Origin of the sequence: Phragmitibacter flavus, from assembly GCF_005780165.1 — a bacterium.
GTDB classification, from domain to species: Bacteria; Verrucomicrobiota; Verrucomicrobiia; order Verrucomicrobiales; family Verrucomicrobiaceae; genus Phragmitibacter; species Phragmitibacter flavus.
The window spans coordinates 229,925-286,627 of record NZ_VAUV01000008.1 but is presented as its reverse complement, the minus strand read 5'-3'; the positions used below and the strand labels follow the sequence as shown (position 1 = coordinate 286,627).

Below are 56,703 nucleotides of genomic sequence, written 5' to 3'. Positions count from 1 at the left end.
CGGTGCGGGTTTCGCAACAGCACATCAAAACGGGCGACATTCGTGCTGTGGTGGCCAACAGTGGCAATGCCAATGCCTGCACGGGCCATCAGGGGATTGCGGACACCAAAGCCACAACGAAAGCGGTAGCCGAAGAGTTGGGCGTGAGGATGCGGCAGGTGCTGGCGTGTTCAACAGGAATCATTGGCATGACCATGCCGATGGGGCGGATTCTTCCTCGCATTCCCGAGCTGGCGCTGGCGATCAGTGCAGATGGATCGGATGCGGCGGCGGCGGCCATCATGACCAGCGACACCAAACCGAAGACTTATGCGGTGGAAGTGGAGTGTGAGGGGGCGACGTTTCGCATTGGCGGCATTGCCAAAGGCGCGGGCATGATCTGTCCCAACATGGCGACAATGCTGTGCGTCATCACGACCGATGCCAAGGTTGATCCCGCTGAACTGAAGCGCGCGACGTTGGCGGCGGTGGAGCAAAGTTTCAACCGCATCACCATTGATGGCGATACCAGCACCAACGACACGGTGATCGTGATGAGCAACGGTGCCAGCGAGGCTCCGGTGATCAAGAGTCGTTCGGCCTGCACCCCGATCTTTCGTGCAGCGCTGCGTCATGTGATGCGTGAGCTGGCCAAGATGATGGTCCGCGACGGCGAGCGAGTAACCAAGTTTGTCGAAATCCGCGTGCAGAACGCCCGCACCTATCAGGACGCCAAGAAGGTGGCGGAAACGGTGGCCAAGTCGTTGCTGGTGAAATGCTCGTGGCATGGTGGCGATCCCAACTGGGGCCGGGTGATTCATGCGGTGGGTTATTCAGGTGCCCGCATCCGGGAAGAGTTCATCGACATTTATTTTGGCGGACTGATCGCTGCGAAGAATGGGCTTGCCAGCACCACGCCGGTGCGGGAACTGGAGAAAGTCACCCAGCAGCCGGAGTTTGCCGTGACCATTGATCTCAATTTGGGAAGCGCGAACTATCACGTGTTCACCACCGATCTCAGCGAGGAGTTTGTCGATTTTAATGCGGCAGAATACTCGGCGGCGGTATTTGCAAAACGGCAGACGGGACTCGTCTGATCCAAAATTCTTTGACCAATACTCCATTGAATCTCGACTCCCACATTCGCAAAGCCGACGTCTTCCTAGAAGCGTTGCCCTACATCCAAAATTTTCGTGGCCAGACCTTTTTGATCAAGGTCGGCGGCAGTGCCATGGAGGAGCAGTCGCTGGTGGAGAGCCTGCTGCGCGACATCGTGTTTCTTGAGGCGGTGGGGATCAATCCGGTGCTGGTGCATGGGGGTGGCAAGGCCATCAACAAAGCCATGAAAGATGCCGGACTGGAGGCAAAGTTCATCGCCGGGATGCGGGTGACGGATGCGGAGACGATCAGCATTGTCGAGGAGACGCTGGCGCGGGTGATCAATCCGGACCTGGTGAAGCGCATCAAATTTCTTGGGGGCCGTGCTTTGGGATTGGCGGGCACCAGCGTTTTTCAAGGCAAACGCATGCTCGCCACGGACCCAGCAACAGGCGAAGAGCACGACGTCGGCTTTGTTGGTGAGGTGGTCGACTGCAACACCGAGGTGGTCGAACTGGCCGTCGCGGGGGAAGTGGTTCCGGTGGTTTCTCCAGTGGCCCGTGAAGTGGGATCGGCCAACACACTGAACGTCAATGCCGACATCGCGGCCTGTGCCTTGGCGAAGAAGCTGAAGGCACACAAACTGATTTTCCTCAGCGACGTGCTGGGGGTGATGCGTGATCCGAAAGACAACGGCACTTTGATCCCAACGCTAAACACCGACTTTGTCGGCCAGTTGAAACGCGAAGGCATCATCTCAGGCGGGATGATCCCCAAGGTCGATAGTGCGCTCGATGCCCTGCGCGGCGGGGTCGGAAAAGTTCACATGATCGACGGTCGCATTCCCCATTCTGTTGTGCTGGAGATCTTTACCGACAAAGGAATCGGGACCGAAATCGTGCTCTAGGATAAGGCCCTGGGAGTGGTGCCGTTCCATGTGACCGACATCAATTCAGAGCAATACGTCTTGGGGTTGAAACATCGAACCAAACGACGGCGCAACTGTGCCAGCAACTTGGTGAGAGTCGTGGTGTGGGGATGGATCATTTCCAGTAGGATTCGCACAGACCCTGGGGGAATCAATGATCGTATAAAAACGGTCACGCGGGAATTCCGCCGCCCGGTGTTTGGGGGTTGTCAGCATGAAGGGAGTGTTTTATGAAGAGTGGTATGAAGGGGGCCTGGTTTGTTTTAGCGGCTTTGCTGGTAGGTATCCAGTGGCTGGGCTGGGGATGGCTTGGTGGGGAGGTGCCGTTGCAGGCGCTCATGATGCTGGCGGTGCCGATGGCGGTGCTGCTGGGTGGCGCGTTGTCCTGGTGGTTTTACCGGGATCGTGAGGGAGTGGTGTGGATGGTGGTTTTGTGGATTGGGTTGGTGGGCCAGTTGATGTATGCACGGCGCAATACCGATTCGCTTTTTCAGATGGCGATGTCGGAATTTTTGGGAAGGAAGGTGGGTGGGCTCGAAGCTCATTTGGGGGGTGGCGTTTTTTTGTTGGGTTTGGGGTTGGTGTCGCTGATGACGGCATGGGGGCTGGCGCTGTTGATGGGGCGACGGAGTTTTTTGAAGGATGTGCTGGAAACGTTCGGAAGATGGGATGGGAAGGTGACCGGCTGGAAGAAAGGTGGAGCGAATGAAAAAGAGTAAGCAAGGCGGGAGGGGGCTGAAAAGGGGTTTGACCATCAGGGGGGCCTGGGTGGTGACAATGACGTTGCTTTTCGGGGGTGGTTCGATGTTGTGGATGGGAGTGGCGGGCTTGTGGCCGGCGATGCGTTCAACTTCGTGGCCGTCGGTGGAGGGGCGGGTGGTGGCAACGCGGGTAGTATCGGAGTATCACTCGAAGGGCGCGCGGCCTGCGGTGGGGGTGGTTTACCGCTATGAGGTGGACGGGATGGAGTATCGCGGGGAGCGGTTTTCGCATTCGTCAGCAACGCCGGGTGTGCCAGAGGCGGATGAAGCTCGGGCGCGGCAAGAGTTTGGGACGCAGGCGGCGTTTGCGGCTTGGCAGCCTGGGAAGCGGGTGAGGGTTTATTACGACCCGAAGGATCCGGCGCAGGCGGTGCTGATGCGGGGCAGGGTGTGGGTGGGTTGGGCGCTGACGGGGCTGGGGTTGGGGGTGTTTTTTATTGGATTGCTTGAGTGGCGGCGGATCAGGCGGCGGATGAAGGTGGAGAGGGAAGGGGGAGGTTGCGAAGATGCTCAAGGATCTCAAGCTGGATGAAGATGTCGCAGGCGGGGGCTTTGACGAAGACGAGGTAGCTATCGAGTGGATCGTGGACGGTGAACTCGTGATGGAGGAAGGTGAAGTCTAGCCAGCCTTCGGTGATATCGTCGGTGACGAACCTGGTGATGGTGAGTTCGTCCAGGGTGGCGAGATGGGAGTGGATGAGCGACCAGGGGTGGCGGATGGGGAATTCGATGAAGAGGCGTGAGCCGTCGGGCATGCGGTGATCGACGAGTTTGACGAAGGGGTCGGGTTGAGGGATAGGCATGGGATGTGGGGCGGGTGGACTCCCTGCTGGAATTATTGGAAACGGTCGGCAGGTTCAGCAGCGGGATAAAGAAAATCCATCGCTTTCAGGCCTCAATGAGCGCCAGTTGAAATCTTCAATGAGAAAACCATCGTGGAATATCTTAAAGCCTTTCTAAAAACTTCATTGGAAGTCTTGATCATGCTTTTTCTTACGGGAATCTTACTCACCTTTTTAAGGCCTAATTTAGAGATGATGAGTGTAGTAGCGCAGAAGGTATTTTTGTTGTTACTGATGTCGCTTGTCTTTTATATTGGATTTATCCGTTTTAAGCAGCGCGTCAGATAGGCCTTATATTGAGCTTTCCCTTGTCCGCCAACAGCTTCCCGCATTGATGGAAGTCTATAATGTAGGGCTCACTTTTCGTCCGTTAAAGGGCACGAAAGCTGTCATGCTGGGTGAAACGATGTCGCACATCACGCTTTGACGTCGGCTTTGCGGAGGACCACGGAGGACCCGTTGGGGCTTTGGTAAAGGTAGCCGGGGCGGATGGTTTCGCGGATGCGGAGGGGGGCGTCTTCCGGGGCTTCGCCGATCAGGTTGATGCGATGGTAAAGGGCGGCATCGGCTTCAAGACCCGGGCGGATGGTGAATTCGTTGACGTTGTGCTGGGCGAGGATGTCCTCGAAGGACTGGCGCAGCGATTGGAGCTGATCGACGACATCCGCGTTTTCGTTTGAGGAGGAGTAACGCTGGATGACGAAGTCGAGCAACTCGAGGCGGTTGATGAGGTCGTGGGCAAACAGGATGACGGTCTGGCTGTCGGTGCCGGTGGCGAGTTTGTCGGCGAGGAGCTTTTCTTTCTGCTGAAGCTCGGTGACGCGGCTGGTGCTGCTGGCGAGTTCGGTTTTGGCTTTGGCGAGGGCCTGTTGTGCCTCGGCCTCTTTGTTGCGGGCATCTTCCTGTTGTTGTTCGAGGGCCTTGGTCTGGCGGGTGATGCGTTCTTCGAGGCTGGTGACCTGGACACTCAGAGCGGCTTCTTTTTCGGTGGTTTCGTTGAGCTTGGCGGTGCTGTCTTTCTGGCGTTCCTTGGCGAGGCCGAGGGCCGCGGTGATGGTCAGCAATTGATCGCCCTCGTTCAATTCGGTCTCAAGACGAGTGGTGTTGGCGGCGATTTCCTTCTGAAGTTTTTCAAGGGCGGAGCTGCTCTCTTTGAGGGCGGACTGGGCTTTGTCGTTGGCGTCGCGTGCGCTTTTCTCGTCGGTTTGAAGCTGGGTCAGGCGTGTTTGGGTTTCCTTGGTGCTGGTCTGCAGGTTGGCCTGTTCTTCTTCGAGTTTGGTTTTGCTCTCTTTGAGCGTGGTCAGAGATTGCTCGAGTTCGGCTTGCTGTTTCTGCAGTTCGGCGAGTTTTTTGGCGGCAGCTTCAGCTTCTTTGGTAGAGTCGGTGAGCCGGGTTTGTTCGCTGGTGTTTTGGGTCAGGAGGGCGGCGAGGGCGGCTTGGGCCGTGGTGATTTCGCCGGTGATGAGGGGAAGTCGGCTGCGGGAGGATTTTTCTTCCTCCTGAAGTTTCGCGAGCTGATCCTGGGCTTTGTGGTTGCGGTCGACGAGGTCGGCCTGGTCTTTTTCGAGCTTCGCCGTGTTGTCTTTAAGGGTGGCGATGGTTTGGGTGAGATCGGTTTCCTGCTTTTGGAGTGCGGCGATTTTTTGAGTGGACTGCTCGATGTCGTCGTTGAGCTTTGTGAGCCGGGTTTGCTCGCGGGTGCTCTGTTCGAGGAGGGCTTGATGAGAGGTTTTGGTGGTGTTGAACTCGGAGGTGACGGCGGCGAGCTGGTCGCGTGAGCTCTTTTCTTCACCCTGGGTTTTTTGCAGGTTTTGCTGGGTGTCTTCGAGAAGGGTTTGGACGGTTTTCAGGTCGTTTTCCGTCGTGTGGATGCTGGCGGTGAGCTGACGGTTTTTTTCTTCGCCGGCTTTGATTTGCGCGGTGAGGCTGGCGTTTTTCTCAGTCAGCGTGAGTTGATCGGCGTTGAGCTGGTCGATAGCGGACTGAAGTTCGTCGCGCGTTTTTTGGAGGGCAGAGACGGCGGTATCCAGCGTTTGTCTTTCCTGGGTGACGGATTCGACCTGCTTGAGGATTTCGTCGAGTTTTTGTTCGGTCGGTGCGAGCTCGGTGATGCGTGCCTGGGTCGCGGTGAGTTTCGCGGTGGCTTCCTGATGGTTTTTTTCGGCGGCGCTGGTTTCTTCGCGGTGGGTGGCGAGGGCGAGGACAAGGGCCTGGATCTCGGCGGTGGTTTTGCTGAGGGCGGACTGCTCGTCGCTGAGTTCCTGCTGGGTGTTTTTGAGTTGGGTCTCGGCGGCGCTGAGGTCCTCCTGGATTTTGGTGAAGGCCTCCTGGGCGGCTTTTTCGCCGGCGAGGTTCTTCTCCATGGCCTCGGTGCGTTCCTTGAGGCTGGCGATGTCGGCTTCCTGATCGCGGATGCGCGTCTGTTTTTCCGTGGCGGTGGATTCGAGATTGGCCAGGGTGGCTTCGAGATCGGTGCGCTTGCTGGTGAGGGTTTGCAGCAGGGTGTTTTGGGCGGTGCTGAGCTCGGTGATGGAGGCGATAAGGTTGTCTTTTTCCTCGCGTTCCTGAGTCAGGGAGATGAGCTGCTGTTCGGTCTTCTGTTTCTGCTCTTCGAGAGCCTGGAGGGCGACCGTGGTGTCTTTGAGGCGGTTGTCGGTGTCGGACAGGGCCTCGACTTTGAGCATCGTCTCGGCCTCCGATTTGCGGGCGAGTTCGAGCTTTTCCTCGGCGGTGCGCAGTTCGGATTGTTTGTCGGAAAGGGTGTGGTCGAGCGCGGCGATGCGTTCGTTGAGGGCGGTGGTGCTTTTGGCGGCGTCGGCGCGCAGCGTCTCGAGCTGGCGTCGTTCGTCGGCCAGCTGTTTGTTGACGGCATCAAGGGCGGCCTGCTGTTTTTTCTCCTGGGTGCGGGCGGCTTCAAGGGCCTGTTGACGTTCGAGGAGGGAGTCGTTGGTCTTTTTGAGCCGGTTGTCGCGTTCGCTGAATTGATTTTGCAGAAGGGCGAGGGCGGCGTTGAGTTCGAGCTGGCGCGATTCGTTGGCGCTGAGTTCCTGTTTGGTGGCCTCGAGTTTGTCCAGATCGCGCTGGTGGGCGGCGGTCTGTTTTTTGAGCGATTCGAGTTCAGTCCGGACGGCGGCTTCTTCGGCTTGAAGCGCTTCCAAAGCGTCCCGGTTTGGGGCGGGCACTGGTGCTGCAGCGGGAGCGATGTTGTCTGCCGGAGGGTCGGTTCTGGAGAGGGCGACGGCGGGGGGAGCTAAGGTGGTGGAAGGGGCCACGGGAGTAGATGCGGCGGATGCCTTGGAAATGCCGGGGGCTGGCGGGCTTGGTTTTGAGGTGCCAGGTTTTGACGTCGACGAGCCTTTTAGGGCGGTCGGTGCGGGGGGGTGGGAGCTGGCGGCCAGGGGTTTTGGAAAGAGGACGGGTGCCGGAGCAGCGGAGGCAGTTCCTTGCAACATCATGGTGGAACTGCCGTCCGGTTTGGGAGGAGAGGTGGAGACGGAGGGGAAAGGTGTCGGGACAGGAGCAGGTGCAGGAGCAGATGATGGGGAAGGGGAATCCAGCAGCACGGCGTCAAGTTCCCCGAAGCGGATCTTGTCTCCGACGGCGATGTTGATGCGCCGGATGCGTTCGCCGTTGACGAAGGTGCCGTTGGTCGAATTTTTATCGACCAGTTCGTAGTAAGTCTGGTCCGGGTCTTTTCTGACGAGTTCGGCGTGAAAGCTGGAGACGAAAGTGCTGTCGACGTGGATCTCGTTGCGTTGATCGCGACCGATGGAAATGCGTTGGGCGTTGAGTTCGTGGATGAACTCTTTACCGTTGTTTAGGGTGAACGCCAGACGGGGCATGAGCTGTCTTTGATGTGAGGTTGCTTTTGGGTGCGATTGGATCTTTGGTGGGGGTTGGACGCTGCCTTCCGCGCAGAAAGCCTACTTGAGGCGATTATGGAAACGAATCAATGCGAAACATGAAGAGATCATTTACATTTTTTGACCCATCCGTGCGGTTTCTGGCGGTGATGGTGGCAGTTTTGGCTCCTGCGTTTTTGATGGCGCAACCGGCGTTGAGTGGCGGGGATCTGGATCGTGTGGGCAAAAGAATCTGGCAAAATGAGTGCGCGGGCACAGTGGAAGGTTTGACGAGCTGGAACACGGGGGAGAATTTTGCGTCGTTGGGAATCGGTCACTTTATCTGGTATCCTGAAGGCGTGGAGGGACCGTTTGAGGAAAGTTTTCCGAAACTGGTGCAGTGGCTGGGTTCGCGTGGGGTGAGGCTGCCGAATTGGCTGGCTGGGATGCGTGATTGTCCCTGGCCAACCCGGGCGGCGTTTTTGAAGGACAGTCAGGGTCCGTGGCAACGGGATTTGCGCACCTTGCTGGCAGCGACAGTGCGGGAGCAAACCTTGTTTATCATGCACCGGCTGCAACAGGCAGAGCCGAAGTTTCGTCAGGCGGCGGGTCGGCAGGGGGAAAAGGTGGCGCGCAACATGGCGCTGCTGCGGATGTCGGCAGCGGGGAATTTTGCGATGATCGATTACGTAAACTTCAAGGGCGAAGGTTTGAATCCGAAGGAACGGTATCGTGGTGAGGGTTGGGGATTGTTGCAGGTGCTGACTGCGATGGAGACTCCAGATGCGGCGCGGGCACCGGCGGCATTTGCAGCGGCGTCGGAACGGATGCTGGCGCGACGGGTGGCGAACAGTCCGCCCGAGCGTGGAGAGAAACGTTGGATGGCGGGCTGGGCGAACCGTTGCCGGGCTTATGGCAAGCCGTTTTGATGCTTGCGGGCTTGACGGAAGGCCGGATTGACCGTATGAAACGCGCCCCATGCCCGAACAAACCACTCTCATTCTCCTCAAGCCAGACGCTGTTTCCAAAAGCTTGTGTGGCGAAGTGCTCAAGCGTTTTGAAGGCGAAGGCTTTCGCGTTCGTGGTCTCAAGATGTTGCAACTGACGGATGAACTCTTGAAGGAACATTACGCGCACATTGTGGAGCGTCCGTTTTTCCCTGACGTGGTGCAGTTCATGAAAAGCGCTCCCGTGGTGGCGCTGGCGTTGAGCGGTGAGGAAGTGATTCCCCGTGTTCGCGACTTGCTCGGACCGACCGATTCACGCAAGGCCGACAAAGGCACGATCCGTGGTGATTTTGGTGAAGATTCGATGATCAACGTGGTGCACGCCAGCGATTCTCCGGAAGCTGCGGCGGCCGAGTTGAAGCGCTTCTTCAAGGACGGCGAGATTTTCGCTTATTGATCGGATTCGATCGATGTTGGGGAACTGGCGCGAAATGCGTGTGTGTTCCCTCTCAAAGTGCCGCTTCGACGGCGGCGTAGTCGATGGTTTGCAGCTTGTCCTGCTGGACCCCGAGTTTAGGGACGCAGGCGATCAACGCTTTCGTGTAGGGGTGCTGGGGATTGGCGAGCACTTCCTCAGTCGAACCGCTTTCGACGATCTGCCCCCGGAACATCACGGCCACTTTGTCGGCGATGTTGCGGATGATGGCGAAATTGTGGGTGATCAACACGATGCTCATGCCGAGACTGGTGCGCAGGTCGGCGAGCAGGTCGATGATCTGTTTTTGAATGGTCACATCCAACGCGGTGGTCGGTTCATCGGCGATCAGCAGCTGTGGCTGGCAGCACAGGGCCATGGCGATCATGACGCGTTGTTGCATGCCGCCGGAGAGTTCGTGGGGATAGGCGCGCAGGCGTTTTTCGGGTTCGACGATGCCGACCTTGTAGAGCCACTGGATAATTTCCTCGTCGAGATTGGTCACGTCGGGCCGATGCAGGCGCAGAGCCTCGGCCATTTGGGTGCGAATGGTTAATACCGGATTTAACGAGGATGACGGTTCCTGGAAAACGTAGGCGATTTCTTTGCCGCGCATGCGGCGCAGGGCCCGCTCGTTCATATTCAGCACGTCGTGGCCGTTCACTCGCAAAGTTTTCGCAGTGATTTTGGTTTGTGGCTCAGGCAGCAGTCTTGCCAGGGACAAGGCAGTGACGCTTTTGCCGCTGCCGCTTTCGCCGACAATGGCCAGGCTTTCACCGCGCAAAAGTTGCAGATCAATGCCTTTCACCGCCAGCACCGGCTCCTGCCGATAGCGCTGAAATGCGATCTTGAGATCTTCAATCTCCAGCAGTGGGGTGGAATCCGGCGCAGGCATCATTTTCGGGACGTGGACGTGGTGACAGGAGGTTGAGTCGAGGGGATCGGTGGTCCGCCAAAGCCAAACCCTCGCGCGAACCATTGGAAACACAAGCACCAAAAGGCCACCCAGCAGGCCGGAGCGAGAGCGGGCAGGGGATCATCCAGGACGGAAGCGGAATTCGCATGCACCAGCGCGCCCCAGGCAGGATCCGGCAAACCTTCAGCCAAGCCAAAGCCGAAGAAGGTCAGCAGGCTCATCCATATTAAAGCGGAGGCGGCCATGCGGAAAAATCCGGCACCAAGTGAGGGACCCAGCAGACGTGATGCGTGCCTCCAGAACTGGAGCCGGACATTGCCTCCCATCATCCTTGATGCCATCATGAATCCCGATTGCCGCACGCGCTGCAATTCTCCGCGGGCCTGTAACCATTCTGGAAGGGCGAGGGCAAGTGCCAGCAATAAGAGAAGCGAGCCTTCGACCGGCAGCAGCAAGGCCACCACCACCCAGGCGACGATGGCCAGGGGGCTGAACAATCCGAGCACGACAGCAATCCAACCGAGTGCTGCAAGGGTGAGGGCCGTCTTCAGTTCGCCCCAAAGTGGAGCCAGCGAAGGCAGCCACCAACTCTGATCGACGCCCCACCCAGGAGCGCTGGTCAGCAAGAGCAGCAAGACAGCACCCGCGATCCAGGGGCCGCGACTTTTGGGCAGTCGCAGTCGAGTCAGGCGGCCAGTTGCAGCCAGAGGTTTTTCCAGCCATGCAAAAAGGGCGAACCAAAGGGCCAGCAGCATGCACGCCCCGTAGATGCCGGCGGCGAGCGAGGTGGATTCCCGTTGTCGCAGTGCCTCTGCCATGAAAAGCCCCCAGCCATCCAGCCTGAAAACTTCTTCCACCGGGATGGAAAACGCCAGACACAGCGCCGCCACCGGCCAGGCCAGACGCACCACGTGTGGCCACAGGCGCGGCACCCAATGCTGACTTCGAATCAGGCGGTTGGAACAGCCTCTCGCCCGCAGCGACAGGGCCAACGGTTGTTTCCAAAGGTAATCGAGGCGCAACAAACAGGCACGCAGTGTCAGCGCAAAAACCGGCAGGGCCAAGGCGAGTGCGGGGGCGAGAATCGACCACAAGGCGCGTCCAGACTTCATCATCCAGGAATCCAAGTCGGCACCCGGTCGACTCGGAAATAAAGATTCCACGGGCAGTCGCCACACCTGCACCAGCAGGAACAGCAATCCCAACGCCCACGCCATCGGGGGAATTGCTCCCAGCGTGCGTGACGTCCAGCCGATCACCAGTCGCAATGGTCGCCACCACCCGGCCAGCAAAACCGCGACCGCGAGGCCAAAACTCATTCCCGTCAGCATCGCCAGCGTGACCAGCAAAAAGGTGCGGCACATCCGCCACAAGAGCACTCGCAGCGAACCATCGCCCTCGCCTCCAACCGGCAGCACGCCGCTCAACAAACGCAAGGCATCACCCGCACTTGCTCCGCCCGATCCGAGCACCAGCAAGGCAACCAGTGCGCCGATTACAAAGGTCAACAGTGGCAGTCTTTTCGGATGGGCAGGCAATCTTTCCATCAGCGCTGCGCCTCCAAAATCTGGCGAAGGTTGAACCCATTCCCAATCTGCGTTTCAGGCAATGCATTTTCACGGAGCGCCACCACGTTGCCTCCAGCAAACAGCGACAAAAAGGGATGCAAAGCCAGCAGCCGGGTTTCCAGATCTTGTGCCAGTTCGCCAACCTTGACCGGGTCCTGCTCCACCCGCAGCGCCGTCAGCAGGGTGTCCAATCCACCGTCTTCAATCCCCGCGAAATTCATGCCGCGCCGCGCCCGGCTCGAATGCCAAAATTCCATCTGATCCCAACTGCGCTCAAAGTTCAATCCCATCAAAGCCGCATCGAATTGTCGCGACGGAAGCTGACGATCCAGCATCTCGTCCCATGGCACCGCCTTCACCACCAGCTCCACCCCCAACTCACGCCACAGTTCCTGCAGGCGGGTCGCCAGATTGATTCGCTGCGCGTTGCCTGCCACGGTCAGCAGTTCGATCCGCAGCGCGCTTCCGTTTTTGCTCAACATGCCTGCCGCATCCGGCACCCAACCAGCATCATACAACATCTGCCGCGCCTTCGCCCGATCCACTGCCTGATTGGGCACATTGGCCGCGAACCACAAACCTGGTTGAAAAATGCCTTCCACCACCGAGCCCTGCCCTTGCAACCATTCCTGCACCAACGCTTCACGATCCAATCCAAGGGCTAGCGCTTCGCGCACCCGCAAGTCATTCAGCGGGGCCTTGCGACAATTCCACATCACCAACAACCGGTTGCGCGGCGGTGCGGAGCGCAGGGTGACGCCACGTTCCCGATCCAACATGGCCGTGCTGCCAGAGCCGGGCCAGAACACATCCACACGATTCATTGCAAATCCGGCGCGAATCGACATGGGATTCTGATCCAACAAAAACTGCACGCGTGCACCGCCGCCTTTGCGGCTGAGGAACAGCGATCGCTCCACATCACCATCCAGCTGAAAAATGCCCGCTCCCACCGGCGGCAGATCGATAAACGGATTCTCGCCCGCTGCCACCCGCTTCGCATAAGCTTCTACCCAACGGTGCGGCAGCACTGGTAAATCCACGAAAGCCATCAGCGCCGGACCATACACCTCACGAAACGTCACCCGCGGCCTTCGCGGAGCGGAAGTGTCCCATGCTTCGATCAAACGCAACGCCTCCACCCCGTCCACCGGCCAGCCCTGACTGAGCACCAAGTTCACCGAAGCTTCCACGTCTGCCGCCGTCACCGCTGAGCCATCTTGAAACACCGCGTCTTCGCGCAACGCCCACTCCAGCCTCGGCCGGTCCTGCATCGGCACCCGCCGGACAAACCTCAACCTCGCTTCCAGGTCCGGGAGGTTGCGGAAATACTTGTTCAACTCCTCGAAAAATTTCACGGTCTCCCCGCTCACCTGAAGTTCATAAGCCGTGGATCCTTCAAACCGCACACCTTTCACCTGTGCCGCTTCCACCGCACCGCTCATGAAAAACTCATGATGTTCGCGTGCCTCGCCATTCAACTCCACCCGCAGCACTTCGACCGGCAGGGGACCAAACTCGGAAATCAACTCATGCACCGCCGGTCCCGTGGTGGTGTTGACCGCGCTCAATTGCAACCGCAACTCCGCGTCGACCGCAACGGCTTCCTGAAGCTGCCACAACTGCCATTGTTCGGGAGACAAAGCCTTCAGTTTTGCGGCCGCTTTGGTGGCAAACGACGCATTCGAAAACCAGAAACGCGTTTGCTGGGTCCATGACCACGAACTTGCCAATGCTCCTTCCAGTTCTCCAGTCGCGCCAATTCGCAGCAAAGGCTCATGCACCAGCGCCGCGACTTCGCGATCGACCGTCGTCATGGGCAAAAAAGGGTTCAACGTCGGCGGCACGCCTTCGCCCGACGCCACCACCAGCTCGTCTCCGCCGGAATCACGACTCGCCACGGATTGCAGCGCCGCCCAAACGATGAGCAGGGCCAGCAAGGTCGGAAGTCCAAAAATGATCCATCGCGTCCAGAGCATGCAATAAAAACGCACCCTACCTGCCCGTGCTGAAAAAGACAAGTCGCTTGAACAACCGTTGTTGGGTCAGTCAGAGTGGCAGCGAGTAAATGCGCTGAAAAACATGCTCCAGTCCTTGTTCGGCTCGCGTGGGATCGATGATGGTGATGCCATCGTCGCCGAAGCGGGCAGTGACCGGTGTGCCCTTGCCCTCGTTGAGGTATTTGAAGTTGAGGTCGCGCACGATGGCGGCGGCATGGATGATCGCCGTGCTGATGCGGGCGTCGGCGGCGGTGGGGTAGATGGTGGCAACGTCTGACGGCGAATCGTTGAAGCGGGCCACGCGACAAATGGCGGCGACGCAGGCGGTGAGGCTGTCGACTCCATAACCGAGGTAGGCGCTGGAGCCATCGGGACGGGGGATGTCGCGGGTGAAGTGGTTGTTGCTGGTGCGAGAACCGCCACCCTGATTCCAAAACCGGAAACCGCGGTATTGCTGATCGCTTTCCACCTTGCCATCGGTGCCGACGATTTCGTGGCCTTGATTGACCGGGCCTTCGAAATCGGAGGGGGTGATCCAGTTGTTGTGAAAATGAATGCTCATGCCGTTGGCGTAGTCCACGCGGACCTGCACGGCGTCGTAGGCATCAATGTTGTCGCGAATGAGCCGTCGTTTTTGTCCAACGGCGGTGAGGGCGACGGGTTTGCTACGGTAGTAGTGCCAGATGAGATCGGTCCAGTGCGGGCCCACGTAGCTGAAAGGATCGCTGGATTCGACCCATTTGAAGGTGGAAGCGCTGACTTCCAGCGGTTCCTCCAGATAGGCGGAGCCGTAGAGTGGAGTGCCGATGCGATGTTGGATGTCGTGGCGGATGCGCAGGTGATCGGGATCATAGCGTTTGTGCATGTCGACGGCGACGATGCACTTCTTTTGCGCGGCGAGTTCGATGATGGTGTCGGCCTCGTGAATGCTGAGGCACATCGGTTTTTCGGTGATCACATGCACGCCACGTGCAAGGGCGGCAAGGATCGGTTGGGTGTGCAGATGATCGGGAGTGGCGACGGCGAGAATGTCGAGATCGGGCACGGCATCGAGCAGTTCAAGCCAGGGCTCGTCGCCATGAAAGATGAGGGGGCGGTGGCCTGTCGAATCATGAAATTGCGTCGCTGCTTTGACGGCGGACTTCTCTGTGCGGGCGGCGATGGCGGTGAGTTCGAAGTGCAGTGGGGCGAGGTCGCGGGTCCAGGCGTCGAGACCGATGCGCGCAAGTTGTCCACCAATGCCGAAGCGCTGCAGATCTGCATAGGTGCGGGCGTGGACATCGCCGCCGAACATGCCGACGCCGACGAGGGCAATTTTGATGGGTTGGCTCATGATTTTGTGTGTGCGCATGAGCAGCATAAAATGGTCGCCGGTCAGATGGCGAGCCTGTGGCTAAATAAATTTTCATTCATCTTGTCGAAACGGCGTGGGAACGGTGTCAGTTTTCGCGGATCAAGTGACGACAAGACCTTGTGCCTTGTGCCAATTGAGTTTATCAATCGGTATGTCCACGCTTCGAATTCTTGGTATCTGCGCCTCCGGCTTGCTGGCTTGCTGCTCATCTTCACCGACCCCTGGCGGCATTTCGCGGACGCAGGAGTTTAATCCATCGACCAGTCAATGGGTGACCAGTGAACGCGTGGTGGTGACCGCCCCGGCACAGCTTGCCAAGCCAGTGGCAGTGGCTGAGACGGCTCCGGCTCCAGATGGAACAGAGGAAACGCCCGAGCCCGGCCTGCTGAAAAAAACTGGCGGAGCGCTTAAGGCTCCGTTCAAGTGGATTCCGGGCGTGAATTAATTTCCCAATTTGGGGGCCAGCCAAAGACTGAACCACCAATCAGGATGGCAAAAGCTTCCTAGACAGCGTCAGCATATTCGCGATCACGAAGTTTGCCGGGGATGGGAACCGGGTAGCGGCCTTCGGCGTTTTCGCGAATCGGAGCGGGTCCGTCGAGGGTGAATTTGTCGGCTCCAGGCGCGAACTCGTGGGGGCAGTTGAGCATTTGATCGTAGGTGATGATCTGTCCGGTATGCGCTGCCATGCGACCCATGCAGGTGACCAGACTGGCTTTCACCCCGCGCTCCATTTCGTTGTAGTCTTCGTTGTTGCGGATGGCCGCAAGGAAGTCGTCCCACTCCAATTGATACGGGTTTGGCTCGGGCTGTGGGGCGCTCCACACGCGATCTTCAACTTTGCGACCAAGGCCTTTGAAGATGGCGCTGCGGGCTGGAAGGTGACCGGCATTCGAGACGATGGCATTGCCTTTGGTGCCATGGATGTGCGTGGAAAATTCGTTGCGGCAGCCGGTGATGTTGCGGCCTTCGAAGAAAAATTTGCTGCCGTCCTTCCAGGTGTATTCGACCGAATAGTGATCGAAGTTCTGGTCGACAAACTCGCCGCGATCAGTGCGTCCGCCGCTGGCCTGGGCTTCAACCGGCCAGTCATTTTTCATCCAGCAGGCTTCGTCGATGTTGTGAATGAAGAAGTCGCTGTAAGCACCACCGCTGGCCCAGAGGAAGGAGTGGAAACGCTGAATCTGCCAGATCAGTTCCGGGGTTTCCGGGGGGCGTCGTTTGGAAAAGCAGGAGGCAACCGGTGCCTGCATGCGATAGGCGCGGGCGAGAACGATGTCGCCGATTTCGCCATCCTGAACACGATTGTAAAGATCTTTGCGCACCTTGCAGTGGCGGCACATTAGGCCAACAGCGACTTTGAGCCCTTTCTTTTTGGCTAGCTCGTTCAGCTCCAGCATGCGTTTGGACGTGGGGCCATCAACGGAAAGAGGTTTTTCCATGAAAATGTTGATGCCGCGTTCGATGGCGTATTGGTAATGCACCCAGCGGAACGCCGGAGGGGTGGCGAACATGGCAATGTCGCCGGGCTTGAGCACGTCCACCGCTTTTTTGTAGGCGTCGAAGCCGATGAATTTGGCATCCTCCGACACGGACATCTTGTCGGGATGCTTTTTGGACAACGCATCGTGCGCCGCATTGAGCCGGTTGGGCTGCACATCGGCCATGGCAACCAAACGGGTGGGCGCCCCGTTGACGGAGAGGGCGTTGCTGGCGGCACCGCCTCCACGTCCACCACAGCCGATCAAGGCCATGCGCACCGTGTCATCCACGGCGGCGTGAACATGGGGGAGCGTGATGCCCGACAGCACGGAAAGTCCGGCGGCTGTTTTGGTGGTGGTTTTGAGGAAATCGCGTCTGGAGGAGGATGATGAGGGGGAGGAAGCGGGAATATTCATGTCGATGATCGTGCGGGCAATTGGCGGGAATGGATTCGCATGCAATGGCGTCCATCAGGTGATGGGCTTCCTTGCATGCGATCAAGCGTTGGATTATCAACGCGTTCAGACAGCCACTTCCATCATGCCGCTCGAAATAGAGGCGCTCTCACCGCCCAAAATTTCGTGCACGGCCTCGCTAAAGGCGTCGATGCTTTCCACCAGAGCAGCACGACTGATACTCAACGGCGGGGCGATTTTAATGGTCTGGCCCCAAGCTCCGACTGGGGCAAAAAGGAGAACACCCTTGTGGAAGCTGCGTTCGATGATGGCGTGTGCCGTGTCGTGGTCCGGTTGTCCGGTGACAGGGTCGACCATCTGCAATCCGCCGACCAGACCTTTGGCCGTGGCGCGGCCAATATGCTGTGGGTGGGCAGCCTGGAGTTTTTCCAATGCAGCAACCAGCAATGGCTCCAGCGAGGCGGCGTTTTCGGTAAGATGGTGCTCGAGGATTCGGCGAACCGAAGCCGTGGCGGCGGCGCAGCAAACCGGGTTGCCGGTGTGTGTGCTGGTCATCGCTCCAGGCGGAAATTGATCCATCACCTCGGCGCGACCAATCACGGCGCTGATGGGCAGAGAGGAGCTGATGCCTTTGCCGCAGCAGATCAGGTCGGGCGTGATGCCGTAATGTTCGAAGGCCCAGAATTTGCCGGTGCGACCGAACCCCGCCTGCACTTCGTCCATGGCGAGAATGACGTCGTGTTGTTTGCACCAGGCCGCCAGTTCCTGGACATAGGCCACCGGGGCGAAGTCCGGGCCCACACCCTGGTAACTTTCCATCATCACGCCGGCAATGTCGGCAGGTTCGAGTCCGTGTTCCTGCAAGGCGTCGAGGAAGGTTTCAAATCCCACCTCTTTCTGCCAGTAACCGTCGGGGAAGGGCACCTGGATGAAAGCGGGATCCGTGTTGACGATCCATGCCTTTTGTTCGTCCATGCCGCCGGCTTGTTGGGCACCCAGGGTGCGCCCGTGGAACCCTCGGTCAAAACCGATGATGCCAATCTTGCGCCTTCCACCGACCTTGATGCCGTGGGCGCGTGAGAGTTTGATGGCTGCCTCGGCGGATTCGGAACCGGTGGTCAGGAGAAAGACTTTATCCAGTCCTTCTGGGGCAACGGAAGCGAGGAGTTCCACCAGAGTGGCGCGTTGTTCGCTGGGGAAAACGTAGTTGTGAAGGAGACCGTTGCGCACCTGGTCGATGATGGCCTGGCGGATTTCCGGCATGCCATGACCGGCATTGGTGACGAGCACGCCGCTGCTCCAGTCGATCCAGCGATTACCGTAGTCATCGTAAACGGAAAAATCTTCAGCACAGTTCCACACCAACGGCGGCATGCCACGCATGGAGGCCGGCTCCAAGGCGCGAAGTTTTTCCAAAACAGGCACGCTGTCCGGGTGGGGAAGTGGCGTAACAATGGAGCGATGACGCGTCAGAACGAACGGCACGTCGACAGGTGTGATGCAAAATTCTTTTCCCATGATGTAGGTAGAACGAATGAGCGTCGTTCAAACCTGTGCATCGGATCATGGATACTAATACTTTTGTGATGTGTTCAAAAATTCACGCACAAAAATAGAAGGCTCGTCTCGAGCCTTTTGGAGTTGGATGAAAGGCCCGAGACGGACCTTCTACTTTCCTTAATGGCAGCAGCCACCGCCGCCGCCTCCTTCGCATTCGGCATCTTCGTGATCATGCCAGTCGGGGAAGCGGGCGTCGCAGGTGAGCTGGATGCCGCCGCGCGCGCCAAATTCGCCACGCACATGCACTTGTTTCGGTGAGCAGGCTTTCACGAAATCGTCGAGAATCCGATTCACAATCACTTCATTGAAAGCGGGCAGATTGCGGAAGGAGGCGAGGTAAAATTTGAGGGATTTGGTTTCGATGCACCGTTCATTGGGCACGTAAACGATTTCCAGGCTGGCGTAGTCCGGCTGGCCGGTGACGGGGCAGACGGAGCTGAATTCAGTGCAGTTCAGGGTGATGCGGTAGTTGCGGCCAGGCGTGCGATTCGGAAACGATTCGAGCTTGGCATCATCAGGGGAGGAGGGCAGCTGGTTTTCAGAGTGGCCCAAAAGCGTGAGGTCATCGGCGAGGTTCGGCATGGACCTCAGATTGCCCAGATTTGATGGGGTGACCAGCGGTAATTTGCGGGGGCTGGTTGAGGTTGACACCCGCATGGAAAAGAGGGAGTGGTTCAGACTTTGCAGCAAATCGTTCATACAGCAAGGATCGCGGGTGCCGGTAGTGCGGGGGCCATGTGGGAGAGTGTTGAGCAATCGATTCCGAAGGTGTTTGAAGGGGTGGTGCGAAGCTGGGGATCGAAACGCGCCATTGGTGCCGGTGGCTGGCAGCCAACTTTCGCGGAGTTGAACCTGAAGGCCAATCAGGTTGCCCATTTTATATTGGCGAATGGCGGCGGGACGGGAGATCTGGTGGCAATTTTGATGCGACATGATTTGCCTCTTTTTGCGGTGCTGCTGGGAGTGTTGAAGGCGGGCAGGGTGGTTTTAGTTTTAAACACGGCGGATCCACCTGCAAGGCTCGGGCAGGTAGTCGAGGATACGAAGCCTCGATGGTTGTTCGTAGACAAGGAGCATGAAGACTGGCTACCGGGGCTGGCGGAGCATGCTTTTGCCACCTGGTGTTATGATGACAGGGATTTGGACGTGGGTTTGAGTGCAGACGCGGATGCGAATCCACGAATGGAGCTTCGGCCCGAAGCGCCTGCTTATCTGATTTTCACTTCGGGATCGACGGGAAGGCCCATGGGAGTGATCCAGAATCACCGCAACCTGTTGCATTCGGTGAGGGGTTACCGCCGAAGGTTGGGTTATTGCGAGTCAGACCGGGTGGTGTTGCTGGGATCGCTTTCGGGGGGGCAGGGAATGATGACCACTTTTTGCGCGTTGTTAAATGGGGCGACCCTGTATCCATATGCGTTGCGCAAGCGGGGGGCGGCTCCGCTGGCAGACTGGGTGGTGAAACACAAGATCACCGCATTTGTCTCATCGGCCTCGGCGTTCAGGCGTTTTGCGCAGGCGGTGCCTATGGGCGTGAAGCTGCCTCATCTGCGGCTGATCCGACTGGGGGCGGAGCGGACACTGCTGGCGGATTTGGAGGCGAGCCGAAGGATCGCGGAGGAGCATTGTCAGTTTGCCAACGTTCTCTCTTCCTCGGAAACGGGGAATGTGACGCAGTTTGTCTGTCGGGTAGGGGACGCGCCGCGAGGTGGGGTGATTCCCATCGGGTCTGCGGTTGAGGGCAAGCATTTGATGATCATGGACGAGAACGGCCAGTTGGTCACGGATGGAACGGAGGGGGAACTGGTGGTGGTGAGCGATTTTTTGTCTCCAGGCTATTGGAACAATCCGGTGGCCACAGCCCAGTCCTTTCACATGGTGCCGGGAAGTCGTGAGCGAATGTTTCGAATGGGCGACCGCGGAAGAATGGGGGGAGACGGTTTGATTGAACATCTGGGACGCAGGGACCGACAGCAGAAATTGATGGGCAACCGCGTGGATTTGCGGGCGATTGAAGAAGTGTTGTTGTCGATGCCCATGGTCCGGGAGGCGGTGGTGGTCGTGATGGACAAGCCTGGTGGTGGAGTGGAGTTGTGTGCATGGTTGGTGCCGGACGAGGGTTGTGGCGAGGAGGTGGAACAGAAGGTGCGGGATGGTTTGCGAAGTTTGCTGCCGGCTTATATGGTGCCTGGCAGAATTGTTTCATTGCCGGCCATTCCATTTACGGCGAATGGCAAGCCGGACCTCTCGGCGCTGAGGATTGAGGACGAGAAACGGATTTCGACCTTCGAAGTGCTGCCCCGAACGCGCACGGAGGAGCGGATTGCGAAGGTGTGGTGCGAGGTGTTGAATCGATTGTCGGTCGGGGTCTATCAGAATTTTTTTGAAACAGGGGCTGACTCGCTTCAAGCGGTGGATCTGTCCCTGCGGTTGTCAAAAACGCTGGACCTGGAAATTGATGCAGGGACACTGATTTACTTTCCCACCATTGCCCAGATGGCCGATGCGGTGGACAGCGGGATTGTTCGACAAAGGCGAGAACCTTGGTTCCGCAGGGTGACGGCGAGTCTGCTGGAACTTCGGCCTTCCGGCACGGGAACTCCGCTGCTTGTGATTCCCGGTGGGTATACCGGTGAGGCAGAACTGTTGGTGTTCATGCAGCTGATCGCAAAAATGGAAACAAAATGCCAGGTGTTTGGAATACGGTTGAATCTGCGGGCCAAAAAGGTGATTCCTCCGTGGTCCCTGTGTCAGCTGGCGAGGAAAGTGGGGCAGTCCTGGCACGAGCGTTTTCCGATGCAGCAACCGGTGATCGTCGGCGAGTGTCAGGCATCGACTCTGGCGTGCGAAACGGCCCGTTGGTTCGCGAAAAAGGCCGGTGTCACTCCATCCCTGATCCTGCTTGATCCCTGGCTGCCGCGTTTTGCACCGCCCAATGATGTTCGGCATGGCGCGGCAATGGATCGCTACTACAAGCTTTTGCGTTCAGCGGCTCCCGGGCGGTATCCCAAGCCGGTGCATTTGGTCTGTTCGCAGGAATCGAAGCGGCTTGGCCCCTGTCTCGAATGGTGGAGTGCCAGGCTCGGCAGCGCCTGCATTGGCCGCGTAGCGCCTGGCGATCACGCCACTTATCTGCGTGAGCGTCGGGCGGATCTGGCCAGGGTGCTGGATGAAATTTTGTCTGAGGATGGCGCGGCGTCGCGCTGAGGTGGACCGGGCTGGATCAGACCGGACCGGGAAGCAGTGACTTTTGTAATACCAGTTTGCGCAACAGGGAGTCGTGTTCTTGGACAGGATAAACTTTGGGGGGCATGAAGGTCTCTGAAAAATCGGTTCGACAGGCACCCGTGTATCCAAGCATGAGCTGGAACCTCGGCTGGATGGAGTTGCGGCTGCCAAAATGCAGGCAGCCTGAAGATTCGATAAAGAGCACGGTGCCACGTTTACCGGTGAACTCGATCGCATCGGCGGGGTTGGCGACGGAGAATACTTCTTCGTCGCTGAGACGGTAGCCACGAGCGTGTTTCCAGTAACCCAGTTGTTCTTTCACATGCTGGGAGATGGATCGGGGCAGGAAGGTCCAGGGTCCGTGTTCACGAGTGGTGTCACGCAACAGCACCAGAACGTAGACATTGGGCAGGGAATAGTAGTCGATGTGGTAGAGCTGGCTGTCATGGGGGCGGTCGGGCTGATCATCGAAAGCGGCATTGGATTCAACAAAGCGGATGCCCGAGGGGAGTGTGGTCGACAGCGCCGGGATGCAGCCCACGTAGTGGCAGATCGGGGCAAGGATGTCGCTGGAGGTGGCGAAATCGAGGAATTCCGGGTAGTCGAGAGGATCGCTGCCTGGCTTCCACACATCTTGAAAGTAACTGCGATAGGTTCCGGGCTCGGACTTGCGCTGGCCTGACCGTTCAGCGATGATTTTTTCCGAGGACGCAAGGATGCGGTCCAAATGGGGGAGCGACATGGAATCATCGATCGCCCAGCCGTCGTTGAGGTGGATGGCGGGGACGGTGAATTGCCCGTTGGCCGTCATCAACTCCTGCAGCTGATCTTGGTAAAGCTGCCGCCGCCACTCGTCTTGCGCGCAATTCTCGACCTGGTTGCAGGCGTAAGCGAGCCGCATGGTGTCGGCGATGCCCAGTTGTTCCATGTGATTGTGATGAAGCTTGCGACCGAGATCCGGGGGAACAGGGCGCAATGATGGCAGGTAGTGGTCGGTGGTCAGGCTCATAGGTAAACGGTTTGGATGCGCGTGAAAAAGTCAAGATCGTGGCTGCCATGTTCGGGCGGTCCGCTGCCCGAGGCCTTCCATCCTCCAAACGGAACGTCCACCATGGCATCGGAAGTGGAGGCATTGATTTTGAGAATGCCGGCCTGGGCCTCGTCGAGAAAGCTGCGGATGAGGTCAGCGGAAGTGGAAAACAGAGCGGCCGCGAGTCCTTGTGAAACGCCGTTGCACAGCGCGAGGGCGTGTTCCCAGTCGCGGGCGGTCTGCACGACCAAAACGGGGCCGAAAGTCTCCTCCTGGACAATTTCGAGGCCGGGATCAGGGCAAATGATCACCACTGGAGCCAGCCACGAATGGGACCCGGTGAAATCTGACGTGATGAACGGCTGCTGACCCAGGGGATAAAAAGTGGAACACCCTTCGCGGATGGCGCGTTGCACCAGCAAGTCCACACGATCCCGCTGCGTTGCACTCACCATCGGCCCGATGCGGGTGTTGGGGTCAAGTGGATCCCCCCAAGACATGGCGGCGGCCTTCTCAATCAGCAGGCGCATCAATTCCTCCATGATCGATTCATGAACGATCACCCTGCGGTTGGCGGTGCAGCGCTGGCCGGTCATTTCGAAAGCACCGGCGGCGATTTTTTCGGCAGCCAGATTCAAATCAGCATCCCGCCATACGATGGCGGCATTGTTGCCACCCAGTTCTGCCTGAAATGGCAGGTGGCGCCGGGCGCAGACTTCAGCCACCTCGTAACCTGCCCCCGATGAAGCGGTGATGGTCACTGCGCCGATCTCTGGTTGTGAAAGCAGCGCACGACCTGCATGGGCATCTCCTTCAACCACCTGCAGCAGGGCAGGTGGCCAGCCGCACTGCCGGGTTAACGCCATAATCTCGCGGGCGATGGAGGCGGCTTCTGGGGCTGGTTTCCAGAGGACGGTGTTGCCGGCGAGAATGGCAGGGATGATTTTGCCGAGCGGGATGTAGACCGGATTGTTCCACGGCGTAATGATCGCCACCACTCCGTGCGGCTTTCTGCGCACTTTGATGACCGCATTTTCGGCAGGAGTTTCCAAATGGACGAAACGCCTGGCAATGGCTTCGATCATTTCCGCTGATCGCAGCACTTCCATCTGCCCAAAATGAACCGGCTTGCCGATTTCAACCGCCATTTGACGGGCGAGCGCTTCCGCACGTTCCCGAAGCGGCTGCACCAACCGCATGGCCAGCCCGGTCCGATGGGCAAGATCGGTGCGACGCCATTCGCGGGCGAAGTCGGATGCGTCGGACGACAGCGTGCGCAGCGTGGGCTTGTCAGTCATTCGGCCACCGGGTGGCTTGCCCTCCAGCAAACGGGCCGCCAGGGTGGCACTGGGGGCAAAGTGGACCCCGCGCTCCTCAAAAAAACGTCGTGTTGAAGCTACATGCAGTGGGTCGTCACTGCCTGTGGCATCTTCGGCGACAAACACCTCATATCCAGCCTGGAAAAAATCCAGCACGGCCTGACGCACGCAGGCATGGGTCATCACTCCGGCGATCAAGACTTTTGATGAAGCATGGGCGCGAGCCTCTTCCACCAGACGGGGTGCCGCGAACCCCTGTTTGTGAAGCAGCTTTTCGCCCTCGATCTCGCGCAGGGAGGGCGGCGGTGAGTGTCCATCGCTGCCCTCAACGCAAGTCCAGCGATCGTCTCTACGCCAATGGGCCATGCGATTGTCGGGATCTTTGGTCACCGTGGTGCGGACATGAATGACGGGCATGGCGTGGTGCCGGTAGGCATTCAGCAGGAAACCCGCACGTTCAATGATAACGCCCGCCGCAGGGCGCAAATCGGCACGCCCCAGGAAGTCGTTTTGCAAGTCCACCAAGACTAGCATGGATGCTGGAACTGGCAGGTCCATAAATCAGGAATAAGCAGCCGCTGAACTTTCCCTGCCCAGTTGCCCGTGGACTTGTTCGGCCACCATGGCTGCCAGTTCCCCTGTGCGAACAACCCTGCAGCCGGACACCGCCACATCCCGCGTTCTGTAGCCGTTTTTCCAAACCGTCTGCACGGCTTTTTCCACCGCTGCAGCTTCGCGCCACAATCCAAACGATTCGCGCAGCATCATCGCCGCAGAGAAGATCTGGCCCGCAGGATTGGCCACTTGTTGGCCTGCCAGGTCATACGCCGCTCCATGGTTGGTTTGGTAGATGGCGCGGTGACCGTCCGCTGAGTAATTGCCCGAGAATGAGATCCCGCGCGCGCCCAACAACACCGCCCCCAGATCACCCAGAACGTCGCCAAACATGTTGGGAGTTGCGATCACATCAAAAGCCGAAGGTTCACTGATCAGTCGATAGGACATCAAATCAATGTCCACCATCGAGAAGGTGACGTTCTCCGTCTCGGCGACCTCTGCCATGCAGCGTTGCCACAAACGACTGATGCCCGGCACGCCCGACTCCTTCCAGACCACGGTAAGATGTCTGGACCGGCTCGCGGACAACCGCGCTGCCGCCGTCAAAAAGCGACGCACCCCCGCCGCTGAATAGCTGAATTCGTGATGCGCCGCCTCGTCGGTTTCGCGCCAGATTCCCTGATAAGCTCCGCCGCAGTTTTCCCGCACCACCAGAATATCCAGATCACGCACCCATTCCGGTTTCAGGCGGCAGATATCCGTCAACCCGTTGATCTTTTGCAGCGGACTGATCTTGAAAAACAAGTCGAAGGCCATCCTTGCATCATACACAAAACGACCTCCTCCCGGCCCACAAAGCACCGCGCCGCCAGCATCAAAAATCTCGTGGCAAAACTCCACAACATCCCGGGTCAATACCTGTCCACATTGCCGTTCCGCATCCCTTCCAATGGCTCCTCCCTCGCGAACCTGCAGTGTCAGTCCTGTCGCAGATGCGACGGCTTGCAGCACCTCAAGGCTGGCGGCAATCACCTCCGGACCCACCCCCTCCCCGGGAATGGCTCCCAGAAGCAAATCCCTGGTCGGGCACCGGGACGCCCTGCTTTTGTCCCCATGCAGGCAGGTGGTCCAAAGTTGCGGAGGCTCAGCGGGATTGAGGCGTTGAATTGACATGGATGACAAAAAAGGGAGTTTTGGCGGTTCGGGAGGGCCGGATTTCTAACATCTCCTGCCGAGTTTTAAGAAGTTACGCTTATCTCCTTAAACATAACCATCAATGGAAAACATTGACCGTTGCCGACAACCTGCGCCCTCCGACCCCTACAACACCTCGCCGCGAGAGACTTGGTGAATCACCCCAATTCTTTGGGTGCGCGTCAATTCTGCAAGGCGTAAAGCTAAACATGGAAATCGATCTCACCGGCCCCCATCGCGAAGACGCCTACTCGATCCTAGCGGGGCTGGTCACTCCGCGCCCTATCGCGTTGACCACCACCATCGATCCCGAGGGACGCATCAACGCCGCCCCGTTCAGCTTCTTTAACGTGCTCGGCGACAGCCCGCCTATTGTCGGCATCTGTCCCGGCGACCGCGAGCCTGGAGTCCCCAAGGACACCGCCCGCAACATTCGGCTCACGCATGAATTTGTCGTCAATCTGGTCGATGAAGGCATCATGGAGCAGATGAACCTCTGTGCCGCGACCCTGCCGCCCGGTCAGAACGAGCTTGAACATGCCGGACTCACCGCCGTTGCTTCATCGGTGGTCAAACCACCCCGCATTGCGGAAGCGCCCGCTTCGCTCGAATGCAAAAGCTGGGGCATCCTCGAGATTGGCGATAATCGGTTGATCATCGGCGAAGTTCTCCGCGTTCATGTCCGCGACGGCATCTTCAGTCCAGGGAGCTGGCTGATCGATCCGGCCAACTATCATCCCATCGCTCGCATGCAAAGTCCCGGCTGGTATGCCCGCACCCGCGACATGTTCGAAATGAAGCGTCCCGCGTGAAACTATGCCCCGTCTGTCCCACCACGTGAAATACTTCAAAGTTTTTTTGAAATTTTTTTGACAGAACCTGTAACACCATTAGGTTGCCCCCCACTTTTTCGGTAAAAGCGGGAAATTTTTGTCTTTGCGCCTCGGGGTGCGGTTGCAATTTTTCTGGTTTTTACCGCTGAAGTTAGGCGTTTCTACGGCAAGTGGTGCGCTCGTGTAGCTCAGTGGTAGAGCACGTCCTTGGTAAGGACGAGGTCAAGGGTTCAAGTCCCTTCACGAGCTCCATCGGCCCTCAGATTCGCGCTCAGTCTCTCCAAACCCAAACGTGCATTAATCACAACCCAACACCATGGCTAAAGAAGCTTTCCAGAGGAACAAACCACACGTCAACATCGGCACGATTGGCCACGTTGACCACGGCAAAACCACGCTGACCGCCGCCATCACGAACACCTTGGCCGAAAAAGGTTTCGCCCAGGCGAAAAAGTATGACGAGATCGACGCAGCTCCAGAAGAAAAAGAGCGCGGCATCACGATCAACACGGCTCACGTTGAATACGAAACCGAAAATCGTCACTATGCGCACGTCGACTGCCCAGGGCACGCTGACTACGTCAAAAACATGATCACCGGTGCAGCGCAAATGGACGGCGGCATCCTTGTCGTTTCCTCCGCTGACGGCCCCATGCCTCAGACCCGTGAGCACATCCTTCTTGCCCGTCAGGTCGGCGTTCCCGCTCTTGTCGTGTTCATGAACAAAGTGGACATGGTGGACGACGCAGAACTCCTCGACCTCGTCGAAATGGAAGTTCGCGAACTCCTCAGCAAGTATGAATTCCCTGGCGACGACATTCCGATCGTCAAAGGTTCCGCCCTCAAGGCTCTTGAAGGTGACGCCGAACAGAAGGCCAACATCTACAAATTGATGGAAGCCGTTGACTCCTACATCCCGCTCCCTGAGCGCCCGATTGACCAGGACTTCCTGATGCCAGTTGAAGACGTGTTCGCGATCGAAGGTCGTGGCACCGTTTGCACCGGCCGTGTGGAGCGTGGCATCGTGAAAAAGATGTCCGAAGTCGAAATCATCGGCATCCGTGACACCGTCAAAACGACCGTCACTGACATCGAAATGTTCCGCAAGCTTCTCGACGAAGGTCGTGCTGGCGACAACGTTGGTCTTCTCCTTCGTGGCATCAAGAAAAACGACATCGAGCGCGGCCAGGTTATTGCCAAGCCCGGTTCCGTGAAGCCACACCGCAAATTCCAAGCCGAAGTCTACGTCCTTTCCAAGGACGAAGGTGGCCGTCACACGCCTTTCTTCAGCAACTATCGTCCACAGTTCTACTTCCGCACCACGGACGTGACTGGCACCGTCAAGCTTCCTGATGGCGTTGAAATGGTGATGCCTGGTGACAACGTGACCGTTGAAATCGAGCTCATCACTCCGATCGCCATGGACAAAGCTGACAAATTCGCCATCCGCGAAGGTGGACGCACCGTCGGCGCAGGCCGCGTTGCCAACATCCTCGATTGATTTTAAGCCGTTTGGGTGATGCCGCCGCAGGGCTCAAAAAGTCCTGCGGCGCTCTTGTCGCCCGGTAATGGCATAAAATCTTGCAATTTAAATCTTTCAATTTATCCTGAGCATTCCGTCAAGTCTTCAACACGTCAGTAGCTCAATTGGTAGAGTAGTGGTCTCCAAAACCATTGGTTGTAGGTTCGAGTCCTACCTGGCGTGCCAACCTTGTAATTTGCTCTTTGCTTGACGAAAAAATGAACCGTGTATCGCGCTACTTCTCCGAAGTCTGGGCTGAGCTCAGAAAAGCCACCTGGCCTTGGGACCCCAAAGAAAAAGGGTTCGCTCGCTACAAGGAACTCACTGACGCCACCACCGTGGTGCTCATCGCCATGATCATCCTTGCGGCATTCACTGCGTCTTTCGACTTCGTGATGCGCAAATTTTTCCAGTTCTTCATCAGCTAATCAACTTTCGGCTCCGAAAACCACCATGCCCGCCATCCCAGAACCCAAAGACCAGTGGTATGTGCTCCACGTCCGTGCCGGATTGGAGCAGCGTGTGCGTGAAAACATGGAGCGCCGCATCGCCACCGAGGAGATGAGCGACCTGGTTTTTGAGGTCGTTGTCCCCACCGAACGCGTTGCCGAAGTCAAAAAGGGCAAGCGCAGCGAAACGACCCGCAAAGTGTTTCCTGGCTATATCCTCGCCAACATGTGGTTGCTCGACGAGAACAACAAGCCGGTCGTCAAAACCTGGCACTTCATCAAGGAGACCGATGGTTTCCTCAATTTCGCCGGCACCAAAGATCATCCGATTCCGCTTCGTCCGAAAGAAGTGGAGAGCCTCCTCGCCCAGGTCCGTGACCGTGAAGAAGGTGTCAAACCGAAGGTCATGTTCTCCGTCGGAGACAACGTTCGTGTGGCCGATGGTCCTTTCGAAAGCCAGACCGGCATCATCGAAGAAATCGACCCCGACCGCGGCCTGCTGCGCGTGGCCGTCAACATCTTCGGGCGCTCCACTCCGGTGGACCTCGAATACTGGCAGGTCGAAAAAGCCTAAGTTAAGCCCCCCAACCAACCTCGCCCCCCTTTACTCCTTCAACGTTCACACTCCTGCATTATGGCCAAAGAAGTCGTCAAACAAATCAAACTCCAGATCAAAGCCGGCGCCGCCAACCCAGCGCCACCCATCGGTCCTGCCCTCGGTCAGGCTGGTGTGAACATCATGGCCTTCTGCAAAGAGTTCAACGCCGCCACCCAAAAAGTCGCCGGTGACATTCTACCAACCGTCATCTCCGTTTATAAGGACAAAAGCTTCACCTTCATCACCAAGCAGCCACCTGCTTCCGTGCTCCTGAAGAAAGCCGCCAACCTTGCTTCTGGTTCCAAAGAGCCCAACAAAGTTAAAGTGGCCAAGCTCACCAAAGCCCAGCTTCGCGACGTGACCAAGTTGAAGATCGAAGACATGAACACCAGCGACCTCGAAACCGCCACCCGCATCATGGCCGGCACCGCCCGTCAGATGGGTATCGAGATCATTGACTGAGCGAAGCATCTCAAATCTGAGATCTCAAATTTCAAATCCGTAATCCCAACCAAGCAGGAGAGTCCTGAAACAACGATTCGCTAATACTGCATCCCAAACATGAGCCAAAAACGCAGCAAACGATACAAGAAGGCCGCCGAGATGATCCCGGCGGACAAGAAGTTCACGCTTGAAGAAGCCGCTGAACTCCTCAAAAAACTTCCCGCCACCAAGTTCGACCAGAGTGTCACGCTCTCATTCCGTCTTGGCGTTGATCCACGCAAATCCGACCAGATGGTTCGCGGCACCTGCCCGCTCCCCAACGGTTCCGGCAAAAGCGTCAAAGTCGCCGTGTTCGCCGTGGGCGACGCTGCCGACGCCGCCAAAGCTGCGGGTGCTGAGTTTGTTGGTTTCGAAGACCTGATTGCCAAAGTCAAAGAAGGTTTCACCAACTTCGACGTCGCCATCGCCACTCCTGCCGCCATGGTGGAAGTTCGTAAATTGGGTAAACAACTCGGACCTCGCGGTTTGATGCCCAACCCAAAAACCGGCACCGTCACCGACGACACTGCTGCTGCGGTCAACGCCGTCAAGGCAGGCCGCGCCGACTTCAAACTCGACAAAGGTGGCAACATCGCCGCCGCCATCGGCAAAACCGCTTTCACTCCTGAGCAGCTCGCTCAAAACGGCCAGGCCCTGATCGACGCAGTCGTTCGCGCCCGTCCCGCCACCGCCAGAGGCAAGTTCATCCAGAACATCACCCTCACCGGCACCATGTCCCCTGCGCTTCCTTTGGATGTCGCCAAATACGTCAAATCCGCTGCCTAACCTTTAGAATCTACCAACGATGAAAGCTGAAAAAACAGAGATGATTGCGGCCCTTCTTGAGAAGGTGAACGCTTCGCCGTTCTTGCTTGTGGTGGACTACACCGGGCTGACCGTGGATAAATTCGACGAACTCCGCAAGCGCCTTCGCGGTGCTGGTGCCGAGCTTCACGTCTACAAAAACACCCTGGTGCGTAAAGCATCCGAACAAGCCGGTTACCCAGAGAAGCTCGCCAGCGTGCTCTCCGGTCAGTCCGCTTTTGTGACTGGTGAAAAAGACGTCTGCGCTGCCGCCAAGGTCATGAAGACCTTCGCCAAAGAGTTCCAGAAGCCCGAAGTTAAAGGTGGTGTGCTTGACGGCCAATACCTTGAGCCATCCGGCGTCCAGGCTCTTGCCGATCTTCCTTCCCGCGAAATCTTGCTTGCCAAATTGCTTGGAACCCTTCAAGCCCCGGCCAGCACGCTCGTCCGTTTGCTCAACGAACCCGCCGCCTCCCTGGCACGCGTTCTTCAAGCCAAGGCCGACAAAGCCGCTTAAGGAGATTTCAGATCTCAAATTTGAAATTTCTAATCGATTATTCCAACCCTTTGATCAGATAGCAGCTTCACCGCTGTTTGAACCGTTAAAATACCAACCCAGTTCCTTGCCGGATCAGCGGCTGCTGACCTTAAAATGAGCGATGCTTCGCCCAACGGACACACTGAAAGATAATATTATGGCAGACCTTACCAAACTCGTAGATGAACTCAGCGCCCTTACCGTCCTGGAAGTCGCTGAACTTGTGAAAACTCTTGAAGACAAATGGGGCGTTAGCGCCGCAGCTCCTGTCGCCGTTGCCGCCGCTGGTGGTGCCGCCGGCCCTGCTGAAGCCGTTGCTGAGAAGACCGAATTCGACGTCATCCTCACCGACGCTGGCTCCAACAAAATCGCCGCGATTAAAGAAGTTCGCGCAGTGGTTCCTGGCCTCGGCCTTGCTGAAGCCAAAGCCCTTGTCGAAAAAGCTCCTCAGCCTCTCGCTCAAGGTGTTACCAAGGAAGTCGCTGAAGAGATCAAGAAAAAGATCGAAGCAGCCGGCGCCAAAGCAGAAATCAAATAATTTCGCGTTTTCGCAAAGTCCCAACTTGTGCTGCGTCGCCATCGCGGCGGCGCAGTGCCAATCCTCATCAAAGAAGATCAACATCCGCAAATGCTGCCCCTTTCGACTCACTGCTCCAAACCCCGCGTTCCCCAGGCTCGCTTCCGTTTGGTCCACAGTGTCAACGTCGATCAAGCAACTTTGCGTGACCACCGCGGCTGCAACAGCAACCGTGGGTCTTTTTGTCTCTGTCTCCTGACATAGGCGGCGACGGTTGACCATTCCGGTCACCATCGCCTCCGCCCCAAATCACTTCACCACCGGACGTTTGTCCGGTTTTGCCCCGTCCAGTAGTTGCCACACCCAGCCTCCCCGTCTATGTCCCAGCGCATTAATTTTGGCAAAATCAAAGAAGTCGTCGAACCTCCGAATCTTATCGAGATTCAGATCAAGTCCTACGAAGAATTCATGCAAAAAGACATTGCGCCCACGAAGCGCAAGGACCTCGGTCTGCAGGCAGTTTTCCGGGAAGTATTCCCCATCGACAGCTACGACGGCAAAATGTCGTTGAACTTCACCCAGTATGAAATCGGTGAACCCAAGCTCAATCCGCTTCAAGCGATCCGTGAAGCCGAAAGCTTCAGCGCCCCGCTTTACGTCACCTATGAACTGAAGGACGAAGCCGGCGCCAAACAAGAGCGCGTTTACATGGGCGAACTGCCCATGATGACCACCCGCGGCACCTTCGTCATCAACGGAGCCGAGCGCGTCGTCGTTTCCCAGCTTCACCGTTCCCCTGGTATCTGCTTCGAAACTCAACAGCACCTCAATGGCCGCTGGTTGTTTGGCTTCCGCATCATTCCTGACCGCGGCACCTGGCTCGAAGTCCAGTTCGACACCAACGATCTGCTTTACGTCTACCTCGACCGTCGTCGTCGTCGTCGCAAATTCCTTGCCACCACGCTTCTGCGCGTGATCGGCTACCCAAGCGACGAGGACATCCTGAAGTTGTTCTATCCGATCGAAGACCTCAAACTTCGTGAGAACCTCACCGAAGAAGAACTCGCTTCGAAAGTGATCTTCAACGACATCCTCGACGGCGAACTTATCGTCGCCCGCGCCTACGAGCCACTTACCCAGGGCATCGTGCGTCAGTTGATCCAGCTTGGCACCAAACACGTCAAGTGCGTGACCGCCACCCAGGACGACCTCATCATCGCCTCGCTTCGCAAAGATCCTGCGCACGACGAAGATGAAGCCCTTAAGGAAATCTACCGTCGTCTCCGCCCTGGAGATCCTCCAACCGCCCCGAACGCCCGTGCTTTGGTGAAGCGTTTGTTCTTCGATCCCAAACGTTATGACCTGACCCGCGTCGGTCGTTACAAAATCAACCAGAAGCTTGGCATCAAAGTAAGCCCTGATGAGCGCATCCTCACCTCTGAAGATGTCGTTTCCGCCTTGCGTTACCTCTTCAAATTGCGCGCTGGTGAAGGTGTTCTTGATGACATTGATCACCTTGGCAGCCGTCGCGTGCGGGCCGTGGGTGAACTTCTTTCCAACCAATGCCGCGTGGGTCTTGCCCGCACCGAGCGTCTGGTCAAAGAGCGCATGACCCTGTTCGACGTGAACATGGATGTGATGACGCCCCAGAAACTCATCAACCCGAAAGCGCTCAGCGCCGTGGTGCGTGATTTCTTCGCCCGTTCCCAGCTGAGCCAGTTCATGGATCAGATCAACCCTCTGGCTGAACTGACCCACAAACGTCGTTTGTCCGCTCTTGGACCTGGTGGTCTGAACCGCGACCGCGCCGGCTTCGAAGTGCGTGACGTTCATCCGTCCCACTACGGCCGTATCTGCCCGATTGAGACCCCTGAAGGTCCGAACATCGGTCTGATCAACTCCCTCTGCTCCTACGCCCGCATCAACGAATTCGGGTTCATCGAGACTCCTTTCCGCAAGGTGGAAAACGGTATTGTCACGGACAAGATCGACTACCTCACCGCGGACATGGAAGAAAACCATTACGTGGCGCAGGCCAACAACGTAATTGATGACAAAGGCAACTTCGTCACCGAACACGTCACCGTGCGTTATCGTGGTGACTTCTTGGAAGTCCCGCCGACCCAGACGACCCTCATGGACGTCTCGCCCAAGCAGATGGTGTCCGTCGCCGCCTCCTTGATCCCGTTCCTTGAGCACGATGATGCCAACCGCGCCCTCATGGGTTCGAACATGATGCGTCAGGGTGTGCCTCTTCTTCAAGCCGAAGCACCGCTCGTCGGTTCCGGCATGGAAGGCAAAGCCGCTCGTGACTCCCAGTCCGTGATCGTGGCCGACGCCCCAGGCGTGGTTGCCAGCGCCACCGCTGACTTCATCATCACCACCAAAGACGGTCAGCTTCCGATCACCGAGAAAGCTTTTGCCGCCGATCCTAACAAGGTTCACACCGATCCGGAAAAAGGCGTGCATTTCTATCCGCTGCGCAAGTTCATGCGTTCCAACGCCGGCACCTGCGTCAACCAGCGCCCTCTTGTTGAGCGCGGCCAGAAGATCAAAAAAGGCGACGTGATCGCTGACGGTCCTTGCACCGACCACGGCGAACTCGCCGTCGGACGCAACATGCTCGTCGCGTTCATGCCTTGGAACGGTTACAACTTCGAAGATGCCATCGTCATCAGCCGTCGTGTGGTGAAAGAGGACATCTATACCTCGATCCACATCGAAGATTTTGAAGTTGGAGCCCGCGACACCAAACTCGGCCCTGAAGAGATCACCCGGGACATCCCGAACGTCGGTGACGAAGCCCTTCGTAACCTCGGCGCCGACGGCGTCGTGCGCATCGGTGCCGAAGTGAAACCTGGCGACATCCTCGTCGGCAAGATCACTCCGAAATCCGAAACCGAACTGGCTCCTGAAGAACGCCTCCTGCGCGCCATCTTCGGTGAAAAAGCCGCTGACGTTAAAGACACCTCCCTGCGTGTGCCATCCGGCTGCACCGGCATCGTCATGGATGTCCGTGTGTCCTCCCGCACCGGCGCCGACAAAGAGCGTCTTTCTCCTGCCGAGCAGAAGAAGCAGCTCAAAATCATCACCGAAGAACACAAAACCAAGGTCGAACAACTCACCGAACAGCTCACGGAAAAACTTTCCGAGATCCTGCTCAACGAGAAGATCAACCTCGACGTGGTCAACGGCGAAACCGGCGAAGTCATCATCAGCGCCAACAAGAAGATCACCAAGACCCTTCTTCGCACCCTTGCTGAAAACTACCGCACGGTGGAAATCGACCAGTCCCCGATCCGCAACAAGATCATGGACATCATCGCGGCGTTCGAAACCAAATTCGACGAAGCGGACATCGAGCGTGAACGTTCCCTCGACCGCATCGAGCAAGGCGAAGAAATGGAGAGCGGCGTCATCAAACAGGTGCGCGTCTTCATCGCCAGCAAACGCAAACTCAGCGTCGGTGACAAAATGGCCGGACGTCACGGTAACAAAGGCGTTGTCGCCACCATCGTTCCAGAAGAAGACATGCCGTTCCTCGAAGACGGAACTCCTGTCGACATCTGCTTGAACCCACTCGGCGTGCCATCCCGTATGAACGTCGGACAGGTGCTTGAAACCCACCTTGGCGTTGCTGCCAAGGCCCTCGGTTTCACCGTCGCCACCCCTGTGTTCGATGGGATTAAGGAACCCAAAATCATGGAATACCTCGCCCAGGCGAAACAGGTTCCCGGTTTTGAATGGATCGGCCTCAACGGCAAAAGCAAACTCATCGACGGCCGCACCGGCGAAGCCTTCGCCCTCGAAGTCGTGGTGGGTTACATCTACATGCTGAAACTCGCCCACTTGGTCGCCGATAAGATCCACGCCCGTGCGGTCGGACCTTACTCGCTCGTCACCCAGCAACCGCTCGGTGGTAAAGCCCAATATGGTGGTCAGCGTTTCGGGGAAATGGAGGTCTGGGCGCTCGAAGCCTACGGCGCCGCCTACACCCTTCAGGAACTTCTCACCGTCAAATCCGACGATGTTCAAGGACGCACCCGCATCTACGAATCCATCGTCAAAGGCGACAACTCACTGGAAGCCGGCACCCCGGAATCCTTCAACGTGCTCATCAAAGAAATGCAGTCCCTCGGCCTCGACGTCAAAGTCGTCAACCGCGAGACCGGACAAGAGGAGATCCTTGGTGGATTCACTCCTTCTGCTGCCGTTGGCATGTAAGTAAGTAACCTTCAAACCACCGATTCATCCCATGCAAGAAATTAGCTTTGACAATCACTTGAAGGAACTCTTCGGCGAGTCGCACAAGACCGGCGGATTTGATATGGTGTCCATCACCGTCGCCTCCCCAGACCGCATCCGGTCCTGGAGCAATGGCGAAGTGAAGAACCCAGAAACCATCAACTACCGCACGTTCAAGCCCGAAAAAGGCGGCTTGTTCTGCGAACGTATCTTCGGACCCACCCGGGACTGGGAGTGCGCCTGCGGCAAGTATAAACGCATCAAACACAAAGGCGTGATCTGCGATCGCTGCGGTGTTGAAGTGACCCTCAGCCGCGTCCGTCGCGAGCGCATGGGCCACATCGAACTCGCCGTTCCTGTCACCCACATCTGGTTCTACAAATGCATGCCTTCACGCATCGGCCTCATGCTCGACATGACCGCCCGTTCGCTTGAGCGCGTCATCTATTACGAAGATTACATCGTCGTCAGCCCAGGCAACACCCCGCTCACCCGCGGCCAGCTCCTCACCGAAATGGAACTTCGCGAAGCCGAAGACCAATACGGCGACGACAGCTTCAAGGTCGGCATGGGCGCCGAAGCCATCCGCGACATCCTGGCCCAGACCAATCTCGTCGAGATGGTCAAGGAACTCGAGGAAGCGATGACCAAAACCCGCTCCAAGCAGCTTCGCAAGAAGATCGCCAAGCGCTTGAAACTCTGCCAGGGTTTCGCCGTCTCGCACACCCGTCCGGAATACATGGTGATGGAAGTCCTTCCCGTCATCCCTCCCGACCTCCGTCCGTTGGTGCCTCTCGAAGGCGGTCGTTTCGCGACCTCCGACTTGAACGACCTCTACCGTCGTGTCATCAACCGCAACAACCGTCTCAAAAACCTGCTCTCGCTCAAGACCCCGGATGTCATCATCCGCAACGAAAAGCGCATGCTGCAGGAAGCCGTTGACGCCTTGTTCGACAACGGCCGTCACGGTCGCGCCGTCACCGGTGCTGGCAACCGTCCGTTGAAGTCCATGAGCGACATGCTCAAAGGCAAGTCCGGTCGTTTCCGTCAGAACTTGCTCGGCAAACGTGTCGACTACTCCGGTCGTTCCGTCATCGTTATCGGTCCCGACCTCACCCTCAACCAGTGCGGTCTGCCGAAGAAAATGGCGCTCGTGTTGTTTGAGCCCTTCATCATCCGCCGCCTCAAAGAGCTTGGCCTCGTGCACACCGTGCGCTCCGCCAAGAAGATGATCGAGCGCCGCACCCCGGAAGTCTGGGACATCCTTGATGAAGTCACCAAAGGTCACCCGGTCATGCTCAACCGTGCACCTACGCTGCACCGTTTGTCCATCCAGGCCTTCGAACCGAAACTCATCGAAGGTGAAGCCATTCGCGTTCACCCCCTCGTTTGCACGGCTTACAACGCCGACTTCGATGGTGACCAAATGGCCGTTCACGTGCCGCTTTCCATCGAAGCTCAGATGGAAGCCCGCCTGCTCATGCTTGCGCCGAACAACCTGTTCAGCCCTGCATCCGGCAAGCCCGTCAACACCCCTTCCCAGGACATTCCCCTCGGCTGCTTTGCGCTTACCTATTTGCGTGAACTTCCAGGAGCTGATCCGAAAGCCGTCCAGGCCCGCCGTCCTCTGTTCAACGATCCAAGCGAAGTGGAGTTCGCGCTCAGCGAAAACTCCGTCGAGGTCAACCAGAAGATCCTTTACCGCAACCCTGACTACCAGACCAAAGGCCGCACTTATGGCGACCCGACCAAGGCCGTCATCGAGACAACCCCTGGTCGCGTGCGTTTCAGCGAAATCTGGCCTGAAGAACTCGGATTCTACAACAACACCGTTGGCAAAAAACAACTCTCCGACCTCATTTGGCGCTGCTTCCAGCGCTCCGGTCACCAGGAGACCGTTGCCGCCCTCGACCGCCTCAAAACGCTCGGCTTCCGCGAAGCCATGCGCTCCGGTTGTTCGATTGGTATCACTGACATGGTGATTCCCGACGCCAAATACAAGACCCTCGCCCGTGCTCGTGGTGAAGTCGATGTCGTCGAGAAACAATACAAGCGTGGTATCATCACCAACGGTGAACGTCAGCAGAAGGTCATCGACATTTGGACCGGTGCTGGTGAAGAGATTTCCAAAGAAGTGTTCCGCACCCTGGAATACAATGAAGGCAAAAAACTGCACAACCCGCTCTACATCATGGTCACCTCCGGTGCCCGTGGTAACCAGACCCAGATCAAGCAGCTCTCCGGGATGCGTGGTTTGATGGCCAAACCTTCGGGCGAGATCATCGAACAGCCCATTACGTCGAACTTCCGTGAAGGTCTGACCGTGTTGGAATATTTCATCTCCACCCACGGTGCCCGTAAAGGTCTTTCCGACACCGCTCTCAAAACTGCTGACTCCGGCTACATGACCCGTAAACTGGTCGACGTGGCACAGGACGTCATTGTTACCGAAGAAGATTGCGGCACCGTCAACGGCATCACCCTCGCCTCCATCTATCAAGGTGACGAAGAAGTGGTCGACCTCAAAACCCGTATTTATGGCCGCGTCTCCTGTGAGTCCGTCCATAACCCGCTGGTCAAAGACGAATACATCGTTCAGGTCAATCAGCTCATCGACGAAGTCTGCGCCGACTCGCTCACGAAAATCGGTGTCGAAAAACTCAAGATCCGCTCCGTGCTCACCTGCGAAAGCAAGCGCGGTTGCTGCTCCAAGTGTTACGGCCTCAGCCTCGCCACCAGCCGCCCCGTCAAAATCGGGGAAGCGGTCGGTATCGTCGCCGCCCAGTCGATTGGCGAACCAGGAACGCAGCTCACCATGCGAACCTTCCACGTTGGTGGGGTTGCTTCCGGTGCGTTCAAAAAACCGATCATCGTTTCCAAAAACGCCGGAACGCTCAAATTCAACGAAATGCGCGTGGTGCAAACCGCCGAAGGCTGGATCGCTCTCAACAAGAACGGCACCGTCAGCATTCACGACGACAACGGCCGCGAACTGGAATCGCACAAACTGGTTCTTGGCGCCATCATCGCCAAACCCGAGGGCGACAAGGTCAAGAAAGGCGAGACCGTGGTCACTTGGGATCCTTACAACGTGCCGATCATCACCGAACGCGGTGGTAAGATCGAGTTCCGCGACATGATGCCTGGTGTTACCATCACCAAGCAGATCAACCCGGAATCCGCCAGCGAAGAGATCGTCGTCATCGAACACAAAGAAGATTTGCACCCGCAGATCGTCGTGGTCGATCCGAAGACCAAGGAGATCATCGCCAGCTACACCATCCCTGCCGGTGCCCACTTGGCCGTCAAAAACAAGGAAAGTGTCGAGCCCGGCACCACCCTTGCCAAGACTCCACGCAAAGCGTCCAAAACCAAGGACATCACCGGTGGTCTTCCCCGTGTTGCCGAGCTTTTCGAAGCCCGCAAACCGAAAGACGCCTGCGAAATCGCCAAGATCGACGGTGTCGTCGAAATCGGTGGTCTCGTCCGCGGCAAACGCAAAGTCATCGTCACCGATGCCAAAACCGGCCAGCAGGAAGAGCATCTCATCCCACGCAGCAAACACCTCCTCGTTTCCAACGATGACGTGGTGGTCAAAGGCGACCAGCTTACCGAAGGTCCTGTGGTTCCCCACGAGATCCTCGACATCCTTGGACCTCAGGCCCTCCGCGAACACTTGGTCAACGAAGTGCAGGAAGTTTACCGCGCCCAAGGTGTGGAGATCAACGACAAGCACGTCGAGATCATCATCCGCCAGATGCTGCGCAAGGTGAAAGTCACCGATCCAGGCGATACCACCTTCCTTTGGGGAGACCAGATCGACCGGCTCGAGTTCGAAGGCGAGAACAACCGCATCGTCGACGCCGGTGGCAAACCTGCCACCGCCGATCCGGTCCTGCTTGGCATCACCAAGGCTTCCCTCGAAACCGACAGCTTCATCTCCGCCGCCAGCTTCCAGGACACCACCCGTGTTCTTACCGAAGCTGCCACCCTGGCGAAGAACGACTTGCTGCGCGGATTCAAAGAGAACGTCATCATGGGCCACCTCATCCCTGCCGGCACCGGTTTCCACAGCAACCGCGAATTCCAGGTCGTCGAAACCGAGAAAGTCGTCTACTCGACCGCCTCCGACGAAAACGCCGCCGCCACCGCTTAACTGCGAAGCGTCTCGCGCCAATCAGACAATTCTACCGAAAAATGCCGCCCCACCCGGGCGGCATTTTTTTGTCATAAATATCGATCACCCCCGACATGTCGTCGGCAAACACCCCATCGGACCACCGACGTGTCGTCGGTCGTGCAATAGAGTCAGACCCGTCGGTCAACCAAAGTCCACAAATCCCAAAGCCCCGCCCCCAACATCACAAAGCCAACCAAACCCCAGCACCCTCCCCAAACTCCCCACCCCCCATTCCCCAAACTAAACCCACGACATCCCCAACCCAATCTGATACCCTCCCTTCAATATCCAAAAAAAACTCGGTTGCCCGGTGCCAGCATCTCGCCACCAATGGCGGCAGCATCCCCAGAACTGACAAAAAGACAATTCGAGTCCCGAAAAATTCCACTAGCGGATTGAGCGATGACCCGAGTAACGGACCGCGAAGTTGCACTTCGCATTCAATCAATTGCCTTCACGCTGACTGCCAAAACTACATAACAGTCCTCCGTCCGGATTGAATAATGCCGTTGTCGAATCGCTTCGCGGAGACGCGCTTCCAGCTTGATTTTGTTCGAGGGATTCATCCTTAAATAATAATGTTCAAAAGAACACACTATCAAGAATTTTGTTATTTGACGTGTAAAATAACACCTCAATTCTCGTGTAAATCTCCAAATTTGAAGAATAACACCCGAAAATCCGTGTTATTTTGCATACGAAATCGGATCAACTCTCGAAAAATCTTCAAATTTGAAGGATATAGGGTGATATTATTCTACAAATCATCAAATTAACCCTCTGTTCGCCCCAAAAATGAAGCCCTTCTGCCCAAAGTCGACGAGCTACTTAAAGCCAGGACATTTCTGGAGCATTCCGATTGATGACGACCGATTCGGATGCGGCGTCGTTCTTGCACTTCACCTCAACCGAGAAGGCAAGCGTGAGACCCGTTCGTTTCTCGCAGGTCTTTTAGACTGGAATGGAGATGCGCCGCCGAGAGCATCGGAGATCGAGAATCGAGAGGTGATTGCAACGCGATTCGCTCACATCAAGGCCATTACAATGAGCGGAGGGGAGATTATCGGGGAGGTCGTGCCTTGGTGGGAGTGGCCTCTTGAGGTTTCTGGACGTGACGATATCCCAACCGCTGGCTATAATGTGCTCAACCTTCTGGCTAAGAAGCATGCGACGCTAGCAGCAACAACCAAAGGCGAACAAGACGCTAGTGGCAACCGGCGATAACGTCCTTCTTGAATTCGAGCTTCCATTTCGCCGGTGCCACAGCTAGACGTTCGCTCTATACATGTCCGATCTTGAGGTTTACGTTTTGATTGCGGTTCTAGCTCTTCCGGCGATCGGTGTCGTTTGGATTTGGAGTAAGATCCGGGCGCTCTTCGATAAGAGGAAGAACGACGATTACACCAGAAGGTTCCAAGAGAGGCTACGCTCTCCGGACTTTGCTTCAATTGAAGATCACTTTAACACCAGCCTTCCGGCGACCTTGAAAGACTTCTACGGCGGCGTCCTTGTGATGGAGGGTTGCGACCTCACAATCAATGATGAAGACTGGAGCATTGCCTTCTTCGAGCCGCTCGACGCAGACTCCATGCGTGAGTCGTGGCCTGGCTGTGAACGGTTTGTCAGTATCGCCAACGATGGGTGTGGGAACGAGTATGTGTTTGACCCGTTGGACAAACCTCACCCGATTCTTTTTCATGACCACGAGACTGGTGAACTGGATGTCGTGACACATTCACTCGACGAATTCATGGGATTGGTGCAACGCGCCATCATCAAATCAAAAAGCGAACAAGACGCTTGTGGCAACCGGCGATAACGCCCCTAGTTAAATTCGAGCTTCCATTTCGCCGGTGCCACAGCTAGACGTTCAGCGGAAGAATCGTTTCCGACTCAGTGAGCCATTCGGGGGCGTTTCGCATGTGTTCCGGCACTGCCGATTCTGCGGCCGGGAAGCATTGTTCCGCGATGGCACGCTCTACCATCAGTAGATCCATCAGCGGCCAGTATTGACGCTTCTTGTTGGTGACTTCGAGGACTTCCACACACTTGCGGAAGATGCGTTCCCCAATCTCTCCCATCGTAGCCAGCTTTTTTAGGCCAGCGATCTTTACGGGGACGGGGACGCCGAGCGTGACCAGCGCATCAAGACGCTGAACAAGTCGGTCGAGAGCAACGGGCGGGGCGGTGTTGTTTCGGAGTGGCATGGTGGTTAGAGAGTTTGATCGTGCGGCGGGCTGGCGTTGTCCGCCCGTGCCTCACCTATTGCGTTACAAACATGGCATTGCACTGTCCAGAATGCGGTGAGCAGATTCTCTCTAGAAGAGTAGGGTTTTGTCCCGGATGTCACCGCCCACTACCTGACTCGATGAAACTTACTGATGCAGAGAAGAAGCTGATGGATGCCGAGAATGCGCGAGCACGGCGGACCTCAAGACCGGGAGGCTCAGGGAGCAGCGGTGATGCATCCACGGGATGGGGATTTGACGGCTGTGACGCTGGTGGTGATTGTGGTGGCGACTGAATTAAGCAGCAACAAATGAAGACAAACCGAACAAGACGCTCCATCCAAAGGCGGGCAACGCTCCAGTTTGAATTCGGGCTTCCCTCCCTGCTGTGGATGAGCTAGACGTTGGGCAACAAAATGAGACTCACCCTTCTTCTATTGTTATTTGGGTTGTCACTCTCACAACCGGTCCGCGGCAACCAAGGTGAGAGCGAGGCGGTTCGAGTAGCCGAGGCTTTCTACATCGCTTACGTGAAGCTCGGTCCACGGGGATTGCCGTCAGAATCGGCGATGAAGACATTTGCGCCCATCTTTACGGATGAACTCACCGAAACGATCGAGCAAGCGAGGCGAGCGCAAGCAGCCTTCATTAAGAAATATCCGTCGGATAAGCCGCCTTGGATTGAAGGCAATCTATTCGCAAGCCTTTGGGAGGGGGTTGATAGCTTCTCCCTCGGACGGCCGCTTGTGCATGACCAATTCGCAAGCATTCCCGTCTATTTGGAATGGAGTCTGAACGGCGAGAAGGCTCGTTGGATTGACGTCATCGTGTTGCAGCGCTCTGAAAAGGCTTGGCGTATCTCAGACATCTTCATGAACGCCCCTTGGAGTTTCCGTGCTGGTCCTAGCCTTCGTGCGATTCTCGCGCCAGAGAACGCACCCAATGCCGAACAACCCGGCGCTGGACAAGCCGGCCCTGGGCAACCCGCAACCCGTTCCCAGTTGGAGTCGGAGGGTGGCGAGAAACCTAAACCTGAAGCGGAGGGGCGCTCCCGGTAGCAGGTGCCAGGCCTATCGTTAGCCAAAGAAAGATGAATCCGTCGCTCGCAGTCTATGTCGGACCGAATGCCGTAATCGTCGCGCCGTGCCACTCGACGCCAGATGGCATTCTCTACGAGCAAGATGTGCCTATCGTGTTGCCCGTCGCATCGCCACAAACTATCGGTGCCGCGATCAAGAGAGCATTCGAGGGTTTTTCCATGCGCACGAATAATCTTCGAGATTCCAGGAAGTCCGATTGGCCGGCTTTTCAAGCGAGCGGCGCGAAGTCGATGAGGCAGTTCGAAGCTGAATTCTACCGACTTTCGGTATCATGCCTCAATCCGTCGGGCGCGGTTGCTCGCGCCGAGCTCCCCGTCCCCGGTGACGAAGAGTTTTCTTTTTCCACTGTCTTTAATCCACGATTGCCCGATGAGGAAATTGGAGGTCGTGTGCTTGCACTGGCGGAGCGTGTAAAGCGAATCGGCGTTATGAAGGAAGAGGCTAACCAATCGTCACAGACAACTCGGCCCTTCGGCCCTCGTGTCTGAGCTCCAACGTTAGCCAAAGAAAAACATGCGTTCGATATACACTCTCGCAGCATTTTTGATCGTGTTGAGTCTTTGCGAAGCTCGCGGAGGAGAGAAAGCGACCGTGATGCTCGTTGAAAGCGCTTTGGGTAAGCTCGCGTTGCGCGGCTCGGAAAAGCACCCATGGGCAGTTTTTACGGATTCGCCAAGTGACAAGTTCGTTCAGTTCGGTTTCGAGCAGAATATCCTTTTTATCGATATTCCGCTCGTTGGTAAGTCGGACGAAGAAAAAAAGAAGATAGCGCGCGTTTTTAGAAGCATCGGCGTGGCGCGACCGATCCAGATGGAGTCCCGCGACCCGAAGACATTAAAATCCACGACCATTCAGACCTACCAAGCCGATTTTGAAAAAGACCCCAAAAATGCGACAGATTTTGCTCTACGCATTTTTCACGAGGTTTATGAGATCAGAACTCCGACCCTTACGGTGGATGAGGGAAGTGGCTAACCAGTCGCCAGAGCCAACGGCCCAAGCGGCCGTGGCTCATCTTTAACGCTCTCCAGAAATTATGGGACTCGACGCCGTAGAGTTAGTGATAGCCGTTGAGGAGGCCTTTGGAATTGCTATTTCTGATGCTGAGGCAGGCGCAATGATCACTCCGGCGCACCTGATTTTTCATGTTCAAAGAGCTGTGGGGGCAACACGGGATCGGAGGGCATGTATATCACTACGAGCTTTTCACCGTGTTCGAGCCAGTCTGATGGGATCGGTTGGCGCTAGTCGTTCTGAGGTCGCGCTTCACACTCGGATTGAAACCCTGTTTCCCGTGTCACGCCGATCGCACCTTCGGGATTCGTTCCGACATGATTCCTCTCTTGCCACACTTCCCAACCTTCGATTTGGGAGAGGGTGGATTTTTTCCCCAACAACTGTGCGAGATCTTGTTACCATTGCGGTCACACAGAACGCGAATGAGCTGAGGGATGAGCGAAGTTGGACAGATGAGGAAGTTCGGCAGGTCGTTCGGCAGATCATCCGAGCTCAATTAGGCATCGACAAGTTTCGAGACTCCGATGAGTTTGTTCATGACCTTGGTGTCGATTAAAAAAGACCGGAGAACAAGCCGCGCCAGAGCAGCCCCTACCAGCCGCCCAGTTTCGATGATTTCCTGACCATGATCCCAACCCGGTGATCGACGCTCGCCCCCGCTGGTAGGGGTGCCTGCGCTCATCGTTCGCATCAAATATGCCCACCTATCAGTTCCTCCTGCATACGACCGGCATCAGTCTGGACATGGGCGATGGGGAGGCTCCTGCAATCGGATTTTATACAAGCAGACGTGCAGCTGCCCCCAATTCGGAGGAAGCATACAAGATTGTGATGGCTGCGATGGACGTAGATCCGGATTTGAAGGACATCTTCACGACGGCACATGATGCAGGCCTGCGACCCCGAACTGTCTCGGAGGAGACTTACATAATTCCATGGTGGCGGGCCATTCTGCCCTGGCGGAAGCCCGGATTGGCATTCTACCCCTTCGACCCCGATGAAGACGACAGCGATGCCCCTGCCTAAAAAACAATGCGAACAAGCCGCTCCATCCAACGGCGGGCAACACGCCAGTTTGAATTCGGGCTTCCCTCCCCGCCGTGGATGAGCTCGACTTTAGGCTTAGATAAGCGCATTCTGTAAATCGCACCATGAGTTCGCCAGCCCCGATCCCAATCACAAGCAGACTCTCGCGATGGGACGAGTGGCGAGGGGTCGTGGTTTTCATCATCATCGTTTCATTTTCCAGCATCGTATTTTGGCACGTTGAAGAGACATCGAACAAGCCTTTTGCTACTCGCTATCCATTTCCAACGTTGCTGTTTGGCGTTGGCTTGCTTTTCGACCTCTTATCATGCGCCTGCTACATCTTCACCCGAGTCACCGGGAGATTCAGTTCCGGCGTTCCTGGCGTCGGGTTTGCATTCTACTGTTGGGCTTGGCTTGCTTGTCCGGCCTCTTTCATTCTCCATACACCGCAGAGTTTGCCGCTGCTGTGGTTGCACAAGCTCCTCGACCTTGTTGCACTTTTCTTGCTTAGTGCCTGCATCCATTCACCGGGATGGTTCCTGTTCCGCGACTCTAAACAAAAGAACACGGGATGACCATCTTTCCTCCCACATCCGCAACAACGAACAACCCGGCGCATCGAACGTTAGGCGCATGATGATCGCGTCCTCTTTCGGCGGCCTCTGGACTTACCCTTCTGCCACGTTCCCCACCCACAATGACTTCATGTTCATCGACGAGGAGCGTAGGCGGATCATCACGTTCGTTGTCTTTATCGCCAACTCGGACAAACGTGCGCCGATGCGGAACTGGTATGAGCCTGCATCAGCCACCTCAATCTCTGCCAGACTGCGACCAACCGACGAATGGCGAGTTCACGAGTTTCAACTCGATGGCGATCGGCTTACCTAGAATTATGGCGGCGGAGTTCACACTTGGCTACGCATTTCTTGGGAGCAGCGGCCCGACTGGCTGGACGCGCGCGTGGCTACTGAATACTCCAAGATGGATGCAACCGAGAAATGCGCCTAACCCCCAAGTCGTGAGTGGCAACCAGCGATAACGTCTCTAGTTGAATCGAAGCTTGATTTCACCGGTGCCACCACTCATCGTTCGCTTTGAAAAATTGATGAAAACTAAAACACAAAACCTCATCGTCGGACTGGTCATGCTACCATTGCTCTGTTTTGCCCAGGACAATCTGGATCGTTTGAAAGCCTCTTATGAAAATGCTGTTTCGAAGGCAGTGGAACCATTGAAGGCCACTTACGAGAGGGAACTACGGAGCCTGATGCAGCAACACGCAAAGGCTGGTCGACTCGACGACGTTGCCAAAGTCTTGGCTGAACTCAAGGCTATCGGAGCTGCTGAGGGTGTTTCCAATGATGGCGCACCGGTCGTAGCTTCTACCTCCACCCAATTTGGATTTGAAGGAACAGTCTGGAAAACCCCCACGGGCACAGACTTCACATTCGAACCTGATGGGAAAGGGACGCGGTCATTCGGTGGAGCAGATCCGACGTCGATCGCCTGGCGGAAGCGGGCTGGCGGCTTCGTTGAGGTGACAGGAGCTGGAACTCAAGGTGGTCAAAAGACTACCTGGTATTTCCTCTTCGTTTCGGAATCAGAAGCCTACTACGGACCAAGCAAGGACGGCGCGACGATGCCACTACAGAGAAAGCAAAAGTAGCGTTCTTCCTTCAGGAGTTGCCAAACCGCGCAATCACGAAAGCGAACACGGCGAGGCTTTGCCTGCCACCTCTTGGACGTTCGGCTACCCCGTAACGACCCCCACAAGCATGGAGCCACTTATCTCATACCTCTCGGTGTTCTTCGTCGCCTCTTTGGTCGTGGGTTTCGTTCTTCGCAAGCACCCAGTCACCGCTGTCCTGTTGTGCCCAGTCATCAGCTTCGTGGTTTATCTCGTTCGGCGCGATTGGAGTGACTTTGATGGGCTTGCCATTTGGGCGACTCCAGGCTCTACTAGTTCTTGGGTAGTTGGTCTTTCAGTTGATTTCATTCTTCATGCCACCCCGTCGTGCTTTGGGGCACTTGTTGGTTCTGTGGTTGGGCACCTGCTAATTGACCGCCGTCCTGAACATCCCCCCTCATCATGATTTCCCAGGCACAACAAGATGCCGAACAAAACGGATTCAGGCAACGGCTCGAATGGTATCTGTCGTGTCATCGACGCTTTCCGCTTGCCGTCACCTGATCCGAGACTTTCTACTAAAAATTGATGCGCAAGTGGATACATAGGGGCAGTAAGTGGCTGCCGTGGTTAATCGTTGGAGTTTGCGCCGTTTACTTCGGACTTCTCGGCGGGTGGCGCGATGCAACGGTTGGGCGCTTCCATCGTAAGGCGATTGAGCTGTTTTCAGATACTGAGGGCATCGCGAAGGTTGAAGTCTTTTTGTTGAAGGGAGAGGCTGTGGATGAGCGAGAGGAGACTTTTCCACTTCGCCCCTATGGATCGACAACCCCTGTTTACGGAAGCGTAACCTTGACCGAGAGCGAGCTTGATGAATTTCTTGAGCTTTGGAGCTATCAGGCGCCCAATTACTGGAGTCAAGCGATGTGCCATGGCGCAGTCTACGGATATCGCCTGTATCGTGGAGGTAGACTGGCTGGTGAGACGTCGATCTGCTGGGAGTGCTGTAATTTTTATGTGACTGCCTATCCCGGCATGTCGGGGTGGTATGGATTCATGGCTGACAGCAAGAGCGCCAAGGATCTGCTTGCGTTTTGTGATGCGCGTCTACCCTATAAGCGATACGAAAAGGCCGCAGAAAAAGAAGAATCAGAACAAGCCGGCATTGATCAACCCGCTACCCGTTCCCAGTCGAAGTCTGAGGGTAGCGACAAACCTCAACCTGAAGCGGAGGGGCGCTCCCGGTAGCGGGTGCCAGGCCTCGACGTTACGCCGCACAACCACACCTACCGCCCTCGTCATGCGACTCAATCAAGTCACGGTTCCTGCACTCGACATAGCTGCCTCCGTGCAGTTTTACGTCGGCCTCGGCCTGAAGCTCATTGTCAGCTCGCCTCACTACGCAAGATTCGAGTGTCCCGATGGAGAGTCGACCTTCTCGGTCCATCTCAGTCAGGACAAATCATCAACAGGTGGTGTGGTGGTCTACTTCGAGTGTCCGGAACTAGACCATAAAGTTGAGGAACTCAAGGCAATGGGCTACTCGTTTATCAGCGGTCCAAAAGATGAACCCTGGCTTTGGCGCGAGGCCCGCCTGCAAGACCCAACGGGCAATGCGGTCTGCATTTACTGGGCTGGCGTAAATCGCCGGCATCCGCCCTGGCGTCTCAATGCATAGTCCAAGCCCCTGTGCAGTTATCAAGTGCGGCCTAATCCCTCGGTCAACCTGACCCCCTACGGAAAGCGGCGTAAGCCCGGCCGCCGCACGCGAGCTAACCTTGCAGCCCGGGCTTACGCCGCTCGCCTCCGCGGGCAGGTTAGCTCGAACGTTCGCCCAACTTCGAGAGCACCATCCGAGAATGACTCATGTATGCAGATTGAGCATCCCGATTTACGAGACCGTCCTGTGGCTCGCCTACTCTGGTGCCGCTGACAGATTGTTGCAGTCTTTCCCAGAGGCCGTCCTTGAGGATGAGTGGCTGGAGGTTGCCGAGTATCAGCAATTGGAGTGCTTACTGGAGCAGTCAGAGACAGACGCTACGATTGGTAGCACGATGCTCCGTCAGCTCCGCTCCAAGCAACTGAGCCACGGGCGGACAGTTGCTTTTCGTTTAGCCACTTCAGAGGCTGCGCCGATTTGCGGCACCTTCAATCGTTGGGGATTCACCTTTACCTCTGAGGAGGCATTTGGTGAGGCTACTCGTTTACGCATCGTTGTTTTTCTGCAGTCATTCGGCATTGGCACGATGGAGTGCTACACCATTCCGGACTCAGACACACCCCCACGATGAGGCAGCCGCACACATCAGAATCACCAAGGACGAACAAAACGGATGCAGGCAGCGGCTCGTATGGCATCTGTCGTGTCATCGACGCCTCCCGCTTCGCCGTCGCCTGATTCGAAGAGTTAGGCGACAACGCGCGTCTTCCTCGTAATGCAACATAGTCTCCGACCAGCAACCAACGATGACCGAGTCGCGGTCGAGAACCTAGTCTTTAGCGTCTTGGCCGAGTATGGCCTCACTCCCGACCCGGACGGAACAGACTGCGACCTGCACGACATTCACGCCTCCTATCACGCCGCGGGCGGCACCTTTGATATTCTGGTTGGTGATTCGGGTCAGGTGCTTGGCACAGTCGGACTCTTTCGGGTTTCACCATCCACCTGCGAACTCCGTAAGATGTATTTGGCCCGTTCCGCACGAGGGCAGGGTCTGGGGCGCCGCCTCCTCGAACACGGTTTGGCGAGGGCGTCTGCTCTTGGCTTTACGCGAGTGGTGTTAGAGACGGCCTCTGTGCTACGCGAGGCGGTGTTGCTTTACGAGCGATACGGCTTTCGTCCCTATGTTCCCGAGCATCTGGCTGCTCGGTGCGATACCGCTTACTACCTTGAACTCACGCCAACAACCGTCGCCTAACAAGTGTTGCAGCGAACCACCGCCGAGCTCACGGCCTCTGCTCCGCTTCGCTCTGGCACAGCCAGCGCCACTCGGCGGTGGGCTCCAAGCTTGGATCGTTCGGCCAAGAAAAGAGTCCGCCTGCCACGATGAAAACGCTGTTCAGCTTAGTCTTGCTTCTCTTTTGTGTGGTGTATCCCGGCGGTCAAGCGCAGGAGATCGATAAGTCAGTGACGACCGAGGAACACACCGTCGGGGGCGATACCAACAAACGCTACTTCCTGATTCGCCACAAGCTGGTTCCCGCTGAGACCCCAAAAGAATATGGGCTACTTGTGATTCTTCCTGTCGGACCGGGTGGTGCCGAGTTCTTGCCATTTTGCGCGAAGGTCATTATTGCCCACGGCACCCCGCAAGACTTCATTGTGGCGCCACTGGTTGCGCCGGTCTGAGGGACACTGAACGACTCGACGATCTTTTGGCCGAGCAGGGCGTTTCCCAGCAAGGAAGCAAGATTTACGAGTGAAGATTTTATTGCCGATGTCATCAAGGATGTCGAGATGTCACACGCGATCCGCGAAGGTTGGGTGTTCACGCTTGGATGGTCGTCGAGTGGGCATGCAATCTTATCCTCATCGTTTGAGAACCCGATGATCCGAGGTTTCTGTATCGCCATGTCTCGCTTTCAGCAATCATGGTTTGCGCATCCCCAGAACGCAAAGGGCAAGAGGTATTACTTCTGGCATTCACCTGAGGGTGGTCACGGCTAGATTCCCTACACCTTCTATGCCGGCCGAATCAAGGAGTCGTTAGAATGGTTTAGGACGGGCGATGACGATGCGTCTACAATCAAAATGAAAAGCGAGGAAACCAAGAGGAGCAAATAGCCTGGCGAATGCGGGGCCGCACCCTCAAGCGCCCGCCTGAGGTCCCTGACATCTTTGTAAACCCACCTTGTTCATGTCGATCCACGTCCCGCACCAACCCCACCCCCGCGAAGCGGCTTCGTTCAATTTTGACGTTCGCCCGAAGAACTGTGTCCAACCGCCCTGTCATTCATAGCGAGGCATCAGCCAACCATGCCATTCTACCAGAGCATCATCAACGCCGAGGGCCTACACATCGAATGTGAGGGAGACGAGAATCCACTCTACGGATTTTTCACGGGGCGGAAGATCTTTGCACCCGACGAGTTGACCGCTCGCGAGCGGATGTGGGCCAGCGTGCAGAGTGAGGGGCGAGTTCGAGAGATGGTGCGCCAAGCCCGCGCGATCGGTCGTGCGCCCACGTTCAGAGTGACAAAATTGTATGAAATCAGTTTCTGGACCTTTGTATTTGGCAGTTGTCCGAAGGGATTTATTTTCTACCCGGAATTCGATGGGGAGGAAGACGATTATCGCATTCTTGGTGGATCTAGCCCTCTCCGATAGCAAGCTTGGCTGGCAGCGTCTGGGCCTGTCCAGACGAACTGCCGATCAAGAACTACGGCTGCCGGCTGGAAGCACAATGAATCACCGACAAGAGAGCGAGCAAAACGGATGCAGGCAACGGCTCGGATGGCATGTGTCGTGTCATCAAAGCTTTCCACTTACCATCGTCAGATCCGAAGCGGCCGGCCAAAAAATTTGACATTGGCCCAAACATGGTCATGTTCCTGTCCATATGACCGCCATTACCTACACCGCCGCTAGGGAGAATTTGGCTTCCACCATGAATCGAGTTTGCCTGGACCGGGATCCCGTCATCATTACGCGCAATCGAGATCAAGCGGTGGTAATGATCTCATTGGATGATTACGAGTCCCTTCAGGAAACCGCCTACCTTCTTCGTAGCCCCGCTAACGCAAAACGCCTTTTTGACTCGATTGAAGAAGCTGAGAAGGGCAATCTGATCCACAAAGATATTGACCTCGACGCGTGAACCTCTCTTTCACCGCACAGTCTTGGGAAGATTACCAATACTGGCTTCAGATGGACAAAAAGGTGCTGAAGAGAATCAACGAACTGATCAAAGACACTCTCAGATCACCTCTCGAAGGGATCGGCAAACCGGAACCTCTTCGGCAAGGGCTCTCGGGTTATTGGTCTCGCCGGATCACCGAAGAGCATCGTATGGTGTATCGACAGATTGAGTCAGGGATACTGTTGATCCAACTTCGCTACCATTACAAAAAATAACCGAACCCTACAAAGTAGCTTTGGTTGATGAGTGCCGGGGCTGCTCTGTCGGCCATACTTTTCATAGGTTGACCCGCCCACCCCGCACGGCGGTCCGCACAGTTTAGACGTTCCGCACAAATGACTCCACCTTCTACTCTGCAAGACGAAGCCAAGCGGATCATGAGAGAGCACCGCTGGGAGGATGCACTACCCATTCTTTTGGAAGACATCGAAGCGAATCCGAGAGATCCGTGGAGTCCGATGTATCTCGGCAGTTGCTACTACGAATTGCAGGACTACCAGGCAGCGCTGGATTGGTTCAGAAGAGCAGAGCAGTTGGAGCCGGAGAATCCGACGCCAATTGGCTTGCAGGGTGACGCTCTGCATTGTCTGGGAGATGCTGATGAAGCCCGAGAGCTGTATCTTCGGGCATTGGAAGTTGCACCCGATGACGAATTGGCAATCAAGAACTGGAAACGCTTCAATCAGATCGAACAAAAAGCAGAACAAACTGGTCGAGGCAACGACGACAAACCGTCAATTTGAAAGGGGATCTTGCGTGCCGCGCTTCATCCATTACGTTCTGCCAAGTCATGAAGACACGGCACGACGAACGCTATGAAGGCGATCCTACTCCGAGTCGCGAAGTTGCGCAGCGCTGTCGTGAAGCCATTGATGACGATGATCGTGACGTGCTCTTGGCGTTGCTGCACTACCGGGGCGGTGATGAGGAATTCCGCCTCGGCAGGGATTACAGTCGTAGCGACGATGCAGGGAATCGCGCAATCGGGGCCGATATTCTGGCTCAACTAGGCTGGAGCGATCACACTTTTCAGGATGAGAGCGTGGCGATACTGACCGAATTGCTTGGTGATTCCGATCCTCACGTCATCCATCGCGCGGCCGTTGGGTTGGGGCACCGTTCCGCAGAATCAGCGATCTCCGCCCTCGTCAGTCTGTCCATGCATTCCGACCCGCTGGTGAGGTATGGAGTGGTGTTCGGACTTTCCGGGCACCAGGACCCTCGTGCGATTGAGGCACTCATTGAGCTGACCCGCGATGCTGACCGTGATGTCAGGAGTTGGGCTGTCTTTGGGCTAGGATCTCAGATCGATACAGATTCGCCGGACATCCGCGATGCCCTGCGCCAGGCATTGAGGGATGCTGACCATGAGATCCGAGGTGAGGGCCTGGTTGGTCTGGCCAGGCGAGGAGACTCTGCTCTTCTGCCTGAGTTGATCAACGAGTGGAGAGACGATGAGGTCAGCATTCTTAGCATTGAGGCTGCTGAGCAGACCCGTGATCCTCGATTGTATCACCGCTTGAAGAGCTTCACGGAGATCCTTACACTTGATGATGATCCCTACTTCGCACGACGATTGGCAGATGCGATTGAAGCCTGCAAACCCAAAGCAGAACAGGACATCACTCCCAACGCTTGACCCGCCGTCAGGACCACTACAACTTCAACTCGCAGTCAGAGCCTCGACCCAGGTCAAGTGTATGAAGCTCGCCATGTCTCAACGTTCGCCTAATCACAAAGCATGACACCAAATCCAAAGCTAGGAAACCGCATCATCCTTTTGAGCGTCGCCATCGTCTTTGCCGTTGCATCTCTATTCGCGCAGTGGGGAACGATCAAGCTGACGGCAGACGATCTGCGAGACAGCATGACGATCAATGGCCAGAAGGTTGGAATGGAAGGCATGCTCTCGGGGATGATGTCCTCGATGTTGACTGGCATGACCGTTCCATTGACCGGACAGAACGGTAGTGTGGGTCTAGGCCCGATCAAGTTACCCTATTGGCTGGCCATTGCTGCGGTGATTTTTGGCCTTGCCGTGACGATTACCAATGCAACAGGCATCTCTGACGTGCCCCGGAACATCATTCGTGGACTCCTTGGATTTGGTCTCGTCATCAGTCTCTGGGCACTTGTGGTCATGCTGCTTCGCGGTTCCATTGGCCTCGGAGCTTTCATGTTGATTGGAGCAGCCATTGCTGGATTGCTACATCAACAGAACCAAAACCGTAGTGACATTTAAACGAAGGCGAACAATGGCGCTGCTGGACAACGGAGGGGGCGTTTGTTGTTGTATAGAGCGGGGTTCTTGGCGGGCGGGCCGGGACGGATTGACTACCAAGTTTGGTCTGGGCGACGGGCTGGTTTTCCAGAGGGGGCGAAGGTTTTCCAAATGTAGGTCAAGATGCAACCCAGCCCGATGAGCCCGCCCAAGGCTGAAAGGCCGACGAATAAGAGGGTGGTTGTGTGGTCGGACTCGCCAGCGATCCGGTTCTTGGTGGGATCGGTGGGTAGATGCTGAACCTGGAGGCTTTCTTGTTCGGTGGATTTTTCCCACCGTGTTTTCGACACGGAGTTCTCGGTCTCGATTGGCTGGCCTTGGTCGGTCGTGAAGGCATATGTCAGGTAGTAGGTGGTGATGATTTTTTCTCGCTTGGTCTCGCGATCCCACTCTCTTCTTTCGTGGACTCTTTTTGAAGTGACAATGGCTGGTGCTGAGATGCCTTCGGCATCAAAACGCCTTTCCTCTTCGAGGGAGCGGGCGCCAAGGGGAATGAAGATGACGGAAAACAACATCGCGACCAGCCCGAATATGAGCATGATCTTGCTGCCTGATTTTGTCCGGGAACGGATTACGGTCATGGTTGATTCTTTTGGTCCACCATCTCCTTGAAGCAAGGGATTTTTTTGACACGGAGCGTCGAACTGCAAGAGGGATTTTAAACAACCGGGCCTGGATGTGCAAACCCACTGTGGTCATTCCAATCCGCGCACCACGCGAACCTCTTTAGCGAAGCTGCTTCGGTCAACAAGGCGCTGTAGCAAACCGCTCTGTGCATCACGCCATCTGCTTCCGCCGCCGCCTTTCCTCCCACCATGCAGGTGGTGAGCCGCACTCCGCTGCCGCTGTGCCTGGGGTTGTTGGCTTCAAGATTCATTTGCCACTTCGTCACAATCACGATAAAATTCTCAATCATGATCGAACAGCTTCCAGAAGTTCAACAACTTACCAATGACGAGAAGTTTCAACTCGCTACGGAGCTATGGGAACAGCTATCAACCTCTTCGGATATTACTCCCAATCCTGAAATTGTGGGTCTGTTGGAGCAGAGACATGCTGACTTTAAAGCGGGAAGCCACGCTTCTCGGCCGTGGACTGATATTAAGACAGTTATCGGAAAATAATGGAGTTTGACGTTGAGTTCCTGCTGGGGGCCGAAATTGAGTTTCTAGATCTATATTCTCGTCGAGGGGATGCGTTCTATTTCGTCTTCGACAATTGTCTTGAGCAAATTCGCCATTTCCCCAACTCCGCTCCAATTTACTCTCATCCGTTTCACAGCCTGCTCATCCCGAAGACACCTTTCGGCATCTTCCACGCGATAGAGGGGAAAAGAGTTTTCGTGCATGCAGTTCTTGACCTGCGCATGAGTCCAGAGCGAATCGCAGAAAGCTTAAAAAGCAGGAGCTAATCCTCAAGTTTGCTTCGGTAGCGAATCGCACCAGGGTTAGTAGTCGTTAAGAAAAATATGCCGCGACGTGACAATCCGTATCAGCCGTTCAATTTCGATGATTACTGGCACCTGCATCCCGACCCCCATTTCGACCTTCGTCCCCGTCGCTGTGCTTCACGTCTGGTGCTGAGATTCGTTGCCAAAACACTCCAACAGTAAACCAACCAATGACCAAAGTCCGCGTAGAAAGCTTCAGCATCTCGATTGACGGCTTTGGCGCAGGCCCCGAGCAAAGCCTGGAGAACCCGCTCGGCGTCGGCGGAACAGCCTTGCATGAATGGGCGTTCGCCACTCGCACGTTCCAAACGCAATTGTTTGGCAACCAAGGCGGCGAGATCGGGATCGATGACGACTTTGCGGCACGGGGTTTCCACCATGTCGGTGCATGGATTTTGGGCCGCAACATGTTCGGACCAGTGCGCGGTCCCTGGCTGGATGAGAGCTGGAGAGGTTGGTGGGGAGATAATCCGGTGTATCATACGCCGGTTTTTGTGCTGACGAATCATCCTCGTGCGCCACTCGTGATGGAGGGCGGCACGACGTTTCATTTTGTTACGGACGGGATTCGCGTCGCACTTGAACGAGCCCGTGAAGCCGCCGAAGGAAAGGATGTCCGCATCGGAGGGGGAGCAGCGACCATCCGGCAGTATTTACAGGAGCGGCTGATTGATGAACTGCATGTGGCCATCGCGCCCGTCTTGCTCGGCACGGGCGAGCATCTGTTCGGCGGTGTCGATCTACCGAACTTGGGATACAAATGCGCGCAGCATGTCGCATCGGAACGGGCGACTCACCTCGTGTTGACCCGCGCTTGACCCCGGGTCCACTGGTTGCTTGGTTCATGCGTCAGATGGGTCGATGGCTCCCCAATTCCTGCACCAAGCGATCCATCCTCAACTGGACGATGCACCAATTTTAGAATCCCCTAAACGATGGAGGATTTTGGACGGTTTGAGTGGGTTAAAGGTTGTTGCGAAGAATAAGTCTTTTGAATGGTAAACCTTGGTTCTCAGAATTCTGGCAGGTCTTATCGAGGGGGGGAGACCTTAAGACCGTAGGACTATGGGTCTGACCGTCGTCTCACTCGAATCTTCCGTTTACGCCACCAGATGAACACTCCGCTGACTGACAGAGCTGCGATCAAGAGGCCGATGAGGTTCAGGATCATTTTGTAGGGAAGGCCTCCCACGTCGCCCAGGTGCAAGGCGATCAGCCAGCTGCTGAAGCTATTGGCGGTTGTTTGGCCTGTATGGGAATAAAATTTTTGTTGGTCGCCAGTATCGCCGTCGAGCCAGAGCGTGGTGCCTGGGAATTTGCTTCCGAGGTCGAGGCTGCCGAAGACGGAATAGGCATACAAGCCGGTGGCGGAATTGTATCTGAGGTGCGCTTCGCGGTGGATGGTCCATTGATTTGCTTGGGCCTCGTTTTGCATGAGGCCTC

At 56.6% G+C, this 56,703-nt stretch carries 56 protein-coding genes and 2 tRNA genes (2 of these 58 only partly in view); 43 read left to right on the top strand and 15 right to left on the bottom strand.

Annotation, left to right across the window (positions count from 1 at the left end; genetic code table 11):
- The 4 genes from argJ to FEM03_RS12605 form a co-directional block, all read left to right on the top strand.
- On the top strand, positions 1-1,076 hold the 3' portion of the coding sequence (argJ, locus tag FEM03_RS12620) for a bifunctional glutamate N-acetyltransferase/amino-acid acetyltransferase ArgJ (protein WP_166442822.1). Its footprint begins 205 nt before the window's first position; the window shows 1,076 of its 1,281 coding nt (coding positions 206-1,281); the start codon falls outside the window, past its left edge; its stop codon occupies positions 1,074-1,076.
- Between the two features lie 11 nt (positions 1,077-1,087).
- Positions 1,088-1,984, top strand: a complete 897-nt coding sequence (gene argB / locus FEM03_RS12615; protein WP_240772761.1) for an acetylglutamate kinase — start codon at positions 1,088-1,090, stop codon at positions 1,982-1,984.
- 263 nt (positions 1,985-2,247) lie between these two features.
- A complete protein-coding gene (locus tag FEM03_RS12610; protein ID WP_138086619.1) occupies positions 2,248-2,724 on the top strand; it encodes a hypothetical protein in 477 nt (158 codons plus the stop codon).
- A 58-nt stretch (positions 2,725-2,782) separates the two neighbouring features.
- A complete protein-coding gene (locus FEM03_RS12605; RefSeq protein ID WP_166442820.1) occupies positions 2,783-3,298 on the top strand; it encodes a DUF3592 domain-containing protein in 516 nt (171 codons plus the stop codon).
- Here FEM03_RS12605 and FEM03_RS12600 read toward each other — a convergent pair.
- Positions 3,228-3,569 carry a hypothetical protein gene (locus FEM03_RS12600; protein ID WP_138086617.1) on the bottom strand — a complete coding sequence of 114 codons (342 nt, stop codon included), beginning with the start codon at positions 3,567-3,569 and terminating at the stop codon, positions 3,228-3,230. The two genes, FEM03_RS12605 and FEM03_RS12600, sit on opposite strands and share 71 nt — an antisense overlap.
- A 455-nt stretch (positions 3,570-4,024) precedes the next feature.
- Positions 4,025-7,450 carry an FHA domain-containing protein gene (locus FEM03_RS12595; RefSeq protein WP_138086616.1) on the bottom strand — a complete coding sequence of 1,142 codons (3,426 nt, stop codon included), beginning with the start codon at positions 7,448-7,450 and terminating at the stop codon, positions 4,025-4,027.
- Between the two features lie 119 nt (positions 7,451-7,569).
- Between FEM03_RS12595 and FEM03_RS12590 the strand changes: the two genes are divergently transcribed.
- Positions 7,570-8,379: a hypothetical protein gene (locus FEM03_RS12590; protein ID WP_240772760.1), complete on the top strand. Its 810-nt coding sequence runs from the start codon at positions 7,570-7,572 to the stop codon at positions 8,377-8,379.
- A 49-nt stretch (positions 8,380-8,428) separates the two neighbouring features.
- A complete protein-coding gene (ndk, locus tag FEM03_RS12585; protein WP_138086615.1) occupies positions 8,429-8,854 on the top strand; it encodes a nucleoside-diphosphate kinase in 426 nt (141 codons plus the stop codon).
- A gap of 52 nt (positions 8,855-8,906) precedes the next feature.
- On the opposite strand, the gene FEM03_RS12580 is transcribed toward ndk, so the two are convergent.
- The 4 genes from FEM03_RS12580 to FEM03_RS12565 form a co-directional block, all read right to left on the bottom strand.
- Positions 8,907-9,767, bottom strand: a complete 861-nt coding sequence (locus FEM03_RS12580; protein ID WP_138086681.1) for an ABC transporter ATP-binding protein — start codon at positions 9,765-9,767, stop codon at positions 8,907-8,909.
- On the bottom strand, positions 9,767-11,335 hold the full coding sequence (locus tag FEM03_RS12575; protein ID WP_206170986.1) for a hypothetical protein: 1,569 nt from the start codon (positions 11,333-11,335) through the stop codon (positions 9,767-9,769). The genes FEM03_RS12580 and FEM03_RS12575 overlap by 1 nt, the downstream gene beginning before the upstream one ends.
- Complete coding sequence (locus FEM03_RS12570) at positions 11,335-13,335, bottom strand: ABC transporter substrate-binding protein (RefSeq protein WP_138086613.1); 2,001 nt, start codon at positions 13,333-13,335, stop codon at positions 11,335-11,337. The genes FEM03_RS12575 and FEM03_RS12570 overlap by 1 nt, the downstream gene beginning before the upstream one ends.
- A 70-nt stretch (positions 13,336-13,405) precedes the next feature.
- Positions 13,406-14,707 carry a Gfo/Idh/MocA family protein gene (locus tag FEM03_RS12565; RefSeq protein WP_240772758.1) on the bottom strand — a complete coding sequence of 434 codons (1,302 nt, stop codon included), beginning with the start codon at positions 14,705-14,707 and terminating at the stop codon, positions 13,406-13,408.
- A 154-nt stretch (positions 14,708-14,861) separates the two neighbouring features.
- Here FEM03_RS12565 and FEM03_RS12560 point away from each other — a divergent pair, with 154 nt between their 5' ends.
- A complete protein-coding gene (locus tag FEM03_RS12560) occupies positions 14,862-15,155 on the top strand; it encodes a hypothetical protein (RefSeq protein ID WP_138086611.1) in 294 nt (97 codons plus the stop codon).
- Positions 15,156-15,213: 58 nt separating this feature from the next.
- Here the strand turns inward: FEM03_RS12560 and FEM03_RS12555 are convergent, their stop codons facing one another.
- The 3 genes from FEM03_RS12555 to queF form a co-directional block, all read right to left on the bottom strand.
- Positions 15,214-16,608 (bottom strand): Gfo/Idh/MocA family protein, encoded by a 1,395-nt coding sequence (locus FEM03_RS12555; protein WP_138086610.1) that lies wholly within the window; start codon positions 16,606-16,608, stop codon positions 15,214-15,216.
- A 105-nt stretch (positions 16,609-16,713) separates the two neighbouring features.
- On the bottom strand, positions 16,714-18,126 hold the full coding sequence (locus FEM03_RS12550; RefSeq protein ID WP_138086609.1) for an aspartate aminotransferase family protein: 1,413 nt from the start codon (positions 18,124-18,126) through the stop codon (positions 16,714-16,716).
- 159 nt (positions 18,127-18,285) lie between these two features.
- Positions 18,286-18,699: a preQ(1) synthase gene (gene queF / locus FEM03_RS12545; RefSeq protein ID WP_425501963.1), complete on the bottom strand. Its 414-nt coding sequence runs from the start codon at positions 18,697-18,699 to the stop codon at positions 18,286-18,288.
- A gap of 138 nt (positions 18,700-18,837) precedes the next feature.
- On the opposite strand from queF, the gene FEM03_RS12540 reads away from it, so the two are divergent.
- Positions 18,838-21,375 (top strand): AMP-binding protein, encoded by a 2,538-nt coding sequence (locus FEM03_RS12540; RefSeq protein WP_138086607.1) that lies wholly within the window; start codon positions 18,838-18,840, stop codon positions 21,373-21,375.
- 16 nt (positions 21,376-21,391) lie between these two features.
- Here FEM03_RS12540 and FEM03_RS12535 read toward each other — a convergent pair whose 3' ends face one another.
- Genes FEM03_RS12535 through FEM03_RS12525 form a run of 3 tightly spaced genes read right to left on the bottom strand, consistent with a single transcriptional unit; the run spans position 21,392 to position 25,476 of the window.
- Entirely contained in the window at positions 21,392-22,405 is a 1,014-nt protein-coding gene (locus FEM03_RS12535; protein WP_138086606.1) for a phytanoyl-CoA dioxygenase family protein, read from the bottom strand.
- The gene (locus FEM03_RS12530) at positions 22,402-24,279 is read right to left on the bottom strand and encodes an aldehyde dehydrogenase family protein (protein ID WP_166442819.1); all 1,878 of its coding nucleotides are present in this window, start codon (positions 24,277-24,279) and stop codon (positions 22,402-22,404) included. The genes FEM03_RS12535 and FEM03_RS12530 overlap by 4 nt, the downstream gene beginning before the upstream one ends.
- A 27-nt stretch (positions 24,280-24,306) precedes the next feature.
- Positions 24,307-25,476: an isocitrate/isopropylmalate family dehydrogenase gene (locus FEM03_RS12525; protein WP_138086604.1), complete on the bottom strand. Its 1,170-nt coding sequence runs from the start codon at positions 25,474-25,476 to the stop codon at positions 24,307-24,309.
- 230 nt (positions 25,477-25,706) lie between these two features.
- Between FEM03_RS12525 and FEM03_RS12520 the strand changes: the two genes are divergently transcribed.
- From FEM03_RS12520 to FEM03_RS12455, 14 genes are all read left to right on the top strand, one after another.
- The gene (locus FEM03_RS12520) at positions 25,707-26,309 is read left to right on the top strand and encodes a flavin reductase family protein (protein WP_138086603.1); all 603 of its coding nucleotides are present in this window, start codon (positions 25,707-25,709) and stop codon (positions 26,307-26,309) included.
- 198 nt (positions 26,310-26,507) lie between these two features.
- Positions 26,508-26,582: transfer RNA gene (locus tag FEM03_RS12515), tRNA-Thr, on the top strand.
- 64 nt (positions 26,583-26,646) lie between these two features.
- A complete protein-coding gene (gene tuf, locus FEM03_RS12510) occupies positions 26,647-27,831 on the top strand; it encodes an elongation factor Tu (protein WP_138086602.1) in 1,185 nt (394 codons plus the stop codon).
- Between the two features lie 131 nt (positions 27,832-27,962).
- A tRNA-Trp gene (locus FEM03_RS12505) sits at positions 27,963-28,038 on the top strand.
- A gap of 32 nt (positions 28,039-28,070) precedes the next feature.
- Positions 28,071-28,280, top strand: coding sequence for a preprotein translocase subunit SecE (locus tag FEM03_RS12500; RefSeq protein WP_138086601.1), 210 nt, complete (start codon positions 28,071-28,073; stop codon positions 28,278-28,280).
- A 25-nt stretch (positions 28,281-28,305) separates the two neighbouring features.
- Positions 28,306-28,875, top strand: coding sequence for a transcription termination/antitermination protein NusG (gene nusG, locus FEM03_RS12495; protein ID WP_138086600.1), 570 nt, complete (start codon positions 28,306-28,308; stop codon positions 28,873-28,875).
- Positions 28,876-28,935: 60 nt separating this feature from the next.
- Positions 28,936-29,361 (top strand): 50S ribosomal protein L11, encoded by a 426-nt coding sequence (gene rplK, locus FEM03_RS12490; protein WP_138086599.1) that lies wholly within the window; start codon positions 28,936-28,938, stop codon positions 29,359-29,361.
- A gap of 99 nt (positions 29,362-29,460) precedes the next feature.
- Complete coding sequence (gene rplA, locus FEM03_RS12485) at positions 29,461-30,168, top strand: 50S ribosomal protein L1 (RefSeq protein WP_138086598.1); 708 nt, start codon at positions 29,461-29,463, stop codon at positions 30,166-30,168.
- 19 nt (positions 30,169-30,187) lie between these two features.
- Positions 30,188-30,703, top strand: a complete 516-nt coding sequence (gene rplJ / locus FEM03_RS12480) for a 50S ribosomal protein L10 (protein WP_138086597.1) — start codon at positions 30,188-30,190, stop codon at positions 30,701-30,703.
- Positions 30,704-30,881: 178 nt separating this feature from the next.
- Positions 30,882-31,262 (top strand): 50S ribosomal protein L7/L12, encoded by a 381-nt coding sequence (rplL, locus tag FEM03_RS12475; RefSeq protein ID WP_138086596.1) that lies wholly within the window; start codon positions 30,882-30,884, stop codon positions 31,260-31,262.
- A 357-nt stretch (positions 31,263-31,619) separates the two neighbouring features.
- Positions 31,620-35,465: a DNA-directed RNA polymerase subunit beta gene (gene rpoB, locus FEM03_RS12470; RefSeq protein WP_138086595.1), complete on the top strand. Its 3,846-nt coding sequence runs from the start codon at positions 31,620-31,622 to the stop codon at positions 35,463-35,465.
- 31 nt (positions 35,466-35,496) lie between these two features.
- Complete coding sequence (rpoC, locus tag FEM03_RS12465; RefSeq protein ID WP_138086594.1) at positions 35,497-39,642, top strand: DNA-directed RNA polymerase subunit beta'; 4,146 nt, start codon at positions 35,497-35,499, stop codon at positions 39,640-39,642.
- Between the two features lie 819 nt (positions 39,643-40,461).
- Positions 40,462-40,890, top strand: coding sequence for an Imm26 family immunity protein (locus FEM03_RS12460; RefSeq protein WP_138086593.1), 429 nt, complete (start codon positions 40,462-40,464; stop codon positions 40,888-40,890).
- A 61-nt stretch (positions 40,891-40,951) separates the two neighbouring features.
- Positions 40,952-41,485, top strand: a complete 534-nt coding sequence (locus FEM03_RS12455; protein WP_138086592.1) for an SMI1/KNR4 family protein — start codon at positions 40,952-40,954, stop codon at positions 41,483-41,485.
- Positions 41,486-41,528: 43 nt separating this feature from the next.
- Here FEM03_RS12455 and FEM03_RS12450 read toward each other — a convergent pair whose 3' ends face one another.
- Complete coding sequence (locus FEM03_RS12450) at positions 41,529-41,873, bottom strand: hypothetical protein (RefSeq protein ID WP_138086591.1); 345 nt, start codon at positions 41,871-41,873, stop codon at positions 41,529-41,531.
- A 195-nt stretch (positions 41,874-42,068) separates the two neighbouring features.
- Between FEM03_RS12450 and FEM03_RS24425 the strand changes: the two genes are divergently transcribed.
- The 19 genes from FEM03_RS24425 (at position 42,069) to FEM03_RS12355 (ending at position 53,771) form a co-directional block, all read left to right on the top strand.
- Positions 42,069-42,209: a hypothetical protein gene (locus FEM03_RS24425; protein ID WP_166442818.1), complete on the top strand. Its 141-nt coding sequence runs from the start codon at positions 42,069-42,071 to the stop codon at positions 42,207-42,209.
- Positions 42,210-42,310: 101 nt separating this feature from the next.
- On the top strand, positions 42,311-42,952 hold the full coding sequence (locus FEM03_RS12445; RefSeq protein ID WP_138086590.1) for a hypothetical protein: 642 nt from the start codon (positions 42,311-42,313) through the stop codon (positions 42,950-42,952).
- Positions 42,953-42,984: 32 nt separating this feature from the next.
- Positions 42,985-43,482: a hypothetical protein gene (locus FEM03_RS12440; RefSeq protein ID WP_138086589.1), complete on the top strand. Its 498-nt coding sequence runs from the start codon at positions 42,985-42,987 to the stop codon at positions 43,480-43,482.
- 25 nt (positions 43,483-43,507) lie between these two features.
- Positions 43,508-43,969, top strand: a complete 462-nt coding sequence (locus FEM03_RS12435) for a hypothetical protein (RefSeq protein WP_138086588.1) — start codon at positions 43,508-43,510, stop codon at positions 43,967-43,969.
- Between the two features lie 738 nt (positions 43,970-44,707).
- Complete coding sequence (locus FEM03_RS12425; protein WP_138086586.1) at positions 44,708-45,037, top strand: hypothetical protein; 330 nt, start codon at positions 44,708-44,710, stop codon at positions 45,035-45,037.
- A gap of 125 nt (positions 45,038-45,162) precedes the next feature.
- Positions 45,163-45,615, top strand: a complete 453-nt coding sequence (locus tag FEM03_RS12420) for a hypothetical protein (RefSeq protein ID WP_138086585.1) — start codon at positions 45,163-45,165, stop codon at positions 45,613-45,615.
- A 58-nt stretch (positions 45,616-45,673) separates the two neighbouring features.
- A complete protein-coding gene (locus FEM03_RS12415; protein WP_138086584.1) occupies positions 45,674-45,931 on the top strand; it encodes a hypothetical protein in 258 nt (85 codons plus the stop codon).
- A gap of 184 nt (positions 45,932-46,115) precedes the next feature.
- Positions 46,116-46,709: a hypothetical protein gene (locus tag FEM03_RS12410; RefSeq protein WP_138086583.1), complete on the top strand. Its 594-nt coding sequence runs from the start codon at positions 46,116-46,118 to the stop codon at positions 46,707-46,709.
- A gap of 549 nt (positions 46,710-47,258) precedes the next feature.
- Entirely contained in the window at positions 47,259-47,918 is a 660-nt protein-coding gene (locus FEM03_RS12405) for a hypothetical protein (protein WP_138086582.1), read from the top strand.
- A 52-nt stretch (positions 47,919-47,970) separates the two neighbouring features.
- Complete coding sequence (locus FEM03_RS12400) at positions 47,971-48,348, top strand: VOC family protein (protein ID WP_138086581.1); 378 nt, start codon at positions 47,971-47,973, stop codon at positions 48,346-48,348.
- A gap of 199 nt (positions 48,349-48,547) precedes the next feature.
- On the top strand, positions 48,548-48,961 hold the full coding sequence (locus tag FEM03_RS12395) for a hypothetical protein (RefSeq protein ID WP_138086580.1): 414 nt from the start codon (positions 48,548-48,550) through the stop codon (positions 48,959-48,961).
- A gap of 213 nt (positions 48,962-49,174) precedes the next feature.
- Positions 49,175-49,588: a GNAT family N-acetyltransferase gene (locus tag FEM03_RS12390; protein ID WP_206170985.1), complete on the top strand. Its 414-nt coding sequence runs from the start codon at positions 49,175-49,177 to the stop codon at positions 49,586-49,588.
- 128 nt (positions 49,589-49,716) lie between these two features.
- Entirely contained in the window at positions 49,717-50,019 is a 303-nt protein-coding gene (locus tag FEM03_RS12385) for a hypothetical protein (RefSeq protein WP_138086578.1), read from the top strand.
- A 627-nt stretch (positions 50,020-50,646) separates the two neighbouring features.
- Positions 50,647-50,997 carry a hypothetical protein gene (locus FEM03_RS12380; protein WP_138086577.1) on the top strand — a complete coding sequence of 117 codons (351 nt, stop codon included), beginning with the start codon at positions 50,647-50,649 and terminating at the stop codon, positions 50,995-50,997.
- A 232-nt stretch (positions 50,998-51,229) separates the two neighbouring features.
- Positions 51,230-51,487, top strand: coding sequence for a type II toxin-antitoxin system Phd/YefM family antitoxin (locus FEM03_RS12375; RefSeq protein WP_138086576.1), 258 nt, complete (start codon positions 51,230-51,232; stop codon positions 51,485-51,487).
- The gene (locus FEM03_RS12370) at positions 51,484-51,744 is read left to right on the top strand and encodes a Txe/YoeB family addiction module toxin (protein WP_138086575.1); all 261 of its coding nucleotides are present in this window, start codon (positions 51,484-51,486) and stop codon (positions 51,742-51,744) included. The genes FEM03_RS12375 and FEM03_RS12370 overlap by 4 nt, the downstream gene beginning before the upstream one ends.
- Before the next feature lie 162 nt (positions 51,745-51,906).
- Complete coding sequence (locus FEM03_RS12365) at positions 51,907-52,272, top strand: tetratricopeptide repeat protein (protein WP_166442817.1); 366 nt, start codon at positions 51,907-51,909, stop codon at positions 52,270-52,272.
- 47 nt (positions 52,273-52,319) lie between these two features.
- Complete coding sequence (locus FEM03_RS12360) at positions 52,320-53,168, top strand: HEAT repeat domain-containing protein (protein WP_138086573.1); 849 nt, start codon at positions 52,320-52,322, stop codon at positions 53,166-53,168.
- A 102-nt stretch (positions 53,169-53,270) separates the two neighbouring features.
- On the top strand, positions 53,271-53,771 hold the full coding sequence (locus tag FEM03_RS12355) for a hypothetical protein (RefSeq protein ID WP_138086572.1): 501 nt from the start codon (positions 53,271-53,273) through the stop codon (positions 53,769-53,771).
- 92 nt (positions 53,772-53,863) lie between these two features.
- On the opposite strand, the gene FEM03_RS12350 is transcribed toward FEM03_RS12355, so the two are convergent.
- Positions 53,864-54,391 (bottom strand): DUF3592 domain-containing protein, encoded by a 528-nt coding sequence (locus FEM03_RS12350; protein ID WP_138086571.1) that lies wholly within the window; start codon positions 54,389-54,391, stop codon positions 53,864-53,866.
- Between the two features lie 234 nt (positions 54,392-54,625).
- Between FEM03_RS12350 and FEM03_RS12345 the strand changes: the two genes are divergently transcribed.
- Together FEM03_RS12345 and FEM03_RS12335 are read left to right on the top strand one after the other, a co-directional pair.
- Positions 54,626-54,934 carry an addiction module protein gene (locus tag FEM03_RS12345; protein ID WP_138086570.1) on the top strand — a complete coding sequence of 103 codons (309 nt, stop codon included), beginning with the start codon at positions 54,626-54,628 and terminating at the stop codon, positions 54,932-54,934.
- Positions 54,935-55,430: 496 nt separating this feature from the next.
- Positions 55,431-56,078 (top strand): dihydrofolate reductase family protein, encoded by a 648-nt coding sequence (locus FEM03_RS12335; RefSeq protein WP_138086568.1) that lies wholly within the window; start codon positions 55,431-55,433, stop codon positions 56,076-56,078.
- Positions 56,079-56,323: 245 nt separating this feature from the next.
- Here FEM03_RS12335 and FEM03_RS12330 read toward each other — a convergent pair whose 3' ends face one another.
- Positions 56,324-56,703: the end of a PepSY-associated TM helix domain-containing protein gene (locus FEM03_RS12330; RefSeq protein WP_138086567.1), read on the bottom strand. The gene runs 811 nt beyond the window's last position; the window shows 380 of its 1,191 coding nt (coding positions 812-1,191); its start codon lies off the right edge, out of view — the gene reads right to left on this strand; the stop codon is at positions 56,324-56,326.

Excerpts from the sequence above, each read along its gene's own strand:
- FEM03_RS24425 (WP_166442818.1), top strand. The coding sequence starts at position 42,069 with ATGCCGAGAATGCGCGAGCACGGCGGACCTCAAGACCGGGAGGCTCAG.
- FEM03_RS12575 (WP_206170986.1), bottom strand. The coding sequence starts at position 11,335 with ATGGAAAGATTGCCTGCCCATCCGAAAAGACTGCCACTGTTGACCTTT.
- FEM03_RS12335 (WP_138086568.1), top strand. The coding sequence starts at position 55,431 with ATGACCAAAGTCCGCGTAGAAAGCTTCAGCATCTCGATTGACGGCTTT.
- rpoB (WP_138086595.1), top strand. The coding sequence starts at position 31,620 with ATGTCCCAGCGCATTAATTTTGGCAAAATCAAAGAAGTCGTCGAACCT.
- FEM03_RS12450 (WP_138086591.1), bottom strand. The coding sequence starts at position 41,873 with ATGCCACTCCGAAACAACACCGCCCCGCCCGTTGCTCTCGACCGACTT.
- FEM03_RS12415 (WP_138086584.1), top strand. The coding sequence starts at position 45,674 with ATGATGATCGCGTCCTCTTTCGGCGGCCTCTGGACTTACCCTTCTGCC.
- FEM03_RS12565 (WP_240772758.1), bottom strand. The coding sequence starts at position 14,707 with ATGCGCACACACAAAATCATGAGCCAACCCATCAAAATTGCCCTCGTC.
- FEM03_RS12525 (WP_138086604.1), bottom strand. The coding sequence starts at position 25,476 with ATGTCAATTCAACGCCTCAATCCCGCTGAGCCTCCGCAACTTTGGACC.
- FEM03_RS12600 (WP_138086617.1), bottom strand. The coding sequence starts at position 3,569 with ATGCCTATCCCTCAACCCGACCCCTTCGTCAAACTCGTCGATCACCGC.
- FEM03_RS12435 (WP_138086588.1), top strand. The coding sequence starts at position 43,508 with ATGCGTTCGATATACACTCTCGCAGCATTTTTGATCGTGTTGAGTCTT.
- FEM03_RS12440 (WP_138086589.1), top strand. The coding sequence starts at position 42,985 with ATGAATCCGTCGCTCGCAGTCTATGTCGGACCGAATGCCGTAATCGTC.
- rplA (WP_138086598.1), top strand. The coding sequence starts at position 29,461 with ATGAGCCAAAAACGCAGCAAACGATACAAGAAGGCCGCCGAGATGATC.
- rplK (WP_138086599.1), top strand. The coding sequence starts at position 28,936 with ATGGCCAAAGAAGTCGTCAAACAAATCAAACTCCAGATCAAAGCCGGC.
- FEM03_RS12355 (WP_138086572.1), top strand. The coding sequence starts at position 53,271 with ATGACACCAAATCCAAAGCTAGGAAACCGCATCATCCTTTTGAGCGTC.
- FEM03_RS12400 (WP_138086581.1), top strand. The coding sequence starts at position 47,971 with ATGCGACTCAATCAAGTCACGGTTCCTGCACTCGACATAGCTGCCTCC.
- FEM03_RS12500 (WP_138086601.1), top strand. The coding sequence starts at position 28,071 with ATGAACCGTGTATCGCGCTACTTCTCCGAAGTCTGGGCTGAGCTCAGA.
- FEM03_RS12610 (WP_138086619.1), top strand. The coding sequence starts at position 2,248 with ATGAAGGGGGCCTGGTTTGTTTTAGCGGCTTTGCTGGTAGGTATCCAG.
- FEM03_RS12580 (WP_138086681.1), bottom strand. The coding sequence starts at position 9,767 with ATGCCTGCGCCGGATTCCACCCCACTGCTGGAGATTGAAGATCTCAAG.
- nusG (WP_138086600.1), top strand. The coding sequence starts at position 28,306 with ATGCCCGCCATCCCAGAACCCAAAGACCAGTGGTATGTGCTCCACGTC.
- FEM03_RS12380 (WP_138086577.1), top strand. The coding sequence starts at position 50,647 with ATGCCATTCTACCAGAGCATCATCAACGCCGAGGGCCTACACATCGAA.
- FEM03_RS12405 (WP_138086582.1), top strand. The coding sequence starts at position 47,259 with ATGCGCAAGTGGATACATAGGGGCAGTAAGTGGCTGCCGTGGTTAATC.
- FEM03_RS12445 (WP_138086590.1), top strand. The coding sequence starts at position 42,311 with ATGAGACTCACCCTTCTTCTATTGTTATTTGGGTTGTCACTCTCACAA.
- FEM03_RS12460 (WP_138086593.1), top strand. The coding sequence starts at position 40,462 with ATGAAGCCCTTCTGCCCAAAGTCGACGAGCTACTTAAAGCCAGGACAT.
- rplL (WP_138086596.1), top strand. The coding sequence starts at position 30,882 with ATGGCAGACCTTACCAAACTCGTAGATGAACTCAGCGCCCTTACCGTC.
- rpoC (WP_138086594.1), top strand. The coding sequence starts at position 35,497 with ATGCAAGAAATTAGCTTTGACAATCACTTGAAGGAACTCTTCGGCGAG.
- tuf (WP_138086602.1), top strand. The coding sequence starts at position 26,647 with ATGGCTAAAGAAGCTTTCCAGAGGAACAAACCACACGTCAACATCGGC.
- FEM03_RS12605 (WP_166442820.1), top strand. The coding sequence starts at position 2,783 with ATGACGTTGCTTTTCGGGGGTGGTTCGATGTTGTGGATGGGAGTGGCG.
- FEM03_RS12375 (WP_138086576.1), top strand. The coding sequence starts at position 51,230 with ATGACCGCCATTACCTACACCGCCGCTAGGGAGAATTTGGCTTCCACC.
- FEM03_RS12455 (WP_138086592.1), top strand. The coding sequence starts at position 40,952 with ATGTCCGATCTTGAGGTTTACGTTTTGATTGCGGTTCTAGCTCTTCCG.
- FEM03_RS12595 (WP_138086616.1), bottom strand. The coding sequence starts at position 7,450 with ATGCCCCGTCTGGCGTTCACCCTAAACAACGGTAAAGAGTTCATCCAC.
- FEM03_RS12590 (WP_240772760.1), top strand. The coding sequence starts at position 7,570 with ATGAAGAGATCATTTACATTTTTTGACCCATCCGTGCGGTTTCTGGCG.
- FEM03_RS12570 (WP_138086613.1), bottom strand. The coding sequence starts at position 13,335 with ATGCTCTGGACGCGATGGATCATTTTTGGACTTCCGACCTTGCTGGCC.
- FEM03_RS12560 (WP_138086611.1), top strand. The coding sequence starts at position 14,862 with ATGTCCACGCTTCGAATTCTTGGTATCTGCGCCTCCGGCTTGCTGGCT.
- FEM03_RS12520 (WP_138086603.1), top strand. The coding sequence starts at position 25,707 with ATGGAAATCGATCTCACCGGCCCCCATCGCGAAGACGCCTACTCGATC.
- FEM03_RS12360 (WP_138086573.1), top strand. The coding sequence starts at position 52,320 with ATGAAGACACGGCACGACGAACGCTATGAAGGCGATCCTACTCCGAGT.
- FEM03_RS12420 (WP_138086585.1), top strand. The coding sequence starts at position 45,163 with ATGAGTTCGCCAGCCCCGATCCCAATCACAAGCAGACTCTCGCGATGG.
- ndk (WP_138086615.1), top strand. The coding sequence starts at position 8,429 with ATGCCCGAACAAACCACTCTCATTCTCCTCAAGCCAGACGCTGTTTCC.
- FEM03_RS12385 (WP_138086578.1), top strand. The coding sequence starts at position 49,717 with ATGAAAACGCTGTTCAGCTTAGTCTTGCTTCTCTTTTGTGTGGTGTAT.
- FEM03_RS12345 (WP_138086570.1), top strand. The coding sequence starts at position 54,626 with ATGCAGGTGGTGAGCCGCACTCCGCTGCCGCTGTGCCTGGGGTTGTTG.
- FEM03_RS12535 (WP_138086606.1), bottom strand. The coding sequence starts at position 22,405 with ATGAGCCTGACCACCGACCACTACCTGCCATCATTGCGCCCTGTTCCC.
- FEM03_RS12530 (WP_166442819.1), bottom strand. The coding sequence starts at position 24,279 with ATGCTAGTCTTGGTGGACTTGCAAAACGACTTCCTGGGGCGTGCCGAT.
- FEM03_RS12425 (WP_138086586.1), top strand. The coding sequence starts at position 44,708 with ATGCCCACCTATCAGTTCCTCCTGCATACGACCGGCATCAGTCTGGAC.
- rplJ (WP_138086597.1), top strand. The coding sequence starts at position 30,188 with ATGAAAGCTGAAAAAACAGAGATGATTGCGGCCCTTCTTGAGAAGGTG.
- FEM03_RS12550 (WP_138086609.1), bottom strand. The coding sequence starts at position 18,126 with ATGGGAAAAGAATTTTGCATCACACCTGTCGACGTGCCGTTCGTTCTG.
- FEM03_RS12350 (WP_138086571.1), bottom strand. The coding sequence starts at position 54,391 with ATGACCGTAATCCGTTCCCGGACAAAATCAGGCAGCAAGATCATGCTC.
- FEM03_RS12555 (WP_138086610.1), bottom strand. The coding sequence starts at position 16,608 with ATGAATATTCCCGCTTCCTCCCCCTCATCATCCTCCTCCAGACGCGAT.
- FEM03_RS12365 (WP_166442817.1), top strand. The coding sequence starts at position 51,907 with ATGAGAGAGCACCGCTGGGAGGATGCACTACCCATTCTTTTGGAAGAC.